Source organism: Diaphorobacter ruginosibacter (assembly GCF_014395975.1).
GTDB classification, from domain to species: domain Bacteria; phylum Pseudomonadota; class Gammaproteobacteria; order Burkholderiales; family Burkholderiaceae_C; genus Diaphorobacter_A; species Diaphorobacter_A ruginosibacter.
Genome location: NZ_CP060714.1, coordinates 1,026,086 through 1,081,867, shown reverse-complemented (window position 1 = coordinate 1,081,867; position 55,782 = coordinate 1,026,086). Strand labels below are relative to the sequence as shown.

The 55,782-nt window shown below is 63.2% G+C and carries 55 protein-coding genes and 2 tRNA genes (2 of these 57 only partly in view); 27 read left to right on the top strand and 30 right to left on the bottom strand.

The genetic code is table 11. The annotated features are described in order from the left end of the window. The 4 genes from H9K76_RS04900 to serA all read right to left on the bottom strand — a co-directional run. Positions 1-190, bottom strand: the beginning of a protein-coding gene (locus H9K76_RS04900; RefSeq protein ID WP_246475309.1) for a c-type cytochrome. It extends 1,088 nt beyond the left edge of the window; the window shows 190 of its 1,278 coding nt (coding positions 1-190); the start codon lies at positions 188-190; the stop codon falls past the left edge of the window. 20 nt (positions 191-210) lie between these two features. Then, on the bottom strand, positions 211-1,248 hold the full coding sequence (locus H9K76_RS04895; protein ID WP_187598443.1) for an ABC transporter substrate-binding protein: 1,038 nt from the start codon (positions 1,246-1,248) through the stop codon (positions 211-213). 120 nt (positions 1,249-1,368) lie between these two features. Further along, positions 1,369-1,962, bottom strand: coding sequence for an NADPH-dependent FMN reductase (gene ssuE / locus H9K76_RS04890; protein ID WP_187598442.1), 594 nt, complete (start codon positions 1,960-1,962; stop codon positions 1,369-1,371). A gap of 138 nt (positions 1,963-2,100) precedes the next feature. Next, the gene (gene serA / locus H9K76_RS04885) at positions 2,101-3,333 is read right to left on the bottom strand and encodes a phosphoglycerate dehydrogenase (RefSeq protein ID WP_187598441.1); all 1,233 of its coding nucleotides are present in this window, start codon (positions 3,331-3,333) and stop codon (positions 2,101-2,103) included. Positions 3,334-3,613: 280 nt separating this feature from the next. On the opposite strand from serA, the gene ugpB reads away from it, so the two are divergent. The 6 genes from ugpB (at position 3,614) to H9K76_RS04855 (ending at position 11,523) form a co-directional block, all read left to right on the top strand. Beyond that, positions 3,614-4,930 (top strand): sn-glycerol-3-phosphate ABC transporter substrate-binding protein UgpB, encoded by a 1,317-nt coding sequence (gene ugpB / locus H9K76_RS04880; RefSeq protein WP_187598440.1) that lies wholly within the window; start codon positions 3,614-3,616, stop codon positions 4,928-4,930. A 122-nt stretch (positions 4,931-5,052) separates the two neighbouring features. Further along, on the top strand, positions 5,053-5,934 hold the full coding sequence (ugpA, locus tag H9K76_RS04875; RefSeq protein ID WP_187598439.1) for a sn-glycerol-3-phosphate ABC transporter permease UgpA: 882 nt from the start codon (positions 5,053-5,055) through the stop codon (positions 5,932-5,934). A gap of 2 nt (positions 5,935-5,936) precedes the next feature. Then, complete coding sequence (ugpE, locus tag H9K76_RS04870; protein WP_187598438.1) at positions 5,937-6,788, top strand: sn-glycerol-3-phosphate ABC transporter permease UgpE; 852 nt, start codon at positions 5,937-5,939, stop codon at positions 6,786-6,788. Between the two features lie 58 nt (positions 6,789-6,846). Further along, the gene (gene ugpC, locus H9K76_RS04865; protein ID WP_187598437.1) at positions 6,847-7,866 is read left to right on the top strand and encodes a sn-glycerol-3-phosphate ABC transporter ATP-binding protein UgpC; all 1,020 of its coding nucleotides are present in this window, start codon (positions 6,847-6,849) and stop codon (positions 7,864-7,866) included. 159 nt (positions 7,867-8,025) lie between these two features. After that, positions 8,026-8,784 (top strand): glycerophosphodiester phosphodiesterase, encoded by a 759-nt coding sequence (gene ugpQ, locus H9K76_RS04860; protein WP_187598436.1) that lies wholly within the window; start codon positions 8,026-8,028, stop codon positions 8,782-8,784. A 219-nt stretch (positions 8,785-9,003) separates the two neighbouring features. Next, entirely contained in the window at positions 9,004-11,523 is a 2,520-nt protein-coding gene (locus H9K76_RS04855; protein ID WP_187600460.1) for a DUF3772 domain-containing protein, read from the top strand. 30 nt (positions 11,524-11,553) lie between these two features. Here H9K76_RS04855 and H9K76_RS04850 read toward each other — a convergent pair whose 3' ends face one another. Next, entirely contained in the window at positions 11,554-12,384 is an 831-nt protein-coding gene (locus H9K76_RS04850; protein ID WP_187598435.1) for a siderophore-interacting protein, read from the bottom strand. 90 nt (positions 12,385-12,474) lie between these two features. Between H9K76_RS04850 and H9K76_RS04845 the strand changes: the two genes are divergently transcribed. Further along, positions 12,475-12,927: a MarR family winged helix-turn-helix transcriptional regulator gene (locus tag H9K76_RS04845; protein ID WP_187598434.1), complete on the top strand. Its 453-nt coding sequence runs from the start codon at positions 12,475-12,477 to the stop codon at positions 12,925-12,927. Here the strand turns inward: H9K76_RS04845 and H9K76_RS04840 are convergent, their stop codons facing one another. Beyond that, a complete protein-coding gene (locus H9K76_RS04840) occupies positions 12,928-13,212 on the bottom strand; it encodes a hypothetical protein (protein ID WP_246475308.1) in 285 nt (94 codons plus the stop codon). Positions 13,213-13,277: 65 nt separating this feature from the next. Between H9K76_RS04840 and hemA the strand changes: the two genes are divergently transcribed. The 6 genes from hemA (at position 13,278) to paeA (ending at position 20,681) form a co-directional block, all read left to right on the top strand. After that, the gene (gene hemA, locus H9K76_RS04835) at positions 13,278-14,579 is read left to right on the top strand and encodes a glutamyl-tRNA reductase (protein WP_187598433.1); all 1,302 of its coding nucleotides are present in this window, start codon (positions 13,278-13,280) and stop codon (positions 14,577-14,579) included. Between the two features lie 133 nt (positions 14,580-14,712). Further along, a complete protein-coding gene (gene prfA, locus H9K76_RS04830) occupies positions 14,713-15,795 on the top strand; it encodes a peptide chain release factor 1 (protein WP_187598432.1) in 1,083 nt (360 codons plus the stop codon). Positions 15,796-15,872: 77 nt separating this feature from the next. Next, positions 15,873-17,906 (top strand): PEP/pyruvate-binding domain-containing protein, encoded by a 2,034-nt coding sequence (locus H9K76_RS04825; protein ID WP_246475307.1) that lies wholly within the window; start codon positions 15,873-15,875, stop codon positions 17,904-17,906. Between the two features lie 26 nt (positions 17,907-17,932). Then, positions 17,933-18,775: a peptide chain release factor N(5)-glutamine methyltransferase gene (gene prmC, locus H9K76_RS04820; protein ID WP_187598430.1), complete on the top strand. Its 843-nt coding sequence runs from the start codon at positions 17,933-17,935 to the stop codon at positions 18,773-18,775. 77 nt (positions 18,776-18,852) lie between these two features. Then, entirely contained in the window at positions 18,853-19,185 is a 333-nt protein-coding gene (grxD, locus tag H9K76_RS04815) for a Grx4 family monothiol glutaredoxin (RefSeq protein ID WP_187598429.1), read from the top strand. 173 nt (positions 19,186-19,358) lie between these two features. After that, positions 19,359-20,681: a polyamine export protein PaeA gene (gene paeA / locus H9K76_RS04810; RefSeq protein ID WP_187598428.1), complete on the top strand. Its 1,323-nt coding sequence runs from the start codon at positions 19,359-19,361 to the stop codon at positions 20,679-20,681. Positions 20,682-20,747: 66 nt separating this feature from the next. Here the strand turns inward: paeA and H9K76_RS04805 are convergent, their stop codons facing one another. Together H9K76_RS04805 and H9K76_RS04800 are read right to left on the bottom strand one after the other, a co-directional pair. Beyond that, the gene (locus tag H9K76_RS04805) at positions 20,748-21,443 is read right to left on the bottom strand and encodes a lytic transglycosylase domain-containing protein (RefSeq protein WP_187598427.1); all 696 of its coding nucleotides are present in this window, start codon (positions 21,441-21,443) and stop codon (positions 20,748-20,750) included. Further along, a complete protein-coding gene (locus tag H9K76_RS04800) occupies positions 21,440-23,185 on the bottom strand; it encodes a proline--tRNA ligase (RefSeq protein WP_187598426.1) in 1,746 nt (581 codons plus the stop codon). Before H9K76_RS04800 ends, H9K76_RS04805 begins: the two co-directional genes overlap by 4 nt. 90 nt (positions 23,186-23,275) lie before the next feature. Here H9K76_RS04800 and H9K76_RS04795 point away from each other — a divergent pair, with 90 nt between their 5' ends. Then, positions 23,276-24,001 (top strand): RNA pyrophosphohydrolase, encoded by a 726-nt coding sequence (locus tag H9K76_RS04795; protein ID WP_246475306.1) that lies wholly within the window; start codon positions 23,276-23,278, stop codon positions 23,999-24,001. 125 nt (positions 24,002-24,126) lie between these two features. Here H9K76_RS04795 and proB read toward each other — a convergent pair whose 3' ends face one another. From proB to rplU, 4 genes are all read right to left on the bottom strand, one after another. Next, positions 24,127-25,266 carry a glutamate 5-kinase gene (proB, locus tag H9K76_RS04790; RefSeq protein WP_187598425.1) on the bottom strand — a complete coding sequence of 380 codons (1,140 nt, stop codon included), beginning with the start codon at positions 25,264-25,266 and terminating at the stop codon, positions 24,127-24,129. Between the two features lie 98 nt (positions 25,267-25,364). Next, positions 25,365-26,477 (bottom strand): Obg family GTPase CgtA, encoded by a 1,113-nt coding sequence (gene cgtA / locus H9K76_RS04785; protein ID WP_187598424.1) that lies wholly within the window; start codon positions 26,475-26,477, stop codon positions 25,365-25,367. Positions 26,478-26,672: 195 nt separating this feature from the next. Next, complete coding sequence (gene rpmA / locus H9K76_RS04780; protein ID WP_187598423.1) at positions 26,673-26,930, bottom strand: 50S ribosomal protein L27; 258 nt, start codon at positions 26,928-26,930, stop codon at positions 26,673-26,675. A gap of 12 nt (positions 26,931-26,942) precedes the next feature. Continuing rightward, a complete protein-coding gene (gene rplU, locus H9K76_RS04775; RefSeq protein ID WP_187600458.1) occupies positions 26,943-27,254 on the bottom strand; it encodes a 50S ribosomal protein L21 in 312 nt (103 codons plus the stop codon). A gap of 262 nt (positions 27,255-27,516) precedes the next feature. Between rplU and H9K76_RS04770 the strand changes: the two genes are divergently transcribed. The 10 genes from H9K76_RS04770 (at position 27,517) to H9K76_RS04725 (ending at position 36,670) form a co-directional block, all read left to right on the top strand. Next, positions 27,517-28,446: a polyprenyl synthetase family protein gene (locus H9K76_RS04770; protein WP_187598422.1), complete on the top strand. Its 930-nt coding sequence runs from the start codon at positions 27,517-27,519 to the stop codon at positions 28,444-28,446. Positions 28,447-28,461: 15 nt separating this feature from the next. Further along, a tRNA-Pro gene (locus H9K76_RS04765) sits at positions 28,462-28,538 on the top strand. Positions 28,539-28,693: 155 nt separating this feature from the next. Next, positions 28,694-29,398, top strand: coding sequence for a metallophosphoesterase family protein (locus H9K76_RS04760; RefSeq protein WP_187598421.1), 705 nt, complete (start codon positions 28,694-28,696; stop codon positions 29,396-29,398). Positions 29,399-29,646: 248 nt separating this feature from the next. Then, positions 29,647-30,618 carry a Bug family tripartite tricarboxylate transporter substrate binding protein gene (locus tag H9K76_RS04755; RefSeq protein ID WP_187598420.1) on the top strand — a complete coding sequence of 324 codons (972 nt, stop codon included), beginning with the start codon at positions 29,647-29,649 and terminating at the stop codon, positions 30,616-30,618. A gap of 413 nt (positions 30,619-31,031) precedes the next feature. Beyond that, positions 31,032-32,768: a type IV-A pilus assembly ATPase PilB gene (pilB, locus tag H9K76_RS04750; protein WP_187598419.1), complete on the top strand. Its 1,737-nt coding sequence runs from the start codon at positions 31,032-31,034 to the stop codon at positions 32,766-32,768. A 25-nt stretch (positions 32,769-32,793) separates the two neighbouring features. Continuing rightward, positions 32,794-34,011: a type II secretion system F family protein gene (locus tag H9K76_RS04745; protein ID WP_187598418.1), complete on the top strand. Its 1,218-nt coding sequence runs from the start codon at positions 32,794-32,796 to the stop codon at positions 34,009-34,011. Then, complete coding sequence (locus H9K76_RS04740; protein ID WP_187598417.1) at positions 34,011-34,886, top strand: prepilin peptidase; 876 nt, start codon at positions 34,011-34,013, stop codon at positions 34,884-34,886. Before H9K76_RS04745 ends, H9K76_RS04740 begins: the two co-directional genes overlap by 1 nt. Before the next feature lie 18 nt (positions 34,887-34,904). Continuing rightward, positions 34,905-35,537: a dephospho-CoA kinase gene (gene coaE / locus H9K76_RS04735; protein ID WP_187598416.1), complete on the top strand. Its 633-nt coding sequence runs from the start codon at positions 34,905-34,907 to the stop codon at positions 35,535-35,537. 70 nt (positions 35,538-35,607) lie between these two features. After that, a complete protein-coding gene (gene zapD / locus H9K76_RS04730; RefSeq protein WP_187598415.1) occupies positions 35,608-36,363 on the top strand; it encodes a cell division protein ZapD in 756 nt (251 codons plus the stop codon). Between the two features lie 55 nt (positions 36,364-36,418). Beyond that, the gene (locus H9K76_RS04725; protein ID WP_187598414.1) at positions 36,419-36,670 is read left to right on the top strand and encodes a DNA gyrase inhibitor YacG; all 252 of its coding nucleotides are present in this window, start codon (positions 36,419-36,421) and stop codon (positions 36,668-36,670) included. A 28-nt stretch (positions 36,671-36,698) separates the two neighbouring features. Here H9K76_RS04725 and mutT read toward each other — a convergent pair whose 3' ends face one another. The 4 genes from mutT to secA form a co-directional block, all read right to left on the bottom strand. Beyond that, positions 36,699-37,136: an 8-oxo-dGTP diphosphatase MutT gene (gene mutT / locus H9K76_RS04720; protein WP_187598413.1), complete on the bottom strand. Its 438-nt coding sequence runs from the start codon at positions 37,134-37,136 to the stop codon at positions 36,699-36,701. Beyond that, positions 37,129-38,004, bottom strand: coding sequence for an ATP-binding protein (locus H9K76_RS04715; protein WP_187598412.1), 876 nt, complete (start codon positions 38,002-38,004; stop codon positions 37,129-37,131). The genes mutT and H9K76_RS04715 overlap by 8 nt, the downstream gene beginning before the upstream one ends. An 83-nt stretch (positions 38,005-38,087) precedes the next feature. Then, positions 38,088-39,317, bottom strand: a complete 1,230-nt coding sequence (gene argJ / locus H9K76_RS04710; RefSeq protein ID WP_187598411.1) for a bifunctional glutamate N-acetyltransferase/amino-acid acetyltransferase ArgJ — start codon at positions 39,315-39,317, stop codon at positions 38,088-38,090. 134 nt (positions 39,318-39,451) lie between these two features. After that, positions 39,452-42,208, bottom strand: coding sequence for a preprotein translocase subunit SecA (gene secA / locus H9K76_RS04705; protein ID WP_187598410.1), 2,757 nt, complete (start codon positions 42,206-42,208; stop codon positions 39,452-39,454). Between the two features lie 333 nt (positions 42,209-42,541). Between secA and H9K76_RS04700 the strand changes: the two genes are divergently transcribed. Further along, positions 42,542-42,853, top strand: a complete 312-nt coding sequence (locus H9K76_RS04700; protein WP_187598409.1) for a hypothetical protein — start codon at positions 42,542-42,544, stop codon at positions 42,851-42,853. 658 nt (positions 42,854-43,511) lie between these two features. Here the strand turns inward: H9K76_RS04700 and H9K76_RS04695 are convergent. The 6 genes from H9K76_RS04695 to petA all read right to left on the bottom strand — a co-directional run bounded on the left by H9K76_RS04695 (position 43,512) and on the right by petA (position 47,775). Continuing rightward, a tRNA-Thr gene (locus tag H9K76_RS04695) sits at positions 43,512-43,587 on the bottom strand. 74 nt (positions 43,588-43,661) lie between these two features. After that, positions 43,662-44,213 carry a ClpXP protease specificity-enhancing factor gene (locus tag H9K76_RS04690; RefSeq protein ID WP_187598408.1) on the bottom strand — a complete coding sequence of 184 codons (552 nt, stop codon included), beginning with the start codon at positions 44,211-44,213 and terminating at the stop codon, positions 43,662-43,664. Between the two features lie 42 nt (positions 44,214-44,255). After that, a complete protein-coding gene (locus H9K76_RS04685) occupies positions 44,256-44,867 on the bottom strand; it encodes a glutathione S-transferase N-terminal domain-containing protein (protein ID WP_166308054.1) in 612 nt (203 codons plus the stop codon). Positions 44,868-44,967: 100 nt separating this feature from the next. Beyond that, complete coding sequence (locus tag H9K76_RS04680; protein ID WP_187600457.1) at positions 44,968-45,723, bottom strand: cytochrome c1; 756 nt, start codon at positions 45,721-45,723, stop codon at positions 44,968-44,970. A gap of 19 nt (positions 45,724-45,742) precedes the next feature. Continuing rightward, a complete protein-coding gene (locus H9K76_RS04675) occupies positions 45,743-47,164 on the bottom strand; it encodes a cytochrome b (protein ID WP_187598407.1) in 1,422 nt (473 codons plus the stop codon). 11 nt (positions 47,165-47,175) lie between these two features. Further along, positions 47,176-47,775, bottom strand: a complete 600-nt coding sequence (gene petA / locus H9K76_RS04670) for a ubiquinol-cytochrome c reductase iron-sulfur subunit (protein WP_187598406.1) — start codon at positions 47,773-47,775, stop codon at positions 47,176-47,178. A 135-nt stretch (positions 47,776-47,910) separates the two neighbouring features. Here petA and mscL point away from each other — a divergent pair, with 135 nt between their 5' ends. After that, on the top strand, positions 47,911-48,339 hold the full coding sequence (mscL, locus tag H9K76_RS04665; protein ID WP_187598405.1) for a large conductance mechanosensitive channel protein MscL: 429 nt from the start codon (positions 47,911-47,913) through the stop codon (positions 48,337-48,339). A 90-nt stretch (positions 48,340-48,429) separates the two neighbouring features. Here the strand turns inward: mscL and pdxA are convergent, their stop codons facing one another. The 3 genes from pdxA to H9K76_RS04650 all read right to left on the bottom strand — a co-directional run bounded on the left by pdxA (position 48,430) and on the right by H9K76_RS04650 (position 51,676). Beyond that, positions 48,430-49,482, bottom strand: a complete 1,053-nt coding sequence (gene pdxA / locus H9K76_RS04660; protein ID WP_187598404.1) for a 4-hydroxythreonine-4-phosphate dehydrogenase PdxA — start codon at positions 49,480-49,482, stop codon at positions 48,430-48,432. 51 nt (positions 49,483-49,533) lie between these two features. Continuing rightward, a complete protein-coding gene (locus tag H9K76_RS04655; RefSeq protein ID WP_187598403.1) occupies positions 49,534-50,283 on the bottom strand; it encodes a Nif3-like dinuclear metal center hexameric protein in 750 nt (249 codons plus the stop codon). A 64-nt stretch (positions 50,284-50,347) separates the two neighbouring features. Beyond that, entirely contained in the window at positions 50,348-51,676 is a 1,329-nt protein-coding gene (locus H9K76_RS04650; protein WP_187598402.1) for an MFS transporter, read from the bottom strand. 311 nt (positions 51,677-51,987) lie between these two features. Here H9K76_RS04650 and H9K76_RS04645 point away from each other — a divergent pair, with 311 nt between their 5' ends. Next, the gene (locus H9K76_RS04645) at positions 51,988-53,133 is read left to right on the top strand and encodes a trypsin-like peptidase domain-containing protein (RefSeq protein WP_187598401.1); all 1,146 of its coding nucleotides are present in this window, start codon (positions 51,988-51,990) and stop codon (positions 53,131-53,133) included. A gap of 170 nt (positions 53,134-53,303) precedes the next feature. Here H9K76_RS04645 and tatC read toward each other — a convergent pair whose 3' ends face one another. The 5 genes from tatC to H9K76_RS04620 form a co-directional block, all read right to left on the bottom strand. Further along, positions 53,304-54,125: a twin-arginine translocase subunit TatC gene (tatC, locus tag H9K76_RS04640; protein WP_187598400.1), complete on the bottom strand. Its 822-nt coding sequence runs from the start codon at positions 54,123-54,125 to the stop codon at positions 53,304-53,306. A 119-nt stretch (positions 54,126-54,244) separates the two neighbouring features. Next, a complete protein-coding gene (gene tatB, locus H9K76_RS04635) occupies positions 54,245-54,742 on the bottom strand; it encodes a Sec-independent protein translocase protein TatB (protein ID WP_187598399.1) in 498 nt (165 codons plus the stop codon). A gap of 42 nt (positions 54,743-54,784) precedes the next feature. Then, positions 54,785-55,042 (bottom strand): Sec-independent protein translocase subunit TatA, encoded by a 258-nt coding sequence (gene tatA, locus H9K76_RS04630; protein WP_187598398.1) that lies wholly within the window; start codon positions 55,040-55,042, stop codon positions 54,785-54,787. 83 nt (positions 55,043-55,125) lie between these two features. After that, complete coding sequence (locus H9K76_RS04625; protein WP_187600456.1) at positions 55,126-55,482, bottom strand: histidine triad nucleotide-binding protein; 357 nt, start codon at positions 55,480-55,482, stop codon at positions 55,126-55,128. A gap of 52 nt (positions 55,483-55,534) precedes the next feature. Then, positions 55,535-55,782 carry the 3' end of a patatin-like phospholipase family protein gene (locus H9K76_RS04620; protein WP_187598397.1) on the bottom strand. 787 nt of this gene lie beyond the right edge of the window, so 248 of the gene's 1,035 nt are visible here — the last part of the coding sequence; its start codon lies off the right edge, out of view; it ends in the stop codon at positions 55,535-55,537.

Genomic DNA, 55,782 nt, shown 5'->3' with positions numbered 1-55,782 from the left:
CCGTGAGCGCCACCTGCCGGGCATGCCCGGCATCGATCCACATCATGTCTGCCGCCAGCCGATGCGTGAAAGGCCATGCCGCCTGGCCCGCGACCTCCGGAGTCCACCCCAGCACATGCAACGCATCGCGCAATGCCAGCTGCGCACCGAGCATCACCCGCAGGATCGCGGTCACCCACTCACTGTTCATTCAACGCACGATCAATCAGGTCAGGCCAATACGTCGGCGAAAACATGGGACGCGAATCGCGCAGGGTCGGTGGACGCCTTGAGCACTTTCACGAGCTTGAAGTCGCGCGCATAGAACTCGATCTCCTCCCGAAGCTTGGTCCCTACCGGGTGGCTGCGGTGCGTGAGCGTGGAAAGCACGGCGCGCAGTTCACTTTCCGGCACCTTGGTGTAGGGACTGAAGATGCGCGCTGTTTCCGCGGGGTTGTCGGCCACGAAGTCCGATGCCTCGACGATGGCCCGCGTAAGCGCCGCCGCGGTGCCGCGGTCATTGCGCACCATCGCGCCGCTCACACCCAGCACGCAGCAGGTCTTGGCTGCGTACTCGCCCGACAGGTTGGTGGCGATGTCGACCAGCCCCTTGGTGCGGCGCTGAATCAGCAGCAGGTTCGGATCGCTGTCGGCGATCGCATGCGCCTCGCCCTTCTCCACCGCGAGCCCCAGCATGTCGCCCGGGAATTGACGCCAGGCGACATCGCGCTCGGGATCGATGCCGGCCTTGGCGAGCAGCACCGCGAAGAAATTCTTGCCGGGCGAATTCAGGTCCGATACCGCGATCGTGCGTCCCTTGAGCTTCGCCAGCTCGGTCACGCCCGCGGGCTCGAAGCCGACCAGCCGCGAGCAGCCGCCGTGGGAACTGCCCACCAGCTTCACGTCAAAGCCCGACTCGAGCGGCTTGATCCAGCGGTGGATCATGCCGACGCCGGCATCGGCCTTTGACGTGGCGATGGCCTCAAGCAACTGGTCCGTCGATCCGGCGAAGTTCACCAACTCCACCTGGAGCCCATGCTTCTCGAAGATGCCGCGCGCCATGGCCACGGGTGCTGCGGAAAGGCAGATGGCATTGGCATTCCAGGCCAGCTTCACCGGCTTGAGCGGCCCCGAGGCCCACACGCGGCTTCCCAACGCTCCTGCGGCTCCCGCCGCCGCCATCGCACCGGCCGTCCTCAGCCATTGGCGCCGCCCGGCGATGGCCCTCGTCACGGCGTCTTCCGCCCCTGTGTCCCGCGCTTCCCGCATCTGCCGCTCCCTTGATGAATCGTTCAAAGCGCTCATTGAAACGGCTTGCCCACGGATGTCCAACGAAGAAAAACAGGAATCCATATGCGGCGGCGCGCACACCGGCACAAAGCCACGGACTCACACGCAGTAGCGCACCTGCTCGAAGGGAACGGGCGGAAAGGAATATGAGGGCGCGGCATCCGGCGTGCTCAGCACCTCGGTCGCGAGCGTGTGCACCGCACCGTCCAGGCGGCTCGCGAGCTCGGGATGCAGCACGTCGCCGCCTTCCGGCAGATGCGTGACCTGCGTATCGGTGGCGTAGATGCCCGCGAGGATCTGCCGGGCGCCCAGCGCCTGCAGCACGGGCCGCAAGGCGTAGTCGAGGGCCAGCATATGGTGCGGACTGCCGCCGGTAGCCAGCGGCAGCACCGTCTTGCCCTTCAGCGCGGTCTGCGGCAGCAGGTCGAGGAACACCTTGAGCACGCCGCTGTAGGCGGCCTTGTAGACCGGGGTGGCCACCACGAGCACGTCGGCCCGTGCCACCTGCCGGGCGGCGTTCACCACGCTCGGATGATCGAACTGGGCATGCACGAGCGCGAGCGGATCGATGTCGCGCACCGAGAGCGAATCGACCTGGACACCCAGCCGCGCGAGGCGCTGGCCCGCGCCGTGCAGCAGGGTTGCGGATCGGGAGCGTTCGGACGGGCTTCCCGCAATCAAGAGAACTGACATGAATTTCCTGTGGACCGAATCAACCGTCCATCTGAGCACGTCAGCCGCGCGACCACCACCAATTTTTGAGACTATGGAAGCGCGTTTTCCGAATATGCAGGCCGGCAGCCCGCTCACGATCCTGGCATGAGCGGCAGGTCAGAACAGCACGCGTGTGCGGATCGTGCCAGGCACCTTGGCAAGCTTCTCCAGAGCGATGTCGGAAGAGCGTGCATCCAGGTCGATCACCACGTAGCCCAGCGTTTCGTTGGTCTGCAGGAACTGCGCCGAGATGTTGATGTGGTTGTCAGACATGATCTGGTTGATCTGCGAGAGCACGCCCGGAACGTTGCGGTGGATGTGCAGCAGCCGGTGCTTGCCGGGGTGCGCGGGCAGCGCCACCTCGGGGAAGTTCACCGACGAGGTGGTCGTGCCGTTGTCGCTGAACTTCACGAGTTTCTCCGCCACCTCCAGGCCGATGTTGGCCTGCGCCTCCATCGTCGAGCCCCCGATGTGCGGTGTGAGGATCACATTGTCCAGCCCCCGCAGCGGAGATTCGAACACGTCGGCATTCGAGCGTGGCTCCACGGGAAAGACGTCCACCGCCGCACCCGCGAGATGGCCGCTCTTGAGCGCATCGGCCAGGGCGTCGATCTCCACCACCGTGCCGCGCGACGCGTTCAGCAGGATCGCACCCTGCTTCATGCGCGCCAGCTGGGGCGCACCGATTATCCACTGCGTGGACGCCAGTTCCGGCACGTGCAGCGACACCACATCGCTCTGGGCGAGCAGTTCGTCGAGCGAGGCCACCTGGTGCGCATTGCCGAGCGGCAGCTTGCTGACCACGTCATGGAAGATCACCTTCATGCCCAGAGACTCCGCCAGCACGGAGAGCTGCGTGCCGATCGAGCCATAGCCCACGATGCCCAGCGTCTTGCCGCGCGCCTCGTAGGACTGCTCGGCGCTCTTGCTCCAGCCGCCACGGTGCACGGCGGCATTCTTGGCGGGAATGCCGCGCAGCAGCAGAATCGTCTCGGCCAGCACCAGCTCCGCCACCGACCGGGTGTTGGAGTACGGCGCGTTGAACACCACCACGCCCTGCTCGCGTGCCGCCTGCAGGTCGATCTGGTTGGTGCCGATGCAGAAGGCGCCCACGGCCACGAGCTTGTGCGCCTTTTCGAACACGGCCGGCGTGAGCTGGGTACGCGAACGGATGCCAAGGAAATGCACGTCGGCGATGCGCTCCAGGAGCTCCTCCTCGGGCAGCGCACCCTTGACGGTTTCGATCTGGGAGTAGCCCGAGCCGTGCAATACCTCCAGCGCGCTGGGGTGAATTCCCTCCAGCAACAGGAATTTGATCTTGTCCTTGTCGAGCGACGTTCTGGCTGTCATGGCGTTCCCCTGTGATGCAGTTACAAACTCAAGTTCGCCATAAGCATTGTGCATCGCACAAAACCTTGCTTTTTCGATGACAATTGCAACGCCTGAGTTGAACAACTCACAATGTCAGACATCTGTGACTGTCACAAATGACAGTCCCGGGCATGCATCAAGCGCAAGGGATTCTCCTGTTGTGAGGGGAATCCGGCTATGCGACAACGACATCTTCCTGTCATTTTCGGCGAGTTACCATCTCGCCTCAATCTTTACTCATATCCCCATAGGAGCCTACATGCGGATCAAGCACCTGGCGATGGCATCCCTCGTCGCTACCACTGGCATTGCTGCCCAAGCGCAGACTGAAATTCAGTGGTGGCATGCCATGACGGCTGTGAACAATGAATGGGTCAACGATCTGGCCAAGCAATTCAACGAGAGCCAGAAGGAATTCAAGGTCATCCCGACCTACAAGGGTACCTACGACGAAACCATGACGGCCGCCGTCGCCGCGTTCCGCTCGGGCGGCGCACCGCACATCCTCCAGGTGTTCGAAGTGGGCACGGCCACCATGATGGCCTCCAAGGGCGCCACCGTGCCGGTCGCCAAGGTGCTGTCCGACAACGGCGTGACCTTCGATCCCAAGGCCTACATCCCGGCCGTCGCGTCGTACTACACGGCTCCCAATGGCCAGATGCTGAGCTTCCCCTTCAACAGCTCGACCACCGTTTTCTACTACAACAAGGACGCCTTCAAGAAGGCCGGCCTGAATCCCGACAAGGCACCGGCCACCTGGCCCGAAGTGTTCGAAGCGGCCAAAAAGCTCAAGGCCAGCGGCCACAGCTGCCCGATGACGCTCGCGTGGATGGGCTGGACCCAGCTCGAATCCTTCTCCACATGGCACAACGTGGAATTCGCAACGCACCAGAACGGCCTGGGCAAGGACGGCTTCAAGGCACGCCTGAAGATCAACTCGCCCACCCACGTGCGCCACATCGAGAACCTCGAGAAGGCAGCCAAGGCGGGTGAATTCGTCTACAAGGGCCGTGGCTCGCTGCCGCAGGCATCGTTCGTGTCGGGCGAGTGCGCAATGATCCAGACGTCGTCGGGCTTCTACGGCGATGTGGCGAAGAACGCCAAGTTCGCCTACGGCATCTCCAACCTGCCCTACTACCCGGACGTGAAGGGTGCGCCGCAGAACACCGTGATCGGTGGCGGCTCGCTGTGGGTCATGGCCGGCAAGAAGGCCGAAGAGTACAAGGGCGTCGCCAAGTTCTTCGAGTTCATCTCGCAGACCAAGGTGCAGGCGGCCAGCCACCAGCGCACGGGCTACCTGCCTGTGACCATGGCATCGTTCGACCTGACCGAAAAGTCGGGCTTCTACCAGAAGAACCCCGGCACCGACACCGCCGTGAACCAGATGATCCGCAAGGTGACGGACAATTCGCGCGGCATCCGCCTGGGCAACTACGTGCAGATCCGTACCATCGAGGACGAAGAACTCGAACAGGTCTGGGCCGGCAAGAAGTCCGCCAAGGAAGCGCTGGACTCCATCGTCAAGCGTGGCGACGAACTGCTGACACGCTTCGAAGCTGCCAACAAGGGCAAGTAAGTCATCATCGTGAATCCCTCAAGCCGTCCCCGGGCGGCGCGAGGGCCCACATCGCACATCTTTCACATACGCCTCCGCGGCCCCAAGAGGGCCTCGGCGGTTTTTTTGGTTTTTGAAGGCATATGGAAAAACGAGTCCTTTTCCGCTCCGCCTGGCTCCCCTGGTTGCTGCTGCTACCGCAGATGGCCATCATCGGCGTCTTCTTCTTCTGGCCTGCCGCGCAGGCCATCCTGCAGTCCTTCCAGATGGAGGACGCATTCGGCCTCAGCAAGGAATGGGTGGGTTTCGCGAACTTCGCGCAGCTGTTCCAGGATGAGTCCTATCTCGAATCCTTCTACCGCACGGCCATCTTCTCGGTGCTGGTCGCGGGCGTCGGCATTGCGATCTCGCTCGCTCTTGCGATCTTCGCGGACCGCATCGTGCGCTTCGCCATGGTCTACAAGACGCTCCTGATCGTGCCCTACGCCGTCGCCCCCGTGATCGCCGGCGTGCTGTGGGTGTTCATGTTCTCGCCCTCGCTTGGCGTGGTGTCGTACTTCCTCGAGCGCATCGGCTACAGCTGGAACTTCCTCATGAACGAGAACCAGGCCATGGCGCTGATCGTGATGGCGGCCGTCTGGAAGCAGATCTCCTACAACTTCCTGTTCTTCCTCGCAGGGCTGCAGTCGATCCCGAAGTCGCTCATCGAGGCTGCCTCGATCGATGGCGCGGGTCCGTGGCGCCGCTTCCTGAACGTGCAGTTGCCGCTGCTTTCGCCGACCACGTTCTTCCTGCTGGTGATCAACATCGTCTACGCGTTCTTCGACACCTTCGGCATCATCGACGCGACCACGCACGGCGGCCCCGGCCAGTCCACGACCATCCTGGTCTACAAGGTGTACCTCGATGGCTTCAAGGCGCTCGACCTGGGCGGCTCGGCCGCGCAGTCCGTGATCCTGATGTTCATCGTCATTGCGCTCACCGTGGTGCAGTTCCGTTATGTTGAAAAGAAAGTGCAGTACTGAGCATGATTGACCGACGTCCCTGGCTCGATGTGCTGTCGCACGCCGTGATGATTCTCGGCGTGGCCATCGTGGCCTTCCCCATCTACCTGGCGCTCATCGCCTCCACCCACACCGCACAGGAAATCGTGCAGGCGCCCATGCCGCTCTGGCCGGGCACCAACATGCTCGAGAGCTACAAGGAAGCCCTGTTCGGCTCCGGCAAGCTCGGCTCCAACACCGACCTCGTGCGCATGATGTGGGTGAGCTTCGTCACCGCCATGGTCATCACCGTCGGCAAGATTGCGATCTCGCTGCTGTCCGCGTTCGCGATCGTGTACTTCCGCTTTCCGTTCAAGCAGCTGTGCTTCTGGGCGATCTTCGTGACGCTGATGCTGCCCGTCGAAGTGCGTATCCTGCCCACCTACAAGGTGGTTGCCGACCTCGGCCTGCTCAACAGCTACGCGGGTCTCACGCTGCCGCTGATCGCCTCGGCCACGGCCACCTTCCTGTTCCGCCAGTTCTTCCTCACGGTTCCCGACGAGCTCGTGGAGGCCGCGCGCATCGACGGTGCCGGCCCCATGCGCTTCTTCAAGGATGTGCTGGTGCCGCTGTCCAAGACATCGATCGCCGCGCTGTTCGTGATCCAGTTCATCTACGGCTGGAACCAGTACCTGTGGCCGCTGCTCATGACCACCTCGGAGGACATGTACCCCGTGGTCATCGGCATCAAGCGCATGGTGGCTGGCGGCGGCGAGGCCGCCATCGACTGGAACGTGGCAATGGCAACGACCATCATTGCGATGCTGCCGCCTGCAGCCGTCGTGATTCTGATGCAGAAGTGGTTCGTCAAGGGCCTGGTGGATACCGAGAAGTAATCCGCAGGCACAGCAACCGACCCGCTTCAACCAGAACGAATTCGAAAAAGATTTTCATATGGCATCCATCACACTCAAAGACGTCGTCAAGCAATACGGAACCGGCAAGGCTGCCGTACCCGTCATCCACGGCGTCAACGCAGAAATCAAGGACGGTGAGTTCATCGTCATCGTCGGCCCCTCGGGCTGTGGCAAGTCCACGCTGCTGCGCATGGTCGCCGGCCTGGAGGAAATCTCCGGCGGCACGATCTCCATCGGAGACCGCGTGGTGAACAACCTCGAGCCGGCGCAGCGCGACATCGCCATGGTGTTCCAGAACTACGCGCTTTACCCGCACATGAGCGTGTTCGACAACATGGCCTATGGCCTCAAGATCAAGAACGTGCCCATCGACGAGATCAAGCAGCGCGTCGACGGCGCGGCGAAGATCCTCGAGCTCTCGCACCTGCTCGACCGCAAGCCGCGGCAGCTCTCGGGCGGCCAGCGCCAGCGCGTTGCCATGGGCCGCGCGATCGTGCGCAAGCCGCAGGTGTTCCTGTTCGACGAGCCGCTGTCCAACCTGGACGCCAAGCTGCGCGCACAGACCCGTATCGAGATCCAGAAACGCCACCAGACCCTCGGCATCACCAGCCTGTTCGTGACCCACGACCAGGTCGAGGCGATGACGCTCGCCCAGCGCATGCTGGTGATGAACGGCGGCCGTGTCGAGCAGTTCGGCACACCCGAGGAGGTCTACCACACGCCCGCGTCCACGTTTGTCGCAAGCTTCATCGGATCGCCTCCGATGAACCTGCTCAAGACCGCGCCCGGCACCCGCTCCGGCACGGTTTTCGGCATCCGTCCCGAACACATGGACATCACGCCCGGCGAGGGCTGGTCCGTCGTGGTCGACACCGTTGAGCTGCTGGGCGCGGAGCGCCTGATCTACGGCCGCGTGCAGGGCGGCAGCGACGATGAACAACTCGTCGTGCGTGTCGAGGAAGGCACATTCACGCCAAGCTCGGGAGACGTCATCCGCGTCACACCGCGCAACGACCGCATCCACACCTTCGATGCGGGCTCGGGCAAGCGGATCTGACGCAGCAGCCTTCTGCAGAAGACGCCCATGGCCTCGCTGATTCACGCCACGGTTCCGGTGCTTGGCACCTGCGGACCTCGCGGTCAGCGGGGCCTTTTTCGTTGGCAGGCTCTACGTGATCGATCCGCACGGCAACCTGATCAAATTGGGAGAACCTCTATGACAACCCTGGCCGCATGGCCCTATCCGCGCTGGGTGGCACACCGTGGCGCAGGCAAGCTGGCCCCCGAGAACACCCTGGTCGCGTTCCGCATGGGCGCAACCTACGGCTACCGCATGTTCGAGTGCGATGCCAAGCTGAGCCAGGACGGCGTGCTGTTCCTCATGCACGACACCGATCTGAAGCGCACCACCAACGGCACCGGCACCGGCAGCGACCGCACGATGGGCGAACTTGCGCAGTTCGACGCGGGGGCATGGCACTCGCGATCGTTTGCGGGCGAGCCCCTGCCCACGCTCGAAGCGCTGGCACGCTGGTGCATTGCCAACCATCTGCACCTGAACGTGGAGATCAAGCCGACCCCGGGGCAGGAGGAACTCACCGGCAAGGCCACCGGCGAACTGATGCAGCGCCTGTGGCCCAGGGACGCCGTACCGCCACTGTTCACCTCTTTCAAGCCCGACTCCCTGCGTGGCGCCAGGGCCAGCGCACCCCACATTCCCCGAGGCCTGCTGGTCGACAAATTCGCCGACGGAACCGGCGAGGCCGACACCCGGATCGCGCTCGAACTGGGCTGCGTCGCGATGGTGCTCAACCATGCGCTATGGAGCGCCGAACTCGTGGAGCGCGTCCACGCCGCCGGCATGCGCTGCAGCAGCTATACCGTCAATGACGAGTGGGAAGCCCGGCGCCTGATCGACATCGGCACGGACAGCATCATCACCGACCGCGTCGACCTGTTCAGCCCCGCGAGCTGAATCGGCGTACCTGCACCGTGCGCTGGTGCCCCCCCGTCTGAGAACGTAAACACGTTCTTACGCCAGCGTACCGTTCACCAAGCTACATTCGCGCATGACCATTGTTCGACTCGTTCGATCCGTTCGACCCCCATGCGCACCTCCCGCCTGCCCACGATTGTTCTGAATCCCTCGAGCGCCCTCCGCGCTCTCCGGCTGTGGCTTGCCCTGACGCTCTGGATGCTGGCCGTGGCGCTGCCGCTGCCCGGTCATGCAGCCGAAAGCGGACCCGCGGCGCGTCCTTCTGCCGCGGCGGCATCTGCCTCGGGGTCGCCCTCTTCATCCGGCATGGAAAACGCCGAGCCCGAGCTGCCCCAGCCCGATGCACTGCGCAAGCAGCTTGACGCCATCCCCGCCAAATTGGGCGAGAACGAGGACATCCGCAAGCTGCAGGCCCAGGTCAGTGCCATCGGTGCCGCGGCCGATCAGCTGGCAAAGCGCCGCGCCGAGGATCTGGCCGACATCGACAGCCGACTCGCGGGCCTCGGCCCCGCACCCGAGAAGGGTGCACCTGCCGATACCCCCGACGTCGCCCGGCAACGCGCCGCGCTCGACAAGCAGCGCAGCACCGTGGACTCGGCCCTCAAGCTTGCGCGTCTGATCATCGTCGATGCCGAGCAACGCAGCGCCGACCTCGCCCGCCAGCGGCGCGCGCAGTTCCAGGCCGCACTCACGGCACGTGTCGAATCGCCCTTGAGCCCCACGTTCTGGCGCAACTGGAAAGATGCCGCCGCCACCGACTGGTTTCTTCTGCAGCAGATGGGCAACGAATTGCAGCGCGTCGCGGCTGCCACGCTCGCCAGCAAGGGCGGCAAGGCCTACCTGCTGGCGCACCTGCTGGGCGCATTGGCCGTGATCGTGCTGGGGACCTGGATTGCCGAACGCATCCTGCTGCGCATTCTGCCCAGGCGCCTGCCGGCCGGACGGCTGCGCCGCACCGCGCTCGCGAGCGCGGCGATAGCCATCAACGTGCTGATCGTAGGCATCGGCGTATCGCTGGCCTGGGAAGGCCTGCAGCGCGGAGGCCCGCTTCCCGAGGACCTGTCGGAACTCGCAACCGCGACCATCGGCCTCACGGCCTACGGCGCCTTCGTCGTGTCCCTCGGACACGTGCTGCTTTCAAGCAAACGCCCCACATGGCGGCTGTTGCCCATCTCGAATGCGCTGGCCCGGCGCCTGCGCGCCTTCCCGTGGTGGTTTGCTCTGTGCACCGGGCTCGGTGGCCTGATGACGGAAATCATCGGTCTCGTCGGCTGGAGCCTGGTGTCCGAAGTCGCGGTGAACGCCCTGTTTGCCGTGGTGGCGGCCCTGCTTGTGCTCGCCGCGCTGCGTCGCCTGCGCAACTCCGCGGCCGACAGCCAGGCCGCCGGCGCCAACACGGGCACCGGAACAGGCACCGAAGCAGACAGCCCGGAAAGCGCAGCGGACACCGCCAGCACTCCGGAGCCTGGCGCAACCCGCCCGTTCTGGTTCGGCCTGCTCGCGGCTGCATCGGGCCTGGCGGCGATTGCCATCCTCGTAGCCACGGCCAGCGGCTTTGTTGCATTGGCCTCCACCATGGCCAAGCAGCTGGTGTGGTGCATCGTGGTGCTCAGTACCGTGTACCTGCTCCTCAAGCTGACGGACGACCTGTGCGACGCGCTGCTCTCGTCCAGGGGCGCCTTCGGCGCCAAGCTGCACGCCAGCTTCGGGATCGAGGAACGGCTGCTCGACCAGCTCTCCGTGCTCACCTCCGGCCTGCTGCGCGTGGCGCTCTTTTTCTACACGGTGATCGCGCTCATGGCGCCGCTGGGCACCAGCCCCGACGAGGTGTTCCGGCGGGGCACCACCGTGAACCGCAGCCTGAGCATCGGCGACTTCACCATCGATCCCGAGGCCCTGCTCACCGCAGCGATGGTGATCTGCGGCGGCTTCATCGCGCTCCAGCTGTTCAAGCGCTGGCTCACCAATCGCTACTTCCCCAACACCTCGCTGGAGCCCGGCATGCGCAGCTCCATCACCACCCTCACCGGCTCGCTGGGTGGCGTGGTGGTCGTCGCGGCCGCGCTCGCGGGCCTGGGCATCAGCGTGGAGCGCATCGCCTGGGTGGCCAGCGCCCTGTCGGTGGGTATCGGCTTCGGTCTACAGGCGATCGTGCAGAACTTCATCTCGGGCCTGATTCTTCTCGCGGAGCGGCCGGTGAAGGTGGGCGACTGGGTGATCCTGGGCGATACGGAGGGCGACGTGCGCCGCGTGAATGTGCGCGCCACGGAAATCCAGTTGCCCGATCGCTCGACAATGATTGTTCCGAACTCGGAGTTCATCACCAAGGCCGTGCGCAACATGACCCAGGCTGGCGCACCGGGCCGCGTGCTGATGCGCCTGCCCGCGCCGCTGGACACCGACGCACCACGCGTGCGCGAGATCATCCTGCATGCCTATACCTCGCACCCGAACATCCTCGAGTCGCCCTCGCCCATCGTGCAGCTCGAGGGCATCACCAACGGCACGCTGACCTTCCTCGCCATCGGCTACATCGGCAGCCCGCGCAACACGGGCGGCGTGCGCAGCGAGTTGCTGTTCAACATCCTGGAGGCGCTGCGCGAAGCGGGCCTGCACCTCTCGCCGCCGGCCACCATATCGGTGGCGCAGCCGCAGGCGCAGCCTCCCGGCAGCGGCAATCCGGTGGTCGATCAGCTCACTGGGGCTCGAAGCGCTTGAAGCGCCTGATGCGTGGATGGTGAGGTCCGCTCAGTCCCCGGCATTCAGTTCTTCGTGGTGACCGACCTCGCCGCGCTTCCAGTAGGCGGCGATGCGCATGTGCCTCGCGTTCACGCCGGGCTTGGCGAGCAGCGTACGGCGAAGCTGTGCCATCTCGGAGTTCTCGCCCGCTGCCCAGATGAACCCGTCGCCCGCCGGCAGAGCAAGCTGCGCGGCAGCCTCGTCCAGCGAGTCCACCCATTGCAGATCGACCTGCGCGGCGCTGGCCAGGTCGCGGCGATCGGCCTCGTTGTCGAGCCGGATGCGCACGGTTGCCCGGGCATGGGCCGGCAACTCTCCCAGCCGACGTTCGATGGCTGGCAGCGCGCTGGCGTCTCCCAGCAGCCAGTGCCACTGCAGCGACGTCGAGACCACCATGCTGCCGCGCGGACCCGCGATGCCCACCCACTGGCCGATCTGCGCCTGCGTGGCCCATTCGACGGCGGGCCCGGCGGGATGAACCGCGAATTCCAGGGCCAGGCGGCCCTTGGAGGCATCCCAGCGCACAGGCGTGAAATCACGCGCCGTGGGGCGCGCCGCTCCGGGCTCGAAGTGCGGCTTGCCATCCACCAGCGTGGGCAGCGACGGCTTTTCCTGGCCGGGCGCGGGAAACAGCACCTTCACGTGATCGTCGAAACCCGCGCTCTGGAAATCGCTCAGGTCCGCACCGCCCAGCGTCACGCGCACAAAGCCGGGGCTGACGAACTCGCGCGTCTCCAGCTGCATGTGGCGGGAAGCGAACGGCACGCGGATGCGCTCCACCAGAGGCTTGCGTGCCTCCGCAACGGAGTCGGAAGGGGTGGGATGCGTCTGTGATTCCATGAAGTGCTCAATTTCTTTAGAATGTTGATTTAGTCAACAAGATACCGGCATCATGTTGACTTTGTCAACAAGATAAGAAGTACCCACGTCATGAATGCAGACAAACTTCCGATGGAAATGCTGGATGCGCTGCATGAGCTCACCCACGCGTACCGCTCCCGAATGCGCGCCAAGATGCACCAGCTCGAGCCCGAGGTGACGCCCAACGAGCTGCGCATGCTGATCTACCTGAGCCACCACCCGCAAAGCACCCACAAGTCGCTGACGGACCACATGCATGCCGACAAGGCGCAGATGGCACGCACCCTCAAGCTGCTGGAAGAGCGTTCCTGGATCGAGCGCATGCCGCATCCTGGCGATGGACGCAGCCGCGTGCTCACGCTCACGGCCAGCGGCGCCGAGCGCGTGGCGGCATTGGGCCGCGAGCGCACGGCCATCGGGCGGAACATGCTGGACGGCATGCCGCCGGAAGATCAGGAAAGGGTATTGAAAGCGCTGCGCGCGATGAAGGAACGGCTGGCCAAGGTACAGGGCTCCTGCTGATCAGCCACGCCAGCTGCGCAGGAGAAAGAACTGACTTGTGGCGGAAATGACCACAAGGCCCCCATAGGTCCAGATTTTTCCGTCGTTTCCGAAAACGATCAGCCCCCCCTGCAAAACAGTGGCACCAATTACAAAATTGATAGCAATCGGCTTCAGCCAGCCAACGGTCTTGGCACGCTTTCTGTCAAAAATCTGCGATCCGACCACCAGCACCAGCGCCACCGCAAAAGCGGGTGCGAGGAAATTGAGCAGGTGATTGATCGAAGACAAGGGGTCCATAAACATGACGCAAATCAAGTGAGATACAGGCTGGCCACAACTTGATTGCCCATAAATTTTATAATTGCGAAATGGCAGTTTGGGCTTTAGGCATCAATCACACGACCGCGCCGCTTGACATGCGCGGTCGTTTCGCGTTCGCGCTCGATCAGATCGCGCCGACGCTGATCGGCCTTCGACAGGCGCTGACCAGCAATTCCGTCCGCCACCCGGGCGTGGAAACGGCCATTCTCTCCACCTGCAACCGCACCGAGATCTACTGCGCCGCCGACGCTCCCGCTCTGGACCACACGGTGGACTGGCTCGCACGCTCCGGCGGTGTCAGCCCCGCGCTGCTGCGCTCGCATTCCTATACGCTTGAGAACGATCTGGTCGCGCGCCACGCCTTCCGCGTCGCAAGCGGCCTCGATTCCATGGTGCTGGGCGAGGCACAGATCCTCGGCCAGATGAAGAATGCCGTGCGCGCCGCCGAAGATGCGGGCGCGCTCGGCAGCACGCTCAACCAGCTGTTCCAGCGCAGCTTTGCCGTGGCCAAGGAAGTGCGCAGCTCCACCGAGATCGGCGCACACAGCATCAGCATGGCGGCCGCGGCCGTGCGCCTTGCGAGCCAGCTGTTCGAGGACCTCACCCAGATCAAGGTGTTGTTCGTCGGCGCGGGCGAAATGATCGAGCTGGTCTCCACGCATTTCGCCGCCAGGCACCCCAAGCAGATCACGATCGCCAACCGCACGCTCGAGCGCGGCGAGAAACTGGCCGCCCAGTTCAGCGCGAACACCATGCGCCTTGCCGATCTGCCCGAGCACCTGCATGAATACGACGCGGTCATCAGCTGCACGGCGTCCAGCCTGCCGATCATCGGCCTGGGCGCCGTCGAAAGCGCGCTCAAGAAGCGCAAGCGCCGTCCCATCTTCATGGTGGATCTGGCCGTTCCACGCGACATCGAGGCCGAGGTCAAGGACCTGCGCGATGTCTATCTCTACACCGTCGACGACCTCGCCAACGTGGTGCGCACCGGCCAGGCACAGCGCCAGGCGGCCGTACAGCAGGCCGAGGTCATCATCGACCACGGCGTGCAAAGCTTCATGCACTGGCTCGACCAGCGCAGTCCCAGGGGTGGTTCCGTGCCGCTGATCCAGCAGATCAATGCCCAGGCCGACGAATGGCGTGCCATGGAGATCACTCGCGCCAAGAAGCTGCTTGCCCGGGGTGAAGATATCGACACCGTGCTGGAGGCACTCTCGCGCGGCATCACGCAGAAGATGCTGCACGGCACGATGGCCGAGCTGCACAAGGGCGATGTCGAGCAACGCGCCCAGACCGCCGATACCGTCCAGCGCCTCTTCCTGCGCTCCCAGAGCAAGAGCAGCCTGTAGCTGCGCTGCGTGCACGCGCGCGGGCTCGACCTGCGCGCCCCATTCCTTGTCTGCGCGGCGGTCGTCCCTTCTTTTTTGTTCACTGTCCGCGCAACTCGCTGCACCCGTGCAGCATCCCCATGACGCAGACACCATGAAACCCTTTCTGAGAACCCAGCTCGAGAAGTACGCGCAGCGCCTCGAGGAATTGGATTTTCTGCTCTCGCGCGAGGACATCATGTCCGACATGAAGCAGTACCGCAGCATCTCCAAGGAGCACTCCGAGGTGACGCAGATCGCGGGCCGCTACAAGCGCTACCGCCAGGTCGAGGCCGATCTGGCCGGTGCCCGCGAGATGCTGGAGGATCCCGACATGGCGGAGATGGCGCAGGAGGAGATCACCACCGGCGAGGCGGAACTCCTGCAACTGGAAGACGAGTTGCAGCGCCTGCTATTGCCCAGGGATCCGGACGACGAGCGCAATGCGTTCGTGGAAATCCGTGCGGGCACCGGCGGCGACGAATCCGCACTGTTCGCGGGCGACCTCGCACGCATGTACACGCGCCACGCGGCCAATGCGGGCTGGAAGGTCGAGATCATGTCGGCCAACGAAAGCGAGCTCGGCGGCTACAAGGAAGTGGTGCTGCGCGTCGAAGGCGACAACGCCTACGGCCGCCTGCGCTTCGAGTCCGGCGGACATCGCGTGCAGCGTGTGCCCGCCACCGAGACCCAGGGCCGCATCCACACCAGCGCCTGCACGGTGGCGGTGATGCCCGAGCCCGACGAGCACCAGGCGATCACGCTGAACCCTGCCGACCTGCGCATCGACACGTTCCGGGCCTCCGGCGCGGGTGGCCAGCACATCAACAAGACCGACTCGGCCGTGCGTGTGGTGCACTTGCCCACCGGCATCGTCGCCGAATGCCAGGACGGCCGCAGCCAGCACAGCAACAAGGCCAAGGCGCTGCAGGTGCTGCAGGCACGCATCCAGGAGAAGGAGCGCAGCGAGCGCGCCGCCAAGGAGGCCGCGCTGCGCAAGGGCCTGATCGGCTCCGGCGACCGTTCCGACCGCATCCGCACCTACAATTTTCCGCAGGGGCGTCTTACCGACCACCGCATCAACCTGACGCTCTACAAGCTGCTGGCCATCATGGAAGGCGACATGGACGAAGTGCTGAACGCGCTGGCCCATACGCGCGAGGCCGAATTGCTCGCGGAACTGGAAGTCAACCAGTAAACGGGGCAGTTTCCCACATGACTCCCCCGCCCCTCCCTCGCTTCCGTTCCCCGGCATCGCTGCCTTTGGCGATGGTCATGGCATTCGGGCTCACGCTCTGGGGCATGCCCGTCTCGAGCAGCCACGCACAATTGGCGCGCAAGCCTTCGTACTATGAGAAGGACGCGGGCGCGCCATCGCAGAACTTGGTCGCACGCCCCGAGGGCGGGTCCGATCCGGCGGGCACCATGCGCGGCAACCAGGGCACGAAAGGAGCGCCTCCGGAACTCGCGTCGATGGCAGACCGCCAGGAGTTCGACGGGCTGGCCCGTGTCTACAACGCGGGCACCCCGCTTGCGCAGCCGCACGTGATCTTCGTGATCGACCGCGGCAACCATCGCGGGAACAAGGCCTCGCCCCGGATCTCCTACGTGAACACGCCGCGCTTCCAGCTGCACGACCGCTTCCTGAGAGAGACGGGGCGATTCAAGGGCTCTCGCGATGAGTTCAACCGCAACTATGCTGCTCCCGAGCGCCGCTTCATCCTGGGCACCCTGAGCTGGCAGCCCCAGATCCAGCGCTTCGTGTTCGAGTTCTGGGAGGGCGACGTGCTCACGCCCGTACTGTTGCAGACCGCGCGCAGCATGATTGCCGGCAGCTTCTTCGCCGATGCGCAGTTCAAGGCCAACTCCACGGCACAGGAACAGGTGGCACGCGAGGCGGGCATCGCCGTCGTCACGCAAGCCGAGCTGATCGGGCAGCAGCGCTTCCTGCCGCTCAACGTGAGCCGCAACACGGGGCGCCTTCGCATCATCGCCAGCCTGGACGCCATGCGCGACCTGCAGCCCTTCGATATCGTCGTGCTGCGCGAGGTGCCGATCTCCCTGCCCCCCGTGGCAGGCGTCATCACCGAACGCCCCTCCACGATGCTCTCGCACGTGAACCTGCTCGCGCGCGGCTGGGGTATTCCGAATGCCTATGTGCAGGATGCAGGCAGGCAGCTCAAGGCGCTTGACGGCCAGTGGGTTCACCTGCAGGTGGACACCCGCGACTACACGCTGCGCCCCGCCACCGAGGCCGAGCGTGAGGCCGCCCGCCAGCGCGCCAAAGCACAGCCGCGCGGCCGCGTGCAGCTGATTGCCCCCGATCTTCGCTCGACGAAGCTCCAGCCCCTGGCGACACTGCGCGCCGGCCACCGCACGCAGTGCGGCGCCAAGGCGGCCAACCTGGGCGAGGTGCGCTCCGCGCGCATCGCCGGCACCGTGGTGCCCGACGGTTTCTGCATCCCCTTCGGCGCGTATGCAGAGGCCATGGGCCGCTTCGGGCTGGCCGAGCGCGTGGCGCGCATGCAGGCACTCCCGCGTTTCGACACCGACGCGGACGTGCGCCGCGCCGCGCTCGCGCGCCTGCGCGAGGACATCGAGCGCATGCCCATGCCCGGAGCGGTCAGCGAGCCATGGGGCAGCCGCTGGTCGCAGCAGCTCGGCGGCCAGGGCGTGTTCGTGCGCAGCTCGTCCAGTTCGGAAGACCTGCCGAACTTCAGCGGAGCAGGCCTGTACACCACCGTTCCCAACGTGAAGGATGCCGGCGCGCTCACCGATGCCGTGCGCAAGGTCTGGGCATCGGTGTTCAATTTCGAAGCCTGGGAAGCAAGGAGCACGGCGGGCATTGCCCATGATGCCGTCGCGATGGCCGTGTTCGTGCAGAAGGCGGTGAACTCGCAGGCATCGGGCGTGATGATCACGCGCAACCCGCTCGATCCCGACGCGGCCCACACCACTTTCATCGCCGCCAAGCGCGGGCTCGGCATCCGCGTGGTCGACGGCCATCGCGTGGCAGAGCAGGTGCTCTATTCGAGCTGGAGCAAGGCGATCCAGGTGCTCAGCCAATCCGGCGAAGACACTGAGCTGCAGCTCGACCCCAACGGCGGCGTGCGTGAAGTGCCGCTTGCAGGCACCGGACGGCGCGTGCTCGGCGACGAGCGCGTGAAGCGGCTGGCTCAGGTGGGCAAGGACATCGAACGCCGCTTCGGCGGCAAGGCCCAGGACATCGAATGGGCCGTGACCGACGAGCAGCAGATCATCATCCTGCAGGCCCGGCCCTATGCCAATCCACCGGCGGGCGGACGCTGACCGCACGCAGACCCCCACTTCCCGCCATGAGCACAGAAACCCCACTCTCGATCGCCCAACTGCTCGCCGAGGCCGCCCGCCAGGGCCTCGCCCGCGTCGATGCCCAGATGCTGATGCTGCACGCCATGAACCAGCAGCCCAACGCCCGCGCGTGGCTCATCACGCACGACGGTGACGTTCCTGACGCTGAACAGCTCGCGCGCTGGCATTCGCTGTGCGGGCGGCGCGCGCAGGGCATGCCGATCGCCTATCTCACCGGCAGCAAGGAGTTCTATGGACTGCCGCTGCAGGTGGATGCGCGCGTACTGGACCCGCGACCCGACACCGAAACGCTGGTGGACTGGGCATTGGAGCTGCTGCCGGGCGACGGCAGCGGACTGCGCCTCGTCGATCTCGGCACGGGAAGCGGCGCAATCGCGCTGGCGCTGCAGCATGAACGCCCCCGGGCCGAGGTCTGGGCGGTCGATGCCAGCGCCGATGCGCTCGCGGTGGCAAGCGCCAATGCCGAGCGCCTGCGCCTTCCGGTGCGCTTCGCGCATGGCAGCTGGCTGTCCCCGCTCGAAGGAAGGTTCGATGCGATCATCAGCAATCCGCCCTACATCCGTGCAGCCGATCCGCATCTCGCGGCGCTGGTGCACGAGCCGCTTGGCGCGCTGGCCAGCGGCGAGGACGGCCTCGAGGACATCCGCCTCATCATCGGGCAGTCGCGCGAGCACCTGAAACCCGGTGCCTGGCTGCTCCTCGAGCATGGCTGGGACCAGGCCCCGGACGTCCAGCAGCTTCTGCGCGATGCGGGCTTCGCCAACGTGCAAAGCCGCAACGACCTGGCCGGCATAGCCCGCTGCACCGGCGGGACAATCCGGGAATGACACCCGCCCGGACAGACAGTGGAATAATCGATGGATTGCGCCCTGAATGCAGGGCATCCGAATTTCAGGAGAATTTCATGAGCGACGTACAACAACGCATCGATCAACTCGTCAAGGGCCACGACATCCTGCTCTTCATGAAGGGCAATGCCAGCTTCCCGATGTGCGGCTTCTCCGGCCGCGCGATCCAGATTCTCAAGGCCTGCGGCGTGGATCCACGCAACATTGCCACCGTGAACGTGCTGGAAGACCAGGAAATCCGCCAGGGCATCAAGGACTACAGCCAGTGGCCCACCATTCCGCAGCTGTACGTGAAGGGCGAGTTCATCGGCGGCTCGGACATCATGATGGAAATGTACGAATCCGGCGAGCTGCAGCAGGTGCTGGGCAACGACGCTTCGGCCGCCTGAGCCGTCCCACTCCGCTCCCCCAAAGCCGTCCGGCCCTGCAGGACGGCTTTTTTGTTTTCTGCGCTGATTCCCGGGCCTGAACAAAAACAGGCCACCACCAAACGCCAGCCGCCCGCTACACTGGCTCATCACCAACTCGTGGCCAAGCCTCCCTCGGAGTCGCCACTTCCTACATGCAGTTTCCCGAAAGCCTCTTCGTCATCGCCCTACTGATCGTGCTCAGCGCATTTTTCTCGCTGGCCGAACTCTCGCTCGCCGCCTCACGCCGACTGCGTCTGCGGCAGATAGCGGTCGACGGGGACATGCGCGCGGACCGGGTGCTGAAGCTGCAGGAAATGCCGGGCGACTACTTCACGGTGGTGCAGGTTGGCCAGAACGCGGTGGCGATCCTGGGCGGCATCGTGGGCGAAGGCGCCTTGAGCCCGTCGCTCACCAGGCTGTTCACGCTGTGGCTGCCGGTGGCCACGGCAGAGACCGTGGGGTTCGTCTGCTCGTTCTTCATCATCACCTCGCTGTTCATCCTGTTCTCGGATCTGTTCCCCAAGCGCCTGGGCATGGCGGAGCCCGAGCGCTGGGCGGTGCGCGTGCTCACGCCGATGGCCTGGTGCATGCGGATCTTCAAGCCGGTCGTCTGGCTGTATGCGAAGACCGCCGACCTCGTCTTCAAGCTGCTGGGTATCCAGACCACGCGCGACGAGCGCATCACCTCGGAAGACATTCTGGCGATGACCGAAGCCGGCGCGCGTGCCGGGGTGCTCGCGGTACGGGAGCAGCAGGTGATCGCCAACGTGTTCGAGCTCGACTCGCGCACGGTGGGCTCCGCGATGACGCAGCGCGAGCGCATCGCATTCTTCCTGCGCGACGACCCCGACGATGTGATCCGCGCACGCATCGCCGAGGAGCCGTTCTCCACCTATCCGGTCTGCGATGGGGACATCGACCACGTGGTGGGCTATGTCGACGCCAAGGATCTGTTCCAGCGCGTGCTCAACAACCAGACGCTGTCACTCACCGATGACAACCTGGTGCACAAGGTGCTGATCGTTCCCGATCGGCTCACGCTGGCCGAAGTGCTGGAGCAGTTCCGCCAGGTACACGAGGACTTCGCGGTCATCGTCAACGAATACAGCCTTGTGGTCGGGGTCGTCACGCTCAACGACGTGATGAGTACCGTGATGGGCGACCTGGTCGGCCCCGATGATGAAGAACAGATCGTGCGCCGCGACGAGAACTCGTGGCTGATCGACGGCGTCACGCCGATCGAAGATGTGCTGCGCGCCCTGCACCTCGATGAACTGCCGCACGACGACGAATACGAGACGCTCGCCGGCTTCCTGATGGTGATGCTGCGCCGCGTGCCGCGCAGGACGGACAGCGTGAACTTCGGCGGCTACAAGTTCGAGGTGCTGGACGTTGACAGCTATCGCATTGACCAGGTGATGGTGTCGAGGCTGCAGGACCCTGACGCCGCGCCGCCGGCCTCTACCGTGGGTTGATGCCGCTCACGGCTGCGGCCTGAACGAGGGGCAACCGCCAAAGCGCAGGTGAACAATACGGCACACTCAAGCCGAGGTGACCTTCTCGTTGAACGCCCAGTTGCGCTGCGCCGCGAACACGGCATTGGGATAAGGGTCCCTGCCGCGGCTGCCGTTGTAGCGGCCGAGCGCCATGTAGACGTCGCCCTTCTCCCGGTCCAGGTAGTGGCGCAGAATCACGCAGCCAAAGCGCAGGTTGGTCTGCATGTGAAAGAGCTTGCCTGGATCGCCGTCGCCGATCACACGGGTCCAGAACGGCATCACCTGCATGTAGCCGCGCGCACCGACCGACGACACGGCGTACTTGCGGAAGGCGCTTTCCACCTGCACGAGCCCCATCACCAGCGAGGTATCAAGCCCCGCACGCTTGGATTCGTACCAGATGGTCTGCAGGAAGTCGCGTCGCACCTCCCAATCGGGCTTGCGCTTGCGCAGCTTCTCGCTCATCGTGCCCAGCCAGCGCAGGTACATGATGCGCGCCTCGGTGGTTGAGAACAAAGGCTCCGGCGGCGCCTGGTTGGCAACCGCCGAGCTGAGCGCGGTGCGCACCGAATCCACCAGCGGCTCTTCGAGCTGGCCGCCGGCATGCGCGTGCCGCGGCATGCCCAGGAGACCCGCCAATCCCAATGAAGGAGCCGCGGAAACGGACAGCACAAGCGAGCGACGCGACACGCCGCCCTTCTTCTGCTGCCCCCCCTCGATGACACCGTCACTCAGGCTCATACCTTCAAACGTTCCTTTACGTGCGCAAACACATCGCCCACGGCGACCTTGGTTGCCGCGGTATCACGGCGGCCCTGGTATTCCAGCTGGCCTTCCTTCAGGCCACGATCGGAGATCACCACGCGGTGCGGCACGCCGATCAGTTCCCAGTCAGCAAACATCGCGCCGGGACGCTCGCCACGGTCGTCCAGCAGGACGTCGACGCCCGCTGCCAGGAATTCGGCATACAGCTTTTCGGCGGCTGCCTTCACTTCCTCGCTGCGGTCCATGCCGATCGGGCAGATCACCACGGTGAACGGCGCAATCGCGTCAGGCCAGATGATGCCGCGCTCGTCATGGTTCTGCTCGATGGCGGCGGCCGGCAGGCGGGTCACGCCGATGCCGTAGCACCCCATCTCGAAGAACGCCGGCTTGCCGTCCTCGGCCAGGAACGTGGCATTCATCGCCTTGCTGTACTTGGTGCCAAGATAGAACACATGCCCGATCTCGATACCCCGTTCGATGGCCAGCTCTCCCTTTCCATCGGGAGACTTGTCGCCGGCGACCACGTTGCGGATGTCCGCCACCAGATCCGGCTCGGGCAGATCGCGCCCCCAGTTCACGCCGGTGATGTGGTGGTCGATCTGGTTCGCGCCGCAAATCCAGTCTGCCATCAGCGCCACCTCGCGGTCGGCAACGATCCTGACGGGCTTCTTCATGTTCAACGGGCCCAGATAGCCGGGCTTGCAGCCGAAATGCTCCTCGATCTCGGACAGCGTGGCGAAACGGAAGCCCACATCAAGGCCGGGAACCTTGCCGACCTTGATCTCATTCATGTCGTGGTCGCCGCGCAGCAGCAACAGCCACACTTGCGACTTCACGATCTCGCCTTGATCATTGACCTCATCAGTGGCCAAAACCAAAGACTTGACAGTTGTTGACAAATCCACACCCAACAATTCGGCAACTTCGCCACAGGTCGCCTTGCCTGGAGTCGGCGTCAGGGTCTGGGGCTGAGTGGCGGCCGGACGCGCATGCGTCGGGGCCAGCGCCTCGGCCTTTTCCATGTTGGCCGCGTATTCGCTGTTCGGGCAATAGACGATGGCGTCCTCGCCGGTGGCGGCGATCACCTGGAATTCCTCGCTCAGATCACCGCCGATAGCGCCCGAATCCGCTGCCACTGCGCGGTAACGGAGGCCAAATCGATCGAAGATGCGGCGATAGGCTGCCGCCATCACCTGGTAGCTGGCCTTGGCCGCTTCCGGATCGCGATCGAAGCTGTAGGCATCCTTCATGATGAACTCGCGGCCACGCATCAGGCCGAAGCGTGGACGACGTTCGTCACGGAACTTGGTCTGGATCTGATAGAGGTTCTTGGGCAGCTGCTTGTAGCTGCGGAACTCCTGGCGAGCGATGTCGGTCACCACTTCCTCGCTGGTCGGCTGGATCACGAAATCGCGCGCGTGGCGATCCTGGATGCGCAGCAGTTCCGGCCCCATCTTTTCAAAGCGGCCCGTTTCCTGCCAGAGCTCCGCCGGCTGGACCACCGGCATGGCGCATTCAACCGCACCGGCGCGGTTCATTTCCTCGCGCACGATCGCCTCGACCTTGCGGATCACGCGCAAGCCCATCGGCATGTAGTTGTAGATACCTGCGCCCAGCTTTTTGATCATGCCAGCCCGCGTCATCAGCTGGTGGCTGACGACTTCCGCGTCTGCAGGGGCTTCTTTCAGGGTGGAAATAAGGAATTGGGAAGCTTTCATCTATCGATCTCAGGCCACTGAGGTTAGCCCGCTTGCCGCGCGCGGGGTACCGTGCATAATGGTCACAGTTTTTGAATTTGGGGTTAGATTATGCTCGACCGGGACGGATTTCGCCCGAACGTCGGCATCATCCTGCTCAACCAGAGGAACCAGGTATTCTGGGGAAAAAGGATCCGGACACACAGCTGGCAGTTCCCTCAAGGTGGCATTGATCGCGGGGAATCCCCCGAGCAGGCCATGTTCAGGGAGCTTCACGAGGAAGTCGGGCTGCAGCCCGACCACGTCAGGATCATTGCCCGTACGCGGGACTGGTTGCGCTACGAGGTGCCTGACCGGTATATCCGCCGCGATGCGCGCGGACATTACAAGGGCCAGAAGCAGATCTGGTATCTGCTGCAATTGCTCGGACACGACTGGGACTTGAACCTGCGTGCCACCAACCATCCGGAGTTCGATGCCTGGCGCTGGAACGACTACTGGGTACCGCTGGATGTGGTCGTGGAATTCAAGCGCGGCGTCTATGAAATGGCACTCACGGAACTGGCCCGCTTCCTGCCGCGCCACGAACAGCGCAATCGCTACCTGAGAAGCGGCATGCGCACCCGGGATGGCACGCCCCAGCCCGACGTGACGCAGCCCACGGCAACACGTTTCAACTCGATGATCCTCAAGCCCGGCATGGAGCTGCCGCCCGGAGCCAGTTTCGACCCCAATCCCCAGGGGCGCGCGCTGGAGGCGGACGACATGCTGGCACCCCAGCAGCTTGCGAATGGAACTGCGGACAGCCAACCCAAGGCGGCCCCGCGCAAGGACTGACCGACAGGCACAACGGGCCCCATAGGCCCGATAGGCCCCACTGGCTCCGTCGCCACCATTCCCGAAAGACACCGGGCTCCCCGAAACCACAGGTTTCCGGGAGCTTGTGCACGCGCCTGCGCGCATCAATGCTGGATGAGCACCAGATTGTCCCGGTGCACCATCTCCGGCTCGGCCGCGTAGCCCAGCAGGTGTTCGAATTCCGACGACGGCTTGCGGCACAGGAGGCGCGCTTCCGCGCTGGCGTAGTTTGCCAGCCCGCGGGCGATCTCCTCGCCTGCCTCGCCCCGGATGCCGATGACGTCGCCACGCACGAAGTCGCCCTCGACGGCAACCATGCCAATCGGCAGCAGGCTCTTGCCGCTGCCCTTGAGCTTGGCGGCAGCGCCCGCATCGACGGTCACATAGCCACGCATCTGCAGGTGATCCGCCATCCACTGCTTGCGGGCCTGCTTCTTCTGGGTCTGCGCCACCAGCAGCGTGCCGATGGACTCGCCTTGGGCCAGGCGGATCAGGACATGGTTCTCGCGCCCCCATGCGATGACGGTGGAGGCACCCGAGCCCGCCGCGCGCTTGGCGGCCAGGATCTTGGTGATCATGCCGCCCTTGCCGATGCTGGAGCCCGCGCCGCCGGCCATGACCTCGAGCGCGGGATCACCCGCGTTGGCCACGTCGACGAACTTCGCCGCCGGATCACGGCGCGGATCGGCGGTGTACAGGCCCTTCTGGTCGGTGAGGATGACCAGCACATCGGCCTCGACCAGATTGGCCACCAGCGCGCCCAGCGTGTCGTTGTCACCGAACTTGATTTCGTCGGTCACCACGGTGTCGTTCTCGTTGATGACCGGAACCACGCCCAGGCGCAGCAGCGTCAGCAGCGTGGTGCGAGCGTTCAGATAGCGCTCGCGGTCGGCCAGGTCGGCGTGGGTGAGCAGCACCTGCGCGCTGCGCATGCCCTGTTCGCGCAGCTTGGTCTCGTACATCTGAGCCAGCCCCATCTGCCCCACGGCAGCGGCGGCCTGCAGCTCGTGGATCTCGCCGGGACGCGTGGCCCAGCCCAGGCGCTTCATACCTTCGGCGATCGCGCCGCTCGACACCATGATGACCTCGCGCTTGACGCCACCTTCGCCATGCACCAGCGCCGCGAGCTGGCGGCTCCATTCACCAATCGCAACCTCGTCGAGGCCCTTGCCCTCGTTGGTCACGAGGCTGGAGCCGACCTTCACCACGATGCGGCGTGCATCGCTCAAAACATTGGAGACCATTTATCTGTATGTGTAGGGCTGTTGGTGACCCGATGGCGCTCGCCGCACAGGCGCCGCCGCCACGGGCCGGCAGGCGCCATTATGAAACCACGCAGGGCTTACTCGTCGTCGCTCGGAGCAAATCGCGGGTCATTCTGCATGTCGACGTCCTCGTGCGGCAGAAAGCGGGGATCAACCTCCTCGGGCGTGTTCTGCGCCATCTGCTCGGCATGCACGTGCTGGAAGATCGTCTTGATCAGCGGCTCGCAGCCCTCGCGCGTGAGTGCCGAGATCTCGAAGACCGGGCCCTTCCACTTGAAGCGCTTGACGAAATCCTTCACCAGCTTGGCACGGTCCTCCTCGGGCACCATGTCCAGCTTGTTGAGCACCAGCCAGCGAGGCTTGCCGTAGAGCTCTGCATCGTATTTGCGCAGTTCCTCCACGATCGCCTTGGCCTGCTCCACCGGATCGACGTTCTCGTCGAAGGGAGACACGTCCACGATGTGCAGCAACAGCCGCGTACGCTGCAGGTGGCGCAGGAACTGGTGGCCGAGTCCGGCACCCTCCGACGCTCCCTCGATCAGGCCGGGGATGTCGGCGATCACGAAACTTTGCTCGGGACCCACGCGCACGACGCCCAGGTTCGGGTGCAGCGTCGTGAATGGATAGTCGGCAATCTTCGGGCGTGCGTTCGACACGGCTGCGATGAAGGTGGACTTGCCCGCATTCGGCATGCCCAGAAGCCCCACATCGGCCAGCACCTTCAGCTCCAGCTTGAGATTGCGGCGCTCGCCCGGGAAACCCGGCGTCTTCTGGCGCGGCGCACGGTTGATGGCGCTCTTGAACCGCAGGTTGCCGAAGCCACCATCGCCGCCCTTGGCGATGGTGATCGTCTCGCCCGGACTGAGCAGCTCGAACAGCACCTCGCCCGTTTCGGCGTCGGTGATGATGGTGCCCACCGGCATGCGCAGCGTCACATCCTTGCCCGCAGCACCGAACATGTCCGAACCCTTGCCGTGCTCGCCCCGCTGTGCCTCGTGGCGGCGCGAGAAACGATAGTCGACAAGCGTATTCAGGTTCGGGTCGGCCACGGCGAACACATGGCCGCCACGGCCGCCATCGCCCCCGTCAGGGCCGCCAAATTCCTTGTACTTCTCGTGGCGGAACGACACGCAGCCATTGCCCCCGTCACCGGCGGCAATGTCAATATAGGCTTCGTCGACGAACTTCATGGTCTTAGAGTTTACAAAAGAGTCCGTTCCGCACTCAATGGAAAGGACTTGGGCCTCGAAAAAACAAGAGGCCAATCGCGGCAAAAACACCGCCAGGCGACAATCGAAGCCGATCAGGCTTCGTGAAAAATACGAAAGCTGAAAACAACAAAGCCCCGACGGGTCGGGGCTTTGGCTGCGTGTTCAGCGAACAGCTTACACCGGAGTGATGCTCACAGTGTGCTTGTTCAGAGCACCCTTGGTGCCGAAGGACACGTGGCCGTCCACCAGGGCGAACAGAGTGTGGTCCTTGCCCTGACCCACGTTCACGCCAGCGTGAATGCGTGTGCCGCGCTGACGAACGATGATCGAGCCAGCGCTGATCAGTTCACCACCGTAAGCCTTGACACCAAGCATCTTTGGCTTGGAATCGCGACCGTTTCGCGTAGAGCCGCCGCCTTTTTTCTGTGCCATGAGATATACCCCTTAAGCAGCAATAGCGCCGATCAGCAGTTCGGTGAACTGTTGACGGTGACCTTGAGACTTAGCATAGTGCTTGCGACGACGCAGCTTGAAGATGCGCACTTTGTCGTGCTTGCCGTGGGCAACAACCGTTGCCTTCACAGACGCGCCGGACACCAGGGGTGCACCAACCTTGATTTCAGCGCCGTTGCCGACAGCCAGAACCTGGTCGATCACAATTTCCTGGCCTACGTCCGCAGCAATCTGTTCTACTTTGATTTTTTCGCCAGCAGCAACGCGATATTGCTTGCCGCCGGTTTTTATGACCGCGTACATGTAAACCTCTTGAGATTTGAAGCTCCGCAGACGAATTTCTACGGAACTCGCAATTCTAGCACAGACATCGCAGAACAGCAATTGCGCAGACAGCACGGCCCGCGTCAACCATTCCCGGCGAGCGACGTCCGGGCACAGGGCGCGGCTGGGCCGTTTGCCGCAGCGGCTCCTATAATTTGATTCTTTGACATTTTCCGACTGCATCACCTTGGCCGCCAACAACAACAGCACCGCCACCACACTCGCCTTGATCGCTGACGACATGCGCGAAGTGGACCAAGTCATCGCCGCACGCCTCAGCTCCTCGGTGCCGCTGGTGAGCCAGGTAGCCCAGTACATCATCTCGGCCGGCGGCAAGCGCCTGCGCCCCGCACTGCTGCTGTTGATGAGCGGTGCGCTCGAATATCGGGGCGAACAGCGCTTCAACCTCGCCGCCGTGGTCGAGTTCATCCATACCGCCACCTTGCTGCACGACGATGTGGTCGATGAATCCACGCTGCGCCGTGGCCGCCCCACCGCCAACGAGAGTTTCGGCAATCCCGCCAGCGTGCTGGTCGGCGACTTTCTCTATTCGCGCGCATTCCAGATGATGGTGGACACGGGCAACATGCGCGTGATGCAGATCCTGGCCGAAGCCACCAACATCATTGCCGAAGGCGAAGTGCAGCAGCTCATGAACACCCATGACGCTTCGCTCACCGAGGCGGCCTATCTGAACGTCATCCGCTCCAAGACGGCCAAGCTCTTCGAGGCCAGCGCACGCCTCGCCGCGGTGCTCGCGGGCGCACCCGCCGAGATGGAAGCCGCCTGCGCCGACTACGGCCAAGCCCTCGGCACCGCCTTCCAGGTGATCGACGACGTGCTGGACTACGATGGCAATGCAGCGGAAATGGGCAAGAACCTCGGAGACGACCTGCGCGAGGGCAAGGTGACGCTGCCTCTCATCGTCGCCATGCAGCGCGGCAGCGCCGAGCAGTGCGTACTGATTCGCACCGCCATCGAGGAAGGCGAGACGGAAAACCTTGCCGCCGTGATCGACATCGTCAAGACAACAGGCGCCCTCGACGCCACACGCCAGGCCGCGGCCGCGCAAGCCCAACTGGCCATCGATGCAATTGTGGGCCTTCCACGCAACGCCTACACCGAAGGTTTGCTACAATTAGCGGCTTCACTGCTCGATCGACGTATTTGAGCACTGAATCACCATCGGGGTGTAGCTTAGCCTGGTAGAGCGCTACGTTCGGGACGTAGAGGCCGGAGGTTCGAATCCTCTCACCCCGACCAGGACACCACAATAACCCAGACGATCCCGCATCGCCTGGGTTTTTTATCGCCCGGGATTCTCCCGGCATCGGTGCTCCGCCCCGCTTGTCGCCCGCCGCCACCTCGCGTGGTTTCACCATCACACGCCGCTGCCCGGGGCATTCAGAATGGCTCCCATGATCTATTTCCTCGGTGACACGCACGGCAAATTCCAGCATGTGATCGAAGCAGTGGAGCGCGATCGTCCCGACGCCATCGTGTTCCTGGGCGATATCCAGGCCAGGCAGCCGCTGGACGTCGAGCTCGCGTCCATCGCGGAAATGACGGAGGTCTGGTTCATTCATGGGAACCACGACACCGACTCGGACGCCGGTTACGCCAACCTGTTCGAATCGCAATTCGCCGGCCGCAACCTGCATGGCCGCATTGCCGAGATCGCGGGACTGAGGGTTGCAGGGCTGGGCGGCGTGTTCCGCGGACAGGTGTGGATGCCGCCCGCACACTGGAAGTACGAAAGCCCGGCGGATTTCATCGCGTGCAGCGGCTCCCGCAACGTGTGGAAAGGCGGGCTGCCGCGAAAGCACCGCAGCACGATTTTCCCATCCGACTGCTTCGGACTGCTGGAGCAGCAGGCAGACATCCTCGTCACGCACGAAGCACCGTCGGCCCACCCTCACGGCTTCGGCCTGATCGATGAACTCGCGCGCAGCCTGGGCGTGCAACAGGCCTTTCACGGACACCACCACGACCGACGGGACTACCGACTCCAGGCCCAGCGCCTGGGATTCGCAGCCTTCGGCGTGGGCTACCGCGGCATCACCGACCAGACCGGGCGCGTGATACGCAGCGGCGATTTCGATGGCGCACCGCCAATGGCCTAGACCGGACCTAGACCGACCGGGCAAACACCAAGGAAATCTCCTTCAGCGGCGAAAGGGTTGCTTCACTTTTAAAACAGAAGTGAAACACACGCCGCCATCTATCCCGGGTTCGGGAAACCGCCCCTGCTCCACCACCCGGAGCGAGGTACCGCACCATGCGCAATGGCGGGATGTCGCCTGCCCTTTGGCACAGGACTTGCACCGCCGACCGCTTCATCATCCAACAAACAATCCTCCAAGGAGATGTCATGAAGCACACCCGTCGCCACCTGCTTGCCAGCGCCGCAGCACTCACCCTGGGTTTCACAGCCTTCGCTGGGCACGCCGCGGAGGCATGGCCCTCACGCCCCATCCGGTTCGTGGTTCCGTTCTCTGCCGGCGGTGCCAACGACCTGCTGGCACGTGCCGCGGCGGACGGCGCTTCAAAGGTGCTCGGCCAGACAATCATCGTGGACAACAAGCCTGGTGCAGGAGCCATTCTCGGCACGGATGTGGTCGCCAAGTCGCAGCCTGATGGCTATACCTTCCTGGTCAGCGCGGCCGGGGTGATCTCCAACAGCATGATCCGCAAGGTGCCCTACAAGGACAGCGACCTCACCCCCGTTGCCATGATCGGCCTGGCGCCTTCGGTGATCATCGTGCCCGCCAACTCGCCCTACAAGGACCTCAAGGACTTCGTCGCCAAGTCGAAGAACGGAGCGGGCCTGCATTTCGGTACGGCTGGCAACGGCAGCACGCCCCATTTCGTGGAAGGCCTGCTGGCTTCCAAATACGGAGCCAAGCTCGATCTCGTTCCGTACAAGAGCGGCTCAGAATCGGTGAATGCGGTGCTTGGCAATCAGATCGACGCCACCTCGGAAGCCAGCATCGTCGTGATTCCCTACCTGAAGGCCGGCAAGCTCAAGGCGCTGGCCACCACCTGGACACAGCGCATCTCCGCCTGGCCCGACCTGTCCACGGCGGCGGAACAGGGATTTGGCGACATCAAGATTGCCCACTGGGCCGGCGTGCATGCTCCAGCGGGCACCCCAACGGACATCCTGGACAAGGTGGCTGCCGCCGTGGACCATGCCATGAAAGATCCCAAGACGGTCGAGCGCCTGCGCGGCATGGGCATCGAGCCGATCGGAGGCACGCGCGCATCGTTCACCCAATTCGTCAACGAGGAACGAGCACGGCTCGGTGAAGTGGTCAAGGCAACCAACATGCACGAGGACTGATTTCCCGGGCCGTCGCTACCCGGGGCAATCCGTCGGATGCAAACAACGAAAAACCACCAATATGGAGCCTCGGGGGCGAAATGGGCACCACCAGCACGTAACTGTTTGTGCAATTCGAAGCAACCTGATTGCACAATGTCTCGCAGACAGGGGAAGGCACCTACTCGCACTCCGTGGCCCCCCTTGTTCTCCCTCGCCGCGCTTCCATGCCTCGTCAGACGTGGAAATGGGCTGGTGAAATATTGTCCTAAATCAAACAGTTAGCACATGTTGTTTTACCAAAAACACAAGTGCAGAGAGGCGGCCCGGCAACCCGGCGCGGCCTGGCAGCCACACTCGCGTGCGCTGTACACCCGGCACCCAATGAGCGATGATAGGATCGTTACCCTTCCTGACACCTCCTCATTGCATACATGGCCGCTGTAGACACTGCCCCCAAAAGCGCGACTCCCATTGTTCTGCCCGGATTGGCCAGGGCACTGATGTCCGCCGGCAAGCTCGACCAGAATGCCGCGGAAGAACTGGTAAAGAAGGCGCAGGGTGCACGCAGCACATTCATTGCAGAGCTGATCAACGGCGGCACCATCACGTCGGCGGATCTCGCCCACACTATCTCCAGCGTCTTCGGCGCGCCGCTGATCGACGTGGATGCGCTCGATACGATACGCATCCCCAGCGATCTTCTGGATGCGAAGATCTGCCAGGCCTATCGTGTGGCCGTGCTGAACAAGCGCGGAAATCGTCTCATCATTGCAACAGCGGACCCAACCGATCACGAAGCCGCGGAGAAGATCAAGTTCACCACCCAGATGGGCGTGGACTGGATCATCGCGGAGTACGACAAGCTGGGCCGCTTCGTCGAAAAGGTGACGAAGGGTGCGACAGAGGCGCTCGACTCCATCGTCTCCGGTGGTGACTTTGAATTCGGCGACGTCCCGGTGGAGGAGACGGCGGATGCGCAGGACGTGGGCCAGAACGATGTGGAAGACGCTCCCATCGTCAAGTTCCTGCAGAAGATGCTGATCGATGCGTTCAACATGCGCGCATCCGACCTTCACTTCGAGCCCTACGAACACAACTACCGCGTGCGCTTTCGCGTCGACGGCGAGCTGCGCGAGATTTCCAGCCCCCCGCCTGCGATCAAGGAAAAGCTCGCATCGCGCATCAAGGTGATCTCGCGCCTCGATATTTCCGAAAAGCGCGTTCCCCAGGACGGGCGGATGAAGCTCAAGATCGGCCCCGAGCGCGTGATCGATTTCCGTGTGAGCACCCTGCCCACGCTGTTCGGCGAAAAGATCGTGATCCGTATTCTCGACCCCAGCAGCGCCAAGCTGGGCATCGAGGCACTCGGCTACGAGCCCGAGGAGAAAGAGCGCCTGCTCAACGCCATCGGCCGTCCCTATGGAATGATCCTGGTGACAGGCCCCACCGGCTCGGGCAAGACGGTGTCGCTCTACACCTGCCTGAACCTGCTCAACAAGCCCGGGGTGAACATCTCCACGGCCGAGGACCCATCCGAAATCAACTTGCCTGGCGTGAACCAGGTCAACGTGAACGAAAAGGCGGGCCTGACCTTCGCGACCGCACTCAAGGCGTTCCTGCGCCAGGATCCGGACATCATCATGGTCGGTGAAATTCGCGACCTGGAAACCGCCGACATTGCCATCAAGGCGGCCCAGACGGGTCACCTGGTGCTGTCTACCTTGCACACCAACGATGCGCCCACGACACTGACGCGTATGCGCAACATGGGGATCGCCCCGTTCAACATTGCCTCGAGCGTGATCCTGATCACGGCCCAGCGCTTGGCACGCCGCCTGTGCGGCACCTGCAAGGAGCCGGCGGACATCCCGCACGAGGCCCTGGTCGAGGCCGGCTATCGCGAAGAGGAAATCGACGGCTCGTGGGTGACTTACAAGCCGGTGGGCTGCAATGCCTGCAACAATGGCTACAAGGGCCGGGTCGGCATCTACGAGGTGATGCCGATTTCCGAGGAGATGCAGCGCATCATCCTGCAGGACGGCAGCGCGCTCGAGATCGCCAAGCAGGCGCGCCTGGAAGGAGTTCGCTCACTGCGCACATCCGGCCTGTACAAGGCCAAGATCGGCATGACTTCGCTGGAAGAAGTCCTGGCCGTCACGAATGAATAAAAGTCGACGAAAGCATTGACTCACTATGGCAACCGCAGCATCGAGGGGAATCAAGGACTTCGTCTTTGAATGGGAAGGCAAGGACCGCGCAGGAAAGATCGTGCGCGGCGAAATTCGCGCGGCTGGCGAGAACCAGGTCAAGGCCACGCTGCGCCGCCAGGGCGTGCTCGCCACCAAGATCAAGAAGCGCCGCATGCGCGCGGGCAAGAAGATCAAGCCCAAGGACATCGCCCTCTTCACCCGCCAGATGGCCACGATGATGAAGGCCGGCGTGCCCCTGCTCCAGGCGTTCGACATCGTGGGGCGCGGCAACACCAACCCCAGCGTCACCAAGCTGCTCAACGACATTCGCAGCGACGTGGAGACCGGTACGTCGCTGAACGCCGCGTTCCGCAAGTTCCCGATGTACTTCGACAGCCTCTACTGCAACCTGGTGGAGGCCGGCGAGGCCGCCGGTATTCTCGAGACGCTGCTCGACCGCCTTGCCACCTACATGGAAAAGACGGAAGCCATCAAGAGCAAGATCCGCTCGGCGCTCATGTATCCATGCGCCGTGATCGTGGTGGCCTTTGTCGTTGTGACGATCATCATGATTTTCGTGATCCCGGCGTTCAAGGAGGTGTTCACCTCGTTCGGTGCCGACCTTCCCGCGCCCACGCTCTTCGTGATGGCTGTGAGCGAGTTCTTCGTCGCTTACTGGTGGCTGATCTTCGGCGTCATCTTCGGCGGCGGCTATTTCTTCATGCAGGCCTGGAAGCGCAGCGAGAAGATGCAGCGCTTCATGGATCGCCTGCTCCTGAAGATGCCGATCTTCGGCGCATTGATCGACAAGTCCTGCGTGGCGCGCTGGACCCGCACGCTGTCCACCATGTTCGCGGCTGGCGTTCCTCTGGTCGAGGCGCTCGACTCCGTGGGCGGCGCCTCGGGCAACTCGGTCTACTCGGAGGCCACCGACAAGATCCAGCAGGAGGTGTCCACCGGCACCAGCCTGACCAATGCCATGACGAACGCCAACGTGTTCCCGTCCATGGTCATCCAGATGTGCGCGATCGGCGAGGAGTCGGGCTCGATCGACCACATGCTCGGCAAGGCAGCCGACTTCTATGAATCGGAAGTCGATGAAATGGTGGCGGGCCTCTCGAGCCTGATGGAGCCGATCATCATCGTGTTCCTGGGCGGCCTGATCGGCGGCATCGTGGTGTCGATGTACCTGCCCATCTTCAAGCTCGGTCAGGTCGTTTGATGACCGGTGAGCCATGGCTGGATGCCGTCGTCGTCGGCATCCTCGGACTTCTGATCGGCAGTTTTCTCAACGTCGTGATCCACCGCGTCCCCATCATGATGGAGCGTGAATGGGAACAGGAGTGCCGCGACTACATCGAGGACAAGGGCTGGCCCGCGCCGCCCCCTTCCGGACACACGGGCCGTTTCAGCCTGCTGGCGCCCGCATCGCGCTGCCCGCACTGCGGCCACGCGATCCGCTGGTACGAGAACATTCCCGTCATCAGCTACGTCGCGTTGCGCGGCAAATGTGCGGGCTGCAAGGCACGCATCAGCATCCGCTACCCGCTGGTGGAACTAATCACCGGTGGCCTCTTCTACTGGTGCGCCACCCAATGGGGCTGGTCGATGACCACGGCCCTGTGGTGCGCCTTCTCGGCGGCCCTCGTGTCGCTGACCATGATCGACTGGGATACGACGCTGCTGCCCGACAGCATCACGCTGCCCCTGTTGTGGGCCGGCCTGATCGGCTCCGCCGCGCACTGGCTCAGCGTGCCCCTCGTCGATGCCCTGTTCGGGGCTGCGGCGGGCTACCTGTTCCTCTGGTCGATCTACTGGGCGTTCAAGCTGCTCACCGGCAAGGAAGGCATGGGCTACGGCGATTTCAAGCTGCTCGCGGCGCTGGGTGCCTGGTTCGGATGGTCGGCGCTGGTGCCCATCATCCTGATCGCCTCGGTGATCGGCGCGATCGTGGGAATCGGCATGAAGCTCACCAGCTCACTGCGTGAAGGCCAGTACGTACCGTTCGGCCCCTTCCTGGCAGGCGCGGGGTTTGCAGCCATGCTTCTCGGCCCGGAGAGAATCCTGCAATCCGTGCTTTCGCTGCTGGGTATCTGATCCATCGGATACTGCTGAATGGCAAAAATCACGTCGAGGCCTGCGACCCGCAGCAAGCACATCGGTCTCACCGGCGGAATCGGCAGCGGCAAGAGCACCCTGGGCGCCATGCTGCGGGATCTCGGTGCCGCACTCATCGACGCGGACCACCTTGCACGCTCGGTCACCGCGTCCGGGGGATCGGCCATCGGTGCCATTCGCCAATCCTTCGGTGCTGAATTCATCGATGCATCCGGCGCGCTGGATCGCACGCGCATGCGCGAACTGGTGTTCGGCGACGCCACGGCCAAGGCACGGCTCGAGAAAATCGTTCACCCCCTGGTTTCCGCAGCCACCTGGGCCGCCGCTGCTGCGGCCGAGCAATCGGGCCGGCGCGTGATCGTCTTCGACATTCCATTGCTGGTGGAGTCACGCCGCTGGCCTTCGCAGCTCGACGGCGTGATCGTGGTGGATTGCCGCGTGGAAACCCAGGTCGAACGTGTTCAGCAACGCAGTGGCCTGGCTCCCGACTCCGTACGCTCCATCATCGCTGCACAGGCCAGCCGCGAAGCCAAACGTGCTGCCGCCGATTGGGTTGTCTATAACGACGGGTTGTCATTGTTAGATCTGCAAACAAAAGCATGCGAGTTGGCCCAGCAGTTCGGGCTATGATGTATCAGAGCAAACCTGATAAGAATCAACTATTTTGCTGAACTTGAGCTGAATCCGGGAAATCCGCAGCGTGATCCTTTACGAATATCCTTTCAACGAACGCCTGAGAACCTACTTACGGCTGGAGCAATTGTTTCGCCGCCTCGGCGAATTGATTCCGCGCGCGCATCCGACAGACCACCATTTCGCACTGGTCACCATGTTCGAGATCATGGATGTTGCCGCCCGAGCCGATCTGAAGACGGATGTATTGAAGGACCTGGACAAGCAGAAACTCCTGCTCGACTCCTATCGAGGCAATCCTTCCATTTCAGAGAAAGTGCTCGACGGATTCATCGCGCAGCTGGATGGCTGTTTTGCCGACCTGAACGGCCAGCCCGGCAAGACGGGACAACCGCTTGCCGAGAACGAGTGGCTGATGGGCATCCGCAGCCGCATCGGTATTCCGGGCGGCACCTGTGGCTTCGATCTGCCCGCCTACCATGCGTGGCGCCACCTTTCGCCCGAACAGCGCCAGCGTGATCTGGAGGATTGGGCCGGCACGCTTGCGCCACTGGCCGAATCCGTTCTGGTTCTGCTGCGCCTGATGCGCGATTCGGGCATGCCGCAGAAGGTGGTCACGACACGCGGCCAGTTCCAGCAAACGCTGCCGCACGGCCGCACCTTCAATCTGCTGCGCCTGCGGATCGATCCTTCGCTGCACCTGATCCCCGAGATCAGCGGAAACCGCCTGCTGGTTTCCGTGCGCCTGATGCAACAGGATGAATCAGGCAAGCTGCTGCCCGCAGCGGAAGACGCGAGCTTCGAGCTCACGCTGTGTTCCTGATCTGACAACAGCAAGGGTGCCACGCGTCTCGCGTCCATCCAGCCCCCAACCGACCATGACGAAGAAAGCCGATTCGCCGACGCCAGCCCCACCTGCTCAGGCAGAGGCGGGCTCCGGCCCCAAGTACGTACCCTGCCCCACCTGCGGCGGGAAGAGTCTGTTCACGCCCGCCAATCGCTTCCGCCCCTTCTGCAGCGAACGCTGCAAGCAGATCGATCTGGGCGCATGGGCCAATGAGGATTTTCGCGTTCCCACCGAGGCACCGCCCGAGGACAACCTCTACGGCGACCCCAAGCTCGGAAACTGAGAACGCATCAACGCGCCCGAGAGCGTGTTCAGCCAATGGTGGCCGGATCGAAAGGTTCGCCGCGCTCTTCGGCAAACCATTCCAGCACCGGCACGGCGCCCGGCAGGATGGGCTTGACCTGGGGCGGCCAGGGCTCCCAGGACATGCTCTGGCCCTCGCGCATCTCGAACTCGCCCTGCCACTCGAACACCTTGCACCAATGCAGGCGCACCAGCGCATGCGGATAGTCGTGCTCGGTCACCTTCCAGACACTGGCCGTGCCGATGGTGATGCCGAGCTCTTCCTGAAGTTCACGGCGCAGCGCCTGCTCGACGGTTTCCCCCGCTTCGAGCTTGCCTCCCGGAAACTCCCAGTAGCCGGCATAGGGCTTGCCTTCGGGTCGCGAGGTGAGCAGCATCTCCCCGTTGGATTTCAGCAGGATGCCCACCGCGACCTCGGTGTGCTTGCGCGGCGCATGCTCAGACATTCGACTGGCGCCCCGCAAAATCACGCGCGAACTGGTAGGCCACGCGGCCGCTGCGTGAGCCGCGCTCCAGCGCCCAGACCAGCGCCTCGGGGCGCGATTGCTGGATGGCTGCATCGGCCACACCCAGCGAACGCAACCATTGCGCGACGATGGTGAGGTACTCCTCCTGGCTGAAGGGGTAGAAGCTCACCCACAGGCCGAAACGCTCGGACAGCGAGATCTTCTCCTCCACCGCCTCGCCGGGATGCACCTCGCCATCGTCCGTGTGCGTGTAGCTGAGGTTTTCCTTCATGTACTCGGGCAGCAGATGGCGACGGTTGCTGGTCGCATAGATCAGCACATTCGGCGTCGATGCAGCCACCGAGCCATCGAGAATCGACTTGAGTGCCTTGTAGCTCGCCTCGCCATCCTCGAAGCTCAGGTCGTCGCAGTACACGATGAACTTCTCGGGGCGGCCCGATACCACCTCGACGATGTCCGGCAGGTCGGTCAGGTCCGTCTTGTCCACCTCGATCAGGCGCAGACCCTGGGGCGCATAGGCATTCAGGCAGGCCTTGATGAGCGAGGACTTGCCCGTTCCGCGGGCCCCTGTCAGCAGGACGTTGTTGGCAGGCTTGCCTTCCACGAACTGCTGCGTGTTGCGCTGGATCTTTTCCTTTTGCCCATCAATTTCCTTGAGCTCGTCGAGCTGCATGGCCGCCAGGTGTCGCACCGGCTCGAGCGTACCGTGACCGCTGCTGCGCTTGCGATAGCGCCAGGCCACGGCAGCCCCCCAGTCCGGCTCGGAGAGCGGCTTGGGCAGCACGGATTCAATTCGGTCGATCAGTTGCTCGGCCCGCATCAGCAGGCGTTCGAAGGCTTCGTTCATGTCTCTGGCTTCTTCTGTCTGGATAAGTCCGATTCAAGTGGGTTGTCGACCAGCGGTGAATCGGCACTCCCGAAAAACATCCATCAGGAGCGGTAGTCCGCGTTGATGGTGACGTACTCATGGCTCAGGTCGCAGGTCCAGACGGTGTCCTCTGCAGTGCCGCGGCCCAGTTGCACACGCACCGTGATCTCGCTCTGCTTCATCACGCGCTGGCCGTCTTCCTCCTTGTACGAAGGATTGCGGCCACCCTGCGTGGCCACATGCACGTCGTCCAGGAACAGTTCGATGCGGGTCTGGTCAAGATCCTCGATGCCGGCGTAGCCCACCGCTGCCAGGATGCGCCCCAGGTTCGGATCGCTGGCGAAGAATGCGGTCTTGACAAGCGGCGAATGGGCAATCGCGTAGGCCACCAGGCGGCACTCGTCGGACGTCTTGCCACCTTCCACGCGCACCGTGATGAACTTGGTCGCGCCTTCACCATCGCGAACGATGGCTTGCGACAGTTTCTGTGCCACCTCCAGCAAGGCCGCCTTGAGCAGCTTGCCGTGCTCGCTGTCGAGCGAGGTCACGGGAGTGTTCGAGGCCTTCTGCGATGCCACCAGGATGAACGAATCATTGGTCGACGTGTCGCCGTCGATGGTGATGCGGTTGAACGACTGGTCGGCCAGTTCGCGCACCAGGCCATTCATCAGTTCCGGAGCGATCTGCGCATCGGTGGCAACAAAGCTCAGCATGGTCGCCATGTTCGGACGGATCATGCCGGCGCCCTTGGAGATGCCCGTCACGGTGACCAGCGCATCGCCCAGCTTCACTTGCGTGCTGCAGGCCTTGGGCACCGTGTCGGTGGTCATGATGCCCTGTGCGGCTTCGCCCCAGTTGTCAGGCCGTGCCTCGCCGATCGCCTTCGGCAGCGCGGCGGTGATGCGATCCACGGGCAGCGACTCCATGATCACGCCTGTCGAGAACGGAAGGATCTGCTCGCTGCGCACGCCCAGCAGTTCGCTCATGGCCGCGCAGGTGGCGTGGGCACGGGCCAGGCCGTCGGCACCCGTACCGGCATTGGCATTGCCGGTGTTGATCACCATCGCGCGGATGGCGCCTCCCTGGGCCAGATGTTCACGGCAGATCTGCACGGGTGCCGCGCAGAAACGGTTCTTGGTGAACACGCCCGCGACGGCCGCACCCTCGTCCAGCAGGAAAACCGTGACGTCCTTGCGGTTGGCCTTGCGCACGCCGGCTTCCGTCACACCAATGCGCACACCGGGAACGGGATGGAGAGAGGAAGCATCAGGAGCTGAAAGGTTCACTGGCATTTGGCGCTGTCCTTGAAAGCGAAGAGGGAAAGGTACTGAGAATTTCGATCGCCCCCGGAGTTACACCCGGGGAATTCCTGATCGTACAAGCAAAAACACGGGCATGAAGCCCGTGTTATTTTTAGTGCAGCAGATCAGGCGAGTTTGCCGTGGCACTGCTTGTACTTCTTGCCGCTTCCGCACGGGCAAGGGTCGTTGCGGCTGATGCGCAGGCCCTCGTATTCGGAGGGCAGCGGCTGGTTCTCGGGTGCATCCGGATCGGAGCCCTCGGTCAGGTCGGAGCTGCCATGGTAGGTGGCGCCGCCCAGGCGGTCGCCCTGGTCTTCCAGGGCCTGCGATGCCTGGTCCAGTTGCTCGTTGGACTGGATCTGCACCGTCATGAGCGTACGTGTGACCGCGTTCTTGACCTGGTCGATCAGCTGGCGGAACAACTCGAACGCTTCGCGCTTGTATTCCTGCTTGGGCTGCTTTTGCGCATAGCCGCGCAGGTGGATGCCCTGGCGCAGATAGTCCAGCGCCGAGAGATGATCACGCCAGTTGGAGTCGAAGCTCTGCAGCAGCACCATGCGCTCGAACTGGTTGAAGTTCTCGCTGCCGACCATCGCCACCTTGGCCTCGAACTGCTCGCGCGCCGCGGCCTGCACCTTTTCGAGGATTTCCTCATCGGTGATGGACTCGGAGCCCTGCACGTCCTGCTGCAGCGGCAACTGGATCTGCCAATCGGCAGCCAGCGCCTTTTCGAGCCCGGGCAGGTCCCACTGCTCTTCCACCGACTCCTGGGGCACGTACTGGCGCACCACGTCGGCCATGCAGTCGTCGCGCATGGCGGCGATCAGGACGCCCAGGTCCTTCGCATCGAGAATCTCGTTGCGTTGCTGGTAGATCACCTTGCGCTGGTCGTTGGCGACGTCGTCATACTCAAGCAACTGCTTGCGGATGTCGAAGTTGCGCGCCTCCACCTTACGCTGCGCGGATTCGATGCTGCGCGTGACGATACCGGCCTCGATGGCCTCGCCATCGGGCATCTTCAGGCGATCCATGATGGCCTTGACGCGGTCACCCGCGAAGATGCGCATGAGCTGGTCATCCAGGCTCAGATAGAAGCGCGAGGAGCCCGGATCGCCCTGGCGGCCGGAGCGGCCACGCAGCTGGTTGTCGATACGGCGCGACTCATGGCGCTCGGTGGCGATGATGCGCAAACCGCCCAGCGCCGCCACCTTCTCGTGATCGACCTTCCAATCGTCGCGTGCCTGCTGGATGCGCGCCGCGCGTGCGGACTCATCGAGAGACTCGTCGGCCTCGATGGCCGCAATGGCCTTCTCGATGTTGCCGCCCAGCACGATGTCGGTACCGCGGCCGGCCATGTTCGTGGCAATGGTGATCATGCCCGGACGGCCTGCCTGCGCAACGATGTCCGCCTCGCGTGCATGCTGCTTGGCATTCAGCACCTGATGGGGCAGGTTCTCGCGGTTGAGCAGCTCGTCGATGATTTCGGAGTTCTCGATCGAGGTCGTGCCCACGAGTACCGGCTGGCCACGCTCATGGCATTCGCGGATGTCCTTGATCGCCGCTTCGTACTTCTCGCGCGTGGTCTTGTAGACGCGGTCGAGCTGGTCGTCGCGCTTGCTCGGACGATTCGGAGGAATCACCACGGTCTCGAGGCCGTAGATTTCCTGGAATTCGTAGGCTTCCGTGTCGGCCGTGCCGGTCATGCCGGACAGCTTTGCGTACAGGCGGAAATAGTTCTGGAAGGTGATCGAGGCCAGGGTCTGGTTCTCGGCCTGGATCTCCACGCCTTCCTTGGCTTCCACGGCCTGGTGCAGGCCATCGCTCCAGCGGCGTCCCGCCATCAGGCGACCCGTGAACTCGTCGACGATCACGATCTCGCCGTTCTGCACGACGTAGTGCTGGTCGCGGTGGTAGAGATGGTTGGCGCGCAGCGCTGCATACAGGTGGTGCATGAGCGCAATGTTGGAAGGATCGTAGACCGATGCGCCTTCTGCAATCAGGCCCGCCTGCGTGAGCAGCTGCTCCGCATGCTCATGGCCCTGCTCGGTCAGGAACACCTGATGCGACTTCTCGTCGAGCGTGAAATCGCCCGGCTTGGTGACGCCTTCGCCCGTGCGCGGATCGGCTTCGCCTTCCTGGCGCGTGAGCGCCGGAATCACCTTGTTCATCGCCACATACATGGCGGTATGGTCCTCGGCCTGGCCGCTGATGATCAGCGGCGTGCGCGCCTCGTCGATCAGGATCGAGTCCACTTCGTCGACGATGGCGAAGTTCAGCCCGCGCTGCACGCGTTCCTGGCCTTCGTAGACCATGTTGTCGCGCAGGTAGTCAAAACCGTATTCGTTGTTCGTACCGTAGGTGATGTCTGCGCCGTAGGCCGTCTGCTTTTCCTCGCGCGGCATCTGCGGCAGGTTGATGCCGACCGACAGGCCCAGGAAGTTGTAGAGACGGCCCATCCAGGTCGCATCACGGTTGGCGAGGTAATCGTTCACCGTCACCACGTGCACGCCCTTGCCGGACAACGCGTTCAGATACACGGGCAGCGTGGCGGTCAGCGTCTTGCCTTCGCCGGTACGCATTTCAGCGATCTTGCCGTAGTGAAGAGCCATGCCGCCCAGCATCTGCACATCGAAGTGGCGCATCTTCATGATGCGCTTGGAACCCTCGCGAACCACGGCGAATGCTTCGGGAAGCAGGCTGTCCAGCGATTCGCCCTTGGCGACGCGGTCCTTGAACTCCTGTGTCTTGCCACGCAGCTGGTCGTCGGTCAGCTTCTCGAACTCGGGCTCGAGGGCATTGATGCGAACAACGGTTTTGCGATATGTTTTAAGCAACCGATCATTACGGCTGCCAAATAATTTGGTGAGAAAGTTGGTGGCCATGCAAACAGGACCGCCCAACGCGCAGAGGCGCGCCGGAGCGACCGTAATCCCTAAGACGAATTGGTATCAGATGGGGCCGCTCCCGGAAATTGCAACAGGCGGTTGAACTGCTGCACCGCATCCGAAGGCGGGGGCTCGTGGTCGGATTCTACTCGCGCACTGTGCATGGCCCTTCAGATTTGTTCGGAGAGCTGGGTGGATGCGCGGGTTTGTCGGATTTCGGCCCGCTGGCCGACACCATTCGCTCTGCGCGATACTGGCGGCGCTGTTTGCGCACGCCGATAATTGAAGGCAACGCCCGCCCCGCCTGCATTTCAGCGGCACACATCCCACATGCTACGACGCCATCAAGCCATCCCTCTGCTGCAAGCCGCACAGGCATCCCCTACGCTGGCACAGCTGTCCCGGCTGACCAGCGACTCGAGCGCCCGCCTCAAGGCCATCGAGCCCCTGATTCCCCCCGGGATGCGGGCATCCATCCAGGCCGGGCCCATTGAAGGGAGCACCTGGTGCCTGCTGGTCAAGGGCAATGCGGCGGCCTCCAAGCTCCGACAGTTGCTGCCATCGTTCGAGGCGCACTTGCGGTCCAAAGGGTGGGATGTTCAGTTCATCCGTATCAAGATTCAGGCTCGTAGTGCGGGGTGACTTGTGTGGGGTGGTTGCTTGCTTTCTTGCTTTCTTGCAGCCTTCTGCTTCCTGTGTTTCAGGGTAGAGGCCGGGAGTGCCCCCGGCGGGGCAGTAACTTTTTGGTCTTGCCCAAAAAGTCACCAAAAATGCGCTTGGAATGCGGGGGCACGCGGTGAAACTCACTGCGCGCCTGCGGCGCTCCGTTCGAACAAACACCGCGAGTCAGCTTGCAAGAGGTGTATACGGCACATTGCTTCGCTCGTGCCGGGCTCGCCCGACTTCGGGCGAGCTGACTGCGCCCACTTTGAACAGCAGTGTTGAATTGGGGCACGATACATCTCGCGAAGTCGCGAGATGTCCAGGCACGAGCGCAGCGACGTGCCGAGTGCTCCTCCCCTTCAACTGACTCACGGCGGCTGTCTGAACGGAGCGCCGCAGGCGCAGAGTGAGTTCTGCCGTGGGTATTAAGAACGCCTTTTTGGTGACTTTTTGCGCGCGCAAAAAGTTACTGCCCCGCCGGGGGCAGTCCCGGCCTCCACCCTCAAAGCAAACACCTACTCCCACCCGAACTACGAGCTTCGAACTACGAAGTACCAATAACAGAACGCGCTACTTCACCACCAACCGGCCCAAGAAAAGAAAAAGCCCACATGCTTGCGCATATGGGCTTTCTGTCTGGTGCCGGTTGTCGGATTCGAACTGACGACCTACCGCTTACAAGGCGGGTGCTCTACCAACTGAGCTAAACCGGCGAAGCTCTTATTCTAGCGTCGATTTCAGCGTCTTTTCGGAAAAAGCAGGAAAAAATCTTCCCCGCTTCTCTTTCCTACTTGACCCGCTTCAACGACGGACGCGCACCACCTCCGGCCGGAGGCTTGGGCGGTGGAGTGTCCTCATCCGAATCGGCCAGCGACGCGCTGCCGCCATCCACGGGCACCAGTTGGGGCGGAGTACGCTCCGCAGGCGAATCGGGGGACTCACCCACATCACCCTGTTGTGCACCCATCTGCGCGGGTGCAATCGAATGCAGTGCCGCGCCGCCCGACAAGGTGTCCACCGGCGGCGGGAATGCCATGCCCTGCCCGTTCTCGCGTGCGTAGACAGCCACCACGCGCCCCACCGGCACCATGATTTCACGCGCCACGCCGCCAAAACGGGCCTTGAACTCGATGAAATCATTGCCCAGTTGCAGGCCGCTGGTGGCGTCGTAACTGGCGTTCAGGACGATCTCGCCATCCTTCACGAATTCGCGGGGCACCTGGACGGACTCGTTCACGCTCACCACGATGTAGGGCGTGAATCCGTTGTCGATGCACCATTCGTGAATCGCACGGACCAGATATGGTCGGGTGGATGAGATTTCCGGAGCGTTGATCATGATGAAAAGGCGTTGGTGCGCAATGACTTCGGCAAGACGCGATTACTTGCGCATCACCTTTTCGGAAGGAGTCAGTGCCTCGATATAGGCAGGACGCGAGAAGATGCGCTCTGCATACTTCAGCAGCGGGGCTGCATTCTTGCTCAGCTCAATGCCATAGTAGTCAAGGCGCCAGAGCAGCGGTGCAATCGCCACGTCGAGCATCGAGAAATTCTCGCCGAGCATGTACTTGTTCTTCAGGAACACGGGCGCGAGCTGGGTCAGGCGGTCACGGATGTGCGAGCGGGCCTTTTCCAGCGCCTTGTCGTTGCCCTTGGAGGCGCGCGACTCGAGCGTGTTCACGTGCACGAACAGTTCCTTTTCGAAGTTGAGCAGGAACAGGCGCACGCGGGCGCGGTCGACCGGGTCACCGGGCATCAGCTGGGGATGGGGGAAACGCTCGTCGATGTACTCGTTGATGATGTTCGACTCGTACAGGATCAGGTCGCGCTCGACCAGAATCGGCACCTGGCCGTACGGGTTCATCACATTGATGTCTTCGGGCTTGTTGTAGAGATCCACATCGCGGATTTCGAAATCCATGCCCTTTTCGAACAGGACGAAGCGGCAACGGTGTGAAAAAGGACAGGTCGTACCCGAATAAAGCACCATCATGGTGAGCGGCTCCTAAAAAGTCAAAAGAGTGGACGCTTGCGCGGCCACTCTGCACCAGCCGGGCACCGCCCGGCTGATAGAACAAGTCGTTGATCAGCGATTACTTGACGTCTTTCCAGTAGGCGGCGTTGAGCCTCCACGCAATGAACGTCATGATTCCCAGGAAGAACAGAACCCAGACGCCCACACGGACGCGCGTATTTTGCGCTGGTTCGCCCATCCATTGCAGGTAATTCACGAGATCACCTACAGCCTCATCGTATTTCTGGGGCGTCATGGTACCAGCGCTGACCTGTTCCCACCCCTTGAATACCTGAGTCTTTTGTCCGTGGCTTTCGACTTCCTCGAAGACCGGACGGCGCTCGCCCTGCAATTGCCACAGCGGATGCGGCATGCCGACGCTCGGGAAAGCCAGGTTGTTCCAGCCCGTCGCCTTGGTGTCGTCCCGGTAGAAGGTACGCAGGAAGGTGTAGAGATAGTCCGCCCCCGTGCCCTGATGACCGGCGCGCGAGCGGGCAATGACGGTGAGGTCCGGTGGGTTGGCACCAAACCACTCCTTGGCCTGTTTCGGATCGATGGCCGCCTTCATGGTCTCACCGATCTTCTCGGTGGTGAACATCAGGTTGTCCTTGATCTGCTGCTCGCTCAGGCCGATGTCCTGCAAGCGGTTGATGCGCATGAAGGCCGCCGAGTGGCAGTTCAGGCAATAGTTCACGAAGATCTTGGCGCCGTTCTGCAGCGACGCCGTGTCGCTCACGTTGACAGGCGCCTTGTCCCAGGCGATTCCTCCTTCGGCAGCCTGCGCTCCTGCGGCGATTCCCAGAGCCGCAACCAGGGTCAAGATAACTTTTTTCATCATGGTGTGTGGCTCCTGCTCAATGCGCGGCAAAGGTGACGCGGTCCGGTACCGGCTTGGGCTCGCCCAGGCGGGACCACCACGGCATCAACAGGAAGAAGCCGAAATAGAACAGCGTACCTACCTGCGAGACGCGCTCGCCGATCGGCGACGGTGGCTGGACGCCAAGGTATGCCAGAACCACGAACCAGACCACGAAGATGGCATACAGCCACTTGTGCCAGCCGGGACGATAGCGAATGGAACGTGCAGGGCTTTGGTCCAGCCATGGCAGGAAGAACAGGATGATCACAGCGCCACCCATCACCACCACGCCCCAGAACTTGGCGTCGATCGAGAGCATGAGGGCAATCACGACAATCGCAGCCACCGCGACCGCGCCCTTGGCGATCTTCGGCAGTGCGGACTTGAAGATGCCGTAGCCGGCGCCCAGCACCACGCAGGCGATCAGCGCATACATCATCTCGCTGGTGATGGCACGCAGCATCGAGTAGAACGGCGTGAAGTACCAGACGGGCGCGATGTGGTTCGGCGTCTTCAGCGGGTCGGCCGGAATGAAGTTGTTGTACTCGAGGAAGTACCCGCCAAACTCAGGCGCGAAGAACACCACCGCCGAGAAGATGAACAGGAAGATGCAGACGCCGAAGATGTCGTGCACTGTGTAGTAGGGATGGAACGGCACGCCGTCGAGCGGGTGGCCCTTGTCGTCGACCGGCTTGCCCGGACCCTTGATCTCGATGCCATCGGGGTTGTTGGAACCCACATCGTGCAGCGCCAGCAGGTGGGCCACCACCAGGCCGAGCAGCACCAGCGGCACCGCGATCACGTGGAAGCTGAAGAAGCGGTTCAGCGTTGCGTCGCCCACCACATAGTCGCCACGGATCAGCAGCGCGAGGTCGGGGCCGACGAAGGGAATCGCGGCGAACAGGTTCACGATGACCTGCGCGCCCCAGTAGGACATCTGGCCCCATGGCAGCAGGTAGCCCATGAACGCCTCGGCCATCAGCGCAAGGAAGATGGCGCAGCCGAAGATCCAGACCAGTTCGCGCGGCTTGCGGTACGAGCCGTACAGCAGCCCGCGGAACATGTGCAGATAGACGACGACGAAGAACGCGGACGCGCCGGTGGAGTGCATGTAGCGGATCAGCCAACCCCAGGGCACGTCGCGCATGATGTACTCGACCGACTCGAACGCCTTGGCGGCATCGGGCTTGTAGTGCATCACGAGGAAGATGCCGGTGACGATCTGGATCACCAGCACCAACAGCGCGAGCGAACCGAAGATGTACCAGAAGTTGAAGTTCTTCGGAGCGTAGTACTCCGACATGTGCACCCGATAGGCATCGAATGCAGTGGGAAAGCGGTTTTCCAGCCAGTTGGTCGTCTTCTCGACCGCAGAGGCGTTGGGAGAGACTTCCTTGAATTCGCGGTATTCAGCCATTGTGTTCTCCCTCAAGCCTTCTTGTCGTCACCGATCAGCAGCCGGGTATCGGACAGATACATGTGCGGCGGAACTTCCAGATTGTCGGGTGCGGGCTTGTTCTTGAAGACACGGCCGGCCATATCGAACGTGGAGCCATGGCAGGGGCACAGGAAACCGCCCTTCCAGTCGTCTGGCAGCGAAGGCTGGGGACCCGCATGGAACTTGTCCGTGGGAGAGCAGCCGAGGTGGGTGCAGATGCCCACGACCACCAGGATCTCAGGCTTGATCGAGCGCGCCTCGTTGCGGGCGTAGGGTGGCGTGAATTCATCGGGATGCCGCAGCGATTGCGGATCCGCCAGCTGCGAATCGAGGGCCGGCAACTCGGCGATCTGCTCCTTGGTGCGCTTGACGATCCAGACGGGCTTGCCCCGCCATTCGACCGTCAGCTTCTCCCCCTCCTGGAGAGACGAGATGTCCACCTCGACCGGTGCGCCCGCGGCCTTGGCCTTTTCGGATGGCTGGAATGTGCTTACGAAGGGAACGGCAACTGCAACGCCGCCCACAGCACCAGCACAGCCTGACGCAATTAACCACGTCCGCTTGCTGGAGTCGATCCGGGATTCACTCATGGGGGTCCTCGATATGCATCGCTAATAGGGTCAACAATAAATTGTAGCGGAGTGAAAATGGTTAATGCACCATAGCAATCACCCTTAAGCTAGGCAATACTTCAGTGTTTTCATCTATATCAAAGGAATTCATTTATGAGCTTTATGTCTGAATTTCGCGAGTTCGCGGTCAAGGGCAATGTGGTCGATCTGGCCGTCGGTGTGATCATCGGAGGGGCGTTCGGCAAGATCGTGGACTCCGTCGTGAACGACCTCATCATGCCGCTGGTCGGCTTGATCTTCGGCAAGCTCGATTTTTCCAATCTTTTCTTGGTTCTCGGGACCGCGCCAGAGGGTATACCTCATACCCTGGACGCCCTGCGCAAGGCAGGCGTGCCTGTATTTGCCTATGGCAACTTCATCACCGTGGCGGTGAACTTCATCATCCTGGCCTTCATCATTTTCCTGATGGTCAAGCAGATCAACCGTCTCAAGCGCGAAGCGCCCGCTGAGGCGCCAGCACCTGCGGCCCCCGCTGAAGACATCGTTCTGCTGCGTGAAATTCGCGACAGCCTGAAGCGCTGATTCATTATTTTTACAACAGTCAAATGAAAAACGCCGCTCAGTCGAGCGGCGTTTTGCTTTTGATCACATTTGCCAAATATAGCCAATTACTTATATTCCAGCATTCACACCCGCGAGGCGCTTCGCGACCAGAATCGATTCAATCAAACTGCCCGCGTCGGCGATTCCCTTGCCGGCTATATCGAATGCGGTTCCATGATCCGGACTGGTGCGGATCAGCGGCAACCCCAACGTCACATTCACACCCTTGTCCACACCGAGATACTTAATCGGTATCAACCCTTGGTCGTGGTACATCGAAATCACCACGTCGAATTCGCCGGCACGCTCCGGCGTGCTGCGCGCGCGCATGTAGACCGTGTCCGGTGCGAACGGCCCGTGCGCATCAATGCCCTCGGCGCAGGCAGCGGCGATGGCTGGCGCGATGATGTCGATTTCTTCCCGTCCGAAGAGACCGCCCTCGCCCGCATGCGGGTTCAGGCCCGCTACCCCGATGCGCGGCGCACGGCCCAAGGCCAGGCTCAACGCGCCGTGGGTGATGCGCAAGGTCTGCAGCACATTGTCGTGGGTCACCGCATCGAGCGCCGCACGCAGCGAGACATGGATGCTGACCAGGACCGTGCGCAACTCGTCATTCGCCAACATCATCCGCACGGGCATGTGGGAGACCGGCTTGCCCGCGAAATGCGCGGCCTCTGCCTGCAGCAGCTCGGTATGGCCGGGATAGCTCACGCCCGCAAGCGACAGGGCCTCCTTGTGCAGCGGTGCCGTGCACAGGGCCGCCACCTCACCCGAGAGCGCCGCCCGGGCCGCCCAGACAACCGCCGCGGCTGCGGCCCGCCCCCCGGCTTCGGTGATCCTGCCGAAGGGCACGTCCGCCACCGCATCGGGCAATTGCAGCACCGGTACGCAACGAGGCGGCATGTACATGGCCTCTGCTGCATCGTCGATGCGAGCCACCGGGATCTCCATGTCCGCGCCCCGCAGCACGCAGCGCGCGGCGCGCCTCAGGGTGGCGACGTCGCCCGCCACGAAGCAGTGCCGCATCACATCCGGGGCGTCGCGGAATGCCTTGACGATGATTTCGGGGCCGATCCCCGCCGGGTCGCCCTGCGTGATGACGAGGGGCTTTGCTGTGTTCATCTTGGAAATGCTCTTCAAAAACCAGGTAGACAGTCCCGTCGCCGTGGCGTTTCAGGCCGGATTGTCGATCTCGATGAAATGGTGCTCGATGCCCAGTAGCCCGGCCACATGGCCGCAGGTCGCCGGGGCACCATAGCGCTCGGTGGCATGGTGGCCGGCGGCGATGAACGCAACACCGGTTTCCCTTGCAAGGTGCGCCTGTGGTTCGGAGATTTCGCCCGTGATGTAGGCGTCGGCCCCCGCTGCGACGGCCGATTCGAAAAACCCCTGCGCTCCGCCCGTACACCAGGCCACGCGCCGGATGGGCCTGCCCGCATCGCCGACCAGGACCGTGGAACGCCCGAGCCGGTCTTGCACGTGCACGGCCAGGGCCGCTGCATCCGCAAAGGCTCCCGACCCGATCACGCCCAGATTCTGGTCGCCGAAGCAGCCGTCCGCCTCCAGTCCGAGCACGCGGCCGAGTTGTGCATTGTTGCCGAGTACAGGATGCGCATCGAGCGGGAGGTGGTAGGCGAAGAGGTTGATGTCATGCGCCAGCAGCAACTGGATGCGCTGCTTCATCCAGCCCGTGATGCGTCCGTCCATTCCGCGCCAGAACAGTCCGTGGTGCACGAAGATCGCGTCGGCGCGTTGTGCAATCGCCGCCTCGATCAGCGCCCGGCTGGCGGTGACGCCGCTCACGATGCGCGAAATGGTTTCCTTGCCCTCGACCTGCAGCCCATTGGGGCCATAGTCCTTGAAGCGCTCGGGCTGCAGGAGTTCGTCGAAGGTGGACAGCAGGGTTTGCCTTGAAGTGCTCATGCATCGGATTGTCCCAGATGCATGGGCCGGACAGCCAGCCATCTGCGTCCACCTTCCTTGCCGCCTACCCGCGCGCCGGCTGCCAGCCACGCGAGGCCAGCGGCCAGAAGCCCAGCAGGAAGCCGAGGACGCCCATGGCGGCCACATAGTGCGCAGGTGCCATCAGGTCATGCTGCTGCCAAAGGCTGATGATGATGGGCGTCAGTCCGCCAAACACGGCATAGGCCATGTTGTAGGCAAACGAAAGCCCGGTGAAGCGCACGGCGGGCGGGAATGCACGCACGCCCGTGATCGGAAGCAAGGAAATCGAGCCGCAGAAAAAGCCGACCAGGGCATAGGTCCACACCAGAGACTCGGGGGAGCCGGGCAGGTTCAGATAGAACAGGTACGCGGTGATAGCCAGGCCTCCCCAGCCCATCAGCATCACGGCCTTGGTGCCGATGCGATCGGTCGCCCAGCCGCAGACCGCACAGCCGATGGTGAGCGTGAGCGTCGCGGCCACATTGGCCTGCAGCGACAGTGCCGCCGGCACGTGGAACACCTTCTGCAGATAGGTCGGAGTCATCAGGATCACCACCACCACGGTCGTGGACAGCACCCAGGTCATGAGCGCCACCAGCAGCATCGCGGGCCGGTGCTCGCGCAGGACGGTCTTCACGGGCAGTTCGCCGGCCGTCTTCTTGCGTGCGGCCAGCTCCTTGAAGATGGGCGTTTCCTCCAGGAAGCGCCGCAGATAGACGGAAATCAGGCCGAACACGCCGCCCAGGATGAACGGGATGCGCCAGGCAAACGCGTCGATCTCCGAGGCTCTGTAGTGGGTGTTGATCGCCACGGCGATCAATGACCCCAGCAGAATGCCGCCCGTGATGCCAGCGGTGAGGGTCCCCACCGCCAGTCCGTAGTTGCGCTGCGGTACGTGCTCCGCGACGAACACCCATGCTCCGGGCATCTCGCCGCCGATCGCGGCACCCTGCATCACGCGCATGAGCAGCAGCAACAGCGGCGCGGCCACACCAATCGTCGCATAGGTGGGCAACAGGCCGATCACCAGCGTCGGGACCGCCATCAGGAAGATCGACAGCGTGAACATGCGCTTGCGTCCCAGCCGGTCACCGAAGTGGGCGATGATGATGCCGCCGATCGGACGCGCCAGGTAGCCTGCCGCGAAGATGCCCAGCGTCTGCAACTGGCGCAGCCAGTCGGGCATGTCGGAGGGAAAGAACAGTGCGCCAAGGACGTTGGCGAAAAACACGTAGACGACGAAGTCGTAGAACTCGAGCGTTCCGCCGAGAGCCGACAGGCCCAATGTTTGGTAGTCTTTTTTGTTGAGGTTGCGATGCGGAGCATCACCGGATGCGGATGCGGACGAGGCCGCCAAAGTCGATGGAGTCATTGCGTGAATCAGTGGTTCGGACGAACAACTGCACGGCGTCTGGCGATCGGGTCGCGCCACTGGACCCACCCTTCGCAGGGATACCGGTCGGGTCACCGATGAGAGGCAATCCACGGGGGTGTGGAGGATTGCCCTGAATGGGTGCCGTGGCAGTTGACCCCATACTAAGGGTTACCCCTTGATTGCAACAGAATGCCATCCAACAACCATGAAAAGTAAATGGTTGTGTATCCGGCCGCTGGCGTGCGCCATCTCCCGGTTTCCCGCGCAAACGCGCGACAATGCCTTATTTGCGGATAAAGAAACAACACATGAAGCGCTTCTGGCTGCTTTTCTCCCAGGCCGTCACCGTGGTGCTGGCCGCCTATTTCGTGGTGGCAACACTGCAGCCGAGCTGGCTCCAGCGCGGAGCCGCGCGCAGCAGCGCGGGCATCAGCCTCATCGAGGCACCGCCGGCAACGCGTGCGGAGCCGGCACCCGGCAGCCTGAGTGCCGCCGCGCGCAAGGCCTCGCCCGCCGTCGTCAGCATCAACACCAGCAAGGCGGCCCGCTCACCGCGCAGCAATGACCCCTGGTTCGAATTCTTCTTTGGCGACCAGGGCAACCAGGCTCAGGTGGGCCTGGGCAGCGGCGTGATCGTCAGCCCGGACGGCTTCATCCTTACCAACAACCACGTGGTGGAGGGTGCCGACGAGATCGAGGTCACGCTCACCGACTCACGCCACGCCCAAGCCAAGGTGATCGGCACCGACCCCGACACCGATCTCGCGATCCTCAAGATCGACCTGGACAAGCTGCCCGTCATCGTGCTGGGCGATTCCGACCAGCTTGCCGTGGGAGACCGCGTGCTCGCCATCGGCAATCCGTTCGGCGTGGGGCAGACCGTGACCAGCGGCATCGTCTCCGCCCTGGGCCGCAGCCAGCTTGGCATCAACACGTTCGAGAACTTCATCCAGACCGATGCAGCCATCAATCCGGGCAATTCGGGCGGCGCGCTCGTCGACGTGAACGGCAATCTCCTGGGCATCAACACGGCCATCTACTCTCGCTCCGGCGGCAGCATGGGCATCGGCTTCGCGATTCCGGTTTCCGTGGCCCGCCTGGTGCTCGACGGCATCGTGAAGGACGGTCAGGTCACGCGTGGCTGGATCGGGGCAGAGCCCAACGAACTCTCGCCTGAACTCGCGGAAACCTTCGGCGTCAAGACCTCCGAAGGCGTGATCATCACCGGCGTATTGCAGGGCGGCCCCGCTGCACAGGCAGGCCTGCGTCCCGGCGACATCATCGAGCAAGTAGGCGACAAGCCGATCCGCAATGTCTCGGAACTGCTCACGGCCGTGGCGGCACTCAGGCCCGGCGTGGAGACGACGTTCAAGCTGCGGCGCGGCGACAAGGAAGCTGACGTGACGATCATTCCCGGCAAGCGTCCACCCACACCCCGCCGCGTACAACGCTGATCCGAAAGTAAAAAGGGCAGTCCGGTTGAGCGGACTGCCCTTTTTGATTCTGACGCCCCATGCTCACATGGATCGGTCGGGACTCAGGCGGATATCGACCTGCCCCGGAAGTGCACGCCCCACCCGGAGTCAAAGCCTTCCTTCTCTCACCGCCCCTGATCCCGACCCGCTCAACCGGCCTTGTCGCCCGCCTTGTCACCCTCTTGCGCCGGAGTGTCCTCCTCGCCGGGCTTCTTGGCATTCTTCTGGAACCAGCCGGCGGCAAGAATGCCGATCTCGTACAGGAAGATCATCGGCACGGCGAGCGACACCTGCGAGAGCACGTCAGGCGGCGTCACCACGGCGGCCACGACGAACGCCAGCACGATGAAATAGCCTCTGAACGACTTGAGCTTCTCGATTTCGACGATGCCCATGCGCACCAGCAGGATCACCACGATCGGCACCTGGAACGCCAGGCCGAACGCGATGTACAGCGACAGGATTGCCTCGACATACGAGGAAATGTCAGGCGTGGCTGCAACGCTGGCCGGCGTGAAATGCTGGATGAAGCCGAACATGCGGTCCAGCACGAAGAGCTGCACGAACGCGATGCCGCCGTAGGCCAGCAGGCTGCCGAAGAAGATCAGCGGCAGCGCGAACTTCTTCTCGTGCGAATACAGGCCCGGCGCCACGAAGGCCCAGGCCTGGTACATGAGCCATGGCAGCGCCAGCAGCACGGCCGCCATCGCGAGCACCTTGAGCGGCACGATGAAGGGAGAGAACACACCCACCGCGATCAGCTTGGCGTCGGGCGGCATGTGCATCTTGATCGGATGCGCGATGAAATCGATCAGGCCGTCCGGCCCCGGCCAGATGGCAAGCAGCACCCCGGCCACGATAAGGCCATAAATACCGTACAGCAGCCGATCGCGCAGCTCCATGAGGTGCTGCACGAAGGGCTGCTCGGTGCCGGCCAATTCGTCTTCTTGGGATGGTGGAAGGTCTGCCATGATCAAACAAGTATGGGAGCCTTGTCGGCCCCCATGCGGAAATCGGACATGTCGCATGCATGAAGATCACACAGCGGACATGGCGGCGACTGCTACACATCGCCGCACGTTGTTGGGGCTCAGCGTGGCTTCTGCGGACGGAACCTCGCCACCCGCGCCGCGCCGGACTGGGCCTTGGTGCGCACGCCCGCGCGCGACTTGTACCACTGCGGAACGGCGCCACGCTTGAGGCGCCAGTTCTTGCGCGGATGGCTGTACGCCGGCATCACGGTGGATGCACCGCTCGATCCCCAGTCGTATTCCGAAGCCGTGGAGCCCGAGGCCGCATCGTTGATGGAGGACGTGACGTCGCTCCATTCCTTCTCGAAATCCTTGGCGCTGGTCTGAATGGAATGCTCGACATCGCGCGCGGCGGACTCCACGTTGTCCTTCATCTTGCGCAGTTCGTCGAGCTCCATCGAGCGGTTGACCTCGGCCTTCACGTCGTTCACATAGCGCTGGGCCTTGCCGAGCAGGGTTCCCACCGTGCGCGCCACCTTGGGCAGCTTCTCCGGTCCGATGACGACCAGCGCCACCACACCGATGAGTGCCATTTTCGAAAGACCGATATCGATCATGCAGCTGTCTCAGTCGCCAGGCGTCGTTGCATCAGCTTGTGCTCAGCCCTTGTGCTTGGCTTCCACGTCGATGGTGGTCGACTTGTCGGCGGCGGCAGCGTTGGTCACCTGACCCGCAGCAGCGTTGCCATTGCTGGTGCCGTTGGCATCAGCCTCGGCCTGGCCGTCCTTCATGCCGTCCTTGAAACCCTTGACGGCGCCCCCCAGGTCGGAGCCGATGTTCTTGAGCTTCTTGGTGCCGAAAACCATCACCACGATCAGCAGCACGATCAGCCAGTGCCAAATAGAAAACGAACCCATGTTGATTCTCCTAACGAATACAGACCATTCTAGACGCCGCAGGTGTCAGGACGGCATTTGTCATCACTTTCCCCGGAGGGGGATCAGCCTTTTTTCCAGGGGCGCGGGCCCCCGATCACGTGCACATGCAGGTGGTGCACTTCCTGTCCGCCTTCATCCCCCGTGTTCACCACGATGCGAAATCCACCCGCCGGGTAGGGATTACAGCCTTCCTGTGCAGCCAGCCGGGGAGCCAGGGCCATCATGTGGCCGAGCAAGGGGGCATCCTGTTCGGTGGCCTGGGCCATCGACGGGATGTGCTTCTTGGGAACCATCAGGAAATGCACTGGCGCCCAGGGGCTGATGTCGTGGAACGCAAAGACCTGTTCGTCCTCGTACACCTTCTTCGATGGAATCTTGCCCTCGATGATCTTGCAAAAAATACAGTCTGGATCGTGCATGTCTGACATGGCGGAATCAGTGGAATAACGGAAACAGGGGAAACGGAATCAATCACGCATTGTCCGCGAGTTTGAGCGTGGGACGCACGCCCACGTCGTCGAAGTGCGTCTCGAGCCAGCGCGCACCGGACAAACGCCCCAGTTCGAACAGTTGCCGAACGAACGCGAGGTCGGTGCGCATCTTGCTCGCCGCGCCGAAGGGCGCCAGCACCGAACCGCCATCGATGCGGTGCATGAGCACGTTCTTGTAGCGTCGGTCGTCCAGCTTGCCTTCCGCGAGCAGGCGGCGTACGAATTCGA

What these genes read in the sequence shown, in the direction of transcription:
- H9K76_RS04895 (WP_187598443.1), bottom strand. Translation starts at nt 1,248, where the DNA reads ATGCGGGAAGCGCGGGACACAGGGGCGGAAGACGCCGTGACGAGGGCC.
- ssuE (WP_187598442.1), bottom strand. Translation starts at nt 1,962, where the DNA reads ATGTCAGTTCTCTTGATTGCGGGAAGCCCGTCCGAACGCTCCCGATCC.
- serA (WP_187598441.1), bottom strand. Translation starts at nt 3,333, where the DNA reads ATGACAGCCAGAACGTCGCTCGACAAGGACAAGATCAAATTCCTGTTG.
- ugpB (WP_187598440.1), top strand. Translation starts at nt 3,614, where the DNA reads ATGCGGATCAAGCACCTGGCGATGGCATCCCTCGTCGCTACCACTGGC.
- ugpA (WP_187598439.1), top strand. Translation starts at nt 5,053, where the DNA reads ATGGAAAAACGAGTCCTTTTCCGCTCCGCCTGGCTCCCCTGGTTGCTG.
- ugpE (WP_187598438.1), top strand. Translation starts at nt 5,937, where the DNA reads ATGATTGACCGACGTCCCTGGCTCGATGTGCTGTCGCACGCCGTGATG.
- ugpC (WP_187598437.1), top strand. Translation starts at nt 6,847, where the DNA reads ATGGCATCCATCACACTCAAAGACGTCGTCAAGCAATACGGAACCGGC.
- ugpQ (WP_187598436.1), top strand. Translation starts at nt 8,026, where the DNA reads ATGACAACCCTGGCCGCATGGCCCTATCCGCGCTGGGTGGCACACCGT.
- H9K76_RS04855 (WP_187600460.1), top strand. Translation starts at nt 9,004, where the DNA reads ATGCTGGCCGTGGCGCTGCCGCTGCCCGGTCATGCAGCCGAAAGCGGA.
- H9K76_RS04850 (WP_187598435.1), bottom strand. Translation starts at nt 12,384, where the DNA reads ATGGAATCACAGACGCATCCCACCCCTTCCGACTCCGTTGCGGAGGCA.
- H9K76_RS04845 (WP_187598434.1), top strand. Translation starts at nt 12,475, where the DNA reads ATGAATGCAGACAAACTTCCGATGGAAATGCTGGATGCGCTGCATGAG.
- H9K76_RS04840 (WP_246475308.1), bottom strand. Translation starts at nt 13,212, where the DNA reads ATGTTTATGGACCCCTTGTCTTCGATCAATCACCTGCTCAATTTCCTC.
- hemA (WP_187598433.1), top strand. Translation starts at nt 13,278, where the DNA reads ATGGCAGTTTGGGCTTTAGGCATCAATCACACGACCGCGCCGCTTGAC.
- prfA (WP_187598432.1), top strand. Translation starts at nt 14,713, where the DNA reads ATGAAACCCTTTCTGAGAACCCAGCTCGAGAAGTACGCGCAGCGCCTC.
- H9K76_RS04825 (WP_246475307.1), top strand. Translation starts at nt 15,873, where the DNA reads ATGGCATTCGGGCTCACGCTCTGGGGCATGCCCGTCTCGAGCAGCCAC.
- prmC (WP_187598430.1), top strand. Translation starts at nt 17,933, where the DNA reads ATGAGCACAGAAACCCCACTCTCGATCGCCCAACTGCTCGCCGAGGCC.
- grxD (WP_187598429.1), top strand. Translation starts at nt 18,853, where the DNA reads ATGAGCGACGTACAACAACGCATCGATCAACTCGTCAAGGGCCACGAC.
- paeA (WP_187598428.1), top strand. Translation starts at nt 19,359, where the DNA reads ATGCAGTTTCCCGAAAGCCTCTTCGTCATCGCCCTACTGATCGTGCTC.
- H9K76_RS04805 (WP_187598427.1), bottom strand. Translation starts at nt 21,443, where the DNA reads ATGAGCCTGAGTGACGGTGTCATCGAGGGGGGGCAGCAGAAGAAGGGC.
- H9K76_RS04800 (WP_187598426.1), bottom strand. Translation starts at nt 23,185, where the DNA reads ATGAAAGCTTCCCAATTCCTTATTTCCACCCTGAAAGAAGCCCCTGCA.
- H9K76_RS04795 (WP_246475306.1), top strand. Translation starts at nt 23,276, where the DNA reads ATGCTCGACCGGGACGGATTTCGCCCGAACGTCGGCATCATCCTGCTC.
- proB (WP_187598425.1), bottom strand. Translation starts at nt 25,266, where the DNA reads ATGGTCTCCAATGTTTTGAGCGATGCACGCCGCATCGTGGTGAAGGTC.
- cgtA (WP_187598424.1), bottom strand. Translation starts at nt 26,477, where the DNA reads ATGAAGTTCGTCGACGAAGCCTATATTGACATTGCCGCCGGTGACGGG.
- rpmA (WP_187598423.1), bottom strand. Translation starts at nt 26,930, where the DNA reads ATGGCACAGAAAAAAGGCGGCGGCTCTACGCGAAACGGTCGCGATTCC.
- rplU (WP_187600458.1), bottom strand. Translation starts at nt 27,254, where the DNA reads ATGTACGCGGTCATAAAAACCGGCGGCAAGCAATATCGCGTTGCTGCT.
- H9K76_RS04770 (WP_187598422.1), top strand. Translation starts at nt 27,517, where the DNA reads ATGCGCGAAGTGGACCAAGTCATCGCCGCACGCCTCAGCTCCTCGGTG.
- H9K76_RS04760 (WP_187598421.1), top strand. Translation starts at nt 28,694, where the DNA reads ATGATCTATTTCCTCGGTGACACGCACGGCAAATTCCAGCATGTGATC.
- H9K76_RS04755 (WP_187598420.1), top strand. Translation starts at nt 29,647, where the DNA reads ATGAAGCACACCCGTCGCCACCTGCTTGCCAGCGCCGCAGCACTCACC.
- pilB (WP_187598419.1), top strand. Translation starts at nt 31,032, where the DNA reads ATGGCCGCTGTAGACACTGCCCCCAAAAGCGCGACTCCCATTGTTCTG.
- H9K76_RS04745 (WP_187598418.1), top strand. Translation starts at nt 32,794, where the DNA reads ATGGCAACCGCAGCATCGAGGGGAATCAAGGACTTCGTCTTTGAATGG.
- H9K76_RS04740 (WP_187598417.1), top strand. Translation starts at nt 34,011, where the DNA reads ATGACCGGTGAGCCATGGCTGGATGCCGTCGTCGTCGGCATCCTCGGA.
- coaE (WP_187598416.1), top strand. Translation starts at nt 34,905, where the DNA reads ATGGCAAAAATCACGTCGAGGCCTGCGACCCGCAGCAAGCACATCGGT.
- H9K76_RS04725 (WP_187598414.1), top strand. Translation starts at nt 36,419, where the DNA reads ATGACGAAGAAAGCCGATTCGCCGACGCCAGCCCCACCTGCTCAGGCA.
- mutT (WP_187598413.1), bottom strand. Translation starts at nt 37,136, where the DNA reads ATGTCTGAGCATGCGCCGCGCAAGCACACCGAGGTCGCGGTGGGCATC.
- H9K76_RS04715 (WP_187598412.1), bottom strand. Translation starts at nt 38,004, where the DNA reads ATGAACGAAGCCTTCGAACGCCTGCTGATGCGGGCCGAGCAACTGATC.
- argJ (WP_187598411.1), bottom strand. Translation starts at nt 39,317, where the DNA reads ATGCCAGTGAACCTTTCAGCTCCTGATGCTTCCTCTCTCCATCCCGTT.
- secA (WP_187598410.1), bottom strand. Translation starts at nt 42,208, where the DNA reads ATGGCCACCAACTTTCTCACCAAATTATTTGGCAGCCGTAATGATCGG.
- H9K76_RS04700 (WP_187598409.1), top strand. Translation starts at nt 42,542, where the DNA reads ATGCTACGACGCCATCAAGCCATCCCTCTGCTGCAAGCCGCACAGGCA.
- H9K76_RS04690 (WP_187598408.1), bottom strand. Translation starts at nt 44,213, where the DNA reads ATGATCAACGCTCCGGAAATCTCATCCACCCGACCATATCTGGTCCGT.
- H9K76_RS04685 (WP_166308054.1), bottom strand. Translation starts at nt 44,867, where the DNA reads ATGATGGTGCTTTATTCGGGTACGACCTGTCCTTTTTCACACCGTTGC.
- H9K76_RS04680 (WP_187600457.1), bottom strand. Translation starts at nt 45,723, where the DNA reads ATGAAAAAAGTTATCTTGACCCTGGTTGCGGCTCTGGGAATCGCCGCA.
- H9K76_RS04675 (WP_187598407.1), bottom strand. Translation starts at nt 47,164, where the DNA reads ATGGCTGAATACCGCGAATTCAAGGAAGTCTCTCCCAACGCCTCTGCG.
- petA (WP_187598406.1), bottom strand. Translation starts at nt 47,775, where the DNA reads ATGAGTGAATCCCGGATCGACTCCAGCAAGCGGACGTGGTTAATTGCG.
- mscL (WP_187598405.1), top strand. Translation starts at nt 47,911, where the DNA reads ATGAGCTTTATGTCTGAATTTCGCGAGTTCGCGGTCAAGGGCAATGTG.
- pdxA (WP_187598404.1), bottom strand. Translation starts at nt 49,482, where the DNA reads ATGAACACAGCAAAGCCCCTCGTCATCACGCAGGGCGACCCGGCGGGG.
- H9K76_RS04655 (WP_187598403.1), bottom strand. Translation starts at nt 50,283, where the DNA reads ATGAGCACTTCAAGGCAAACCCTGCTGTCCACCTTCGACGAACTCCTG.
- H9K76_RS04650 (WP_187598402.1), bottom strand. Translation starts at nt 51,676, where the DNA reads ATGACTCCATCGACTTTGGCGGCCTCGTCCGCATCCGCATCCGGTGAT.
- H9K76_RS04645 (WP_187598401.1), top strand. Translation starts at nt 51,988, where the DNA reads ATGAAGCGCTTCTGGCTGCTTTTCTCCCAGGCCGTCACCGTGGTGCTG.
- tatC (WP_187598400.1), bottom strand. Translation starts at nt 54,125, where the DNA reads ATGGCAGACCTTCCACCATCCCAAGAAGACGAATTGGCCGGCACCGAG.
- tatB (WP_187598399.1), bottom strand. Translation starts at nt 54,742, where the DNA reads ATGATCGATATCGGTCTTTCGAAAATGGCACTCATCGGTGTGGTGGCG.
- tatA (WP_187598398.1), bottom strand. Translation starts at nt 55,042, where the DNA reads ATGGGTTCGTTTTCTATTTGGCACTGGCTGATCGTGCTGCTGATCGTG.
- H9K76_RS04625 (WP_187600456.1), bottom strand. Translation starts at nt 55,482, where the DNA reads ATGCACGATCCAGACTGTATTTTTTGCAAGATCATCGAGGGCAAGATT.